The organism is Sphingomonas sp. GM_Shp_2 (assembly GCF_026540875.1).
Lineage (GTDB): Bacteria > Pseudomonadota > Alphaproteobacteria > Sphingomonadales > Sphingomonadaceae > Sphingomonas > Sphingomonas carotinifaciens.
Window position 1 is genome coordinate 1 of the sequence record NZ_JALNUQ010000039.1, and the last position, 40,505, is coordinate 40,505.

At 67.6% G+C, this 40,505-nt stretch carries 42 protein-coding genes; 23 read left to right on the plus strand and 19 right to left on the minus strand.

Annotated elements, in window-relative coordinates:
• Window positions 1-39: 39 nt before the first annotated feature.
• Genes OXR08_RS13150 through OXR08_RS13175 form a run of 6 tightly spaced genes read left to right on the plus strand, consistent with a single transcriptional unit; the run spans window position 40 to window position 3,600 of the window.
• Window positions 40-495, plus strand: coding sequence for a hypothetical protein (locus OXR08_RS13150; RefSeq protein ID WP_267350458.1), 456 nt, complete (start codon window positions 40-42; stop codon window positions 493-495).
• 55 nt (window positions 496-550) lie between these two features.
• Window positions 551-925 carry a fluoride efflux transporter CrcB gene (crcB, locus tag OXR08_RS13155; RefSeq protein ID WP_267350460.1) on the plus strand — a complete coding sequence of 125 codons (375 nt, stop codon included), beginning with the start codon at window positions 551-553 and terminating at the stop codon, window positions 923-925.
• Window positions 922-2,016, plus strand: a complete 1,095-nt coding sequence (locus tag OXR08_RS13160) for an RluA family pseudouridine synthase (protein WP_267350461.1) — start codon at window positions 922-924, stop codon at window positions 2,014-2,016. The genes crcB and OXR08_RS13160 overlap by 4 nt, the downstream gene beginning before the upstream one ends.
• 17 nt (window positions 2,017-2,033) lie before the next feature.
• Entirely contained in the window at window positions 2,034-2,702 is a 669-nt protein-coding gene (locus tag OXR08_RS13165) for an HAD-IA family hydrolase (RefSeq protein WP_267350463.1), read from the plus strand.
• Window positions 2,699-2,917, plus strand: a complete 219-nt coding sequence (locus OXR08_RS13170; protein ID WP_112381329.1) for a hypothetical protein — start codon at window positions 2,699-2,701, stop codon at window positions 2,915-2,917. Before OXR08_RS13165 ends, OXR08_RS13170 begins: the two co-directional genes overlap by 4 nt.
• The gene (locus tag OXR08_RS13175; protein ID WP_267350465.1) at window positions 2,914-3,600 is read left to right on the plus strand and encodes an ATP12 family protein; all 687 of its coding nucleotides are present in this window, start codon (window positions 2,914-2,916) and stop codon (window positions 3,598-3,600) included. Before OXR08_RS13170 ends, OXR08_RS13175 begins: the two co-directional genes overlap by 4 nt.
• Window positions 3,601-3,859: 259 nt before the next feature.
• On the opposite strand, the gene gmk is transcribed toward OXR08_RS13175, so the two are convergent.
• The 3 genes from gmk to OXR08_RS13190 all read right to left on the minus strand — a co-directional run bounded on the left by gmk (window position 3,860) and on the right by OXR08_RS13190 (window position 6,773).
• The gene (gene gmk, locus OXR08_RS13180) at window positions 3,860-4,507 is read right to left on the minus strand and encodes a guanylate kinase (protein ID WP_112381331.1); all 648 of its coding nucleotides are present in this window, start codon (window positions 4,505-4,507) and stop codon (window positions 3,860-3,862) included.
• Between the two features lie 80 nt (window positions 4,508-4,587).
• Window positions 4,588-5,172, minus strand: a complete 585-nt coding sequence (locus tag OXR08_RS13185; protein ID WP_267350467.1) for a response regulator — start codon at window positions 5,170-5,172, stop codon at window positions 4,588-4,590.
• On the minus strand, window positions 5,169-6,773 hold the full coding sequence (locus OXR08_RS13190; RefSeq protein ID WP_267350469.1) for an ATP-binding protein: 1,605 nt from the start codon (window positions 6,771-6,773) through the stop codon (window positions 5,169-5,171). Before OXR08_RS13190 ends, OXR08_RS13185 begins: the two co-directional genes overlap by 4 nt.
• 127 nt (window positions 6,774-6,900) lie before the next feature.
• Between OXR08_RS13190 and OXR08_RS13195 the strand changes: the two genes are divergently transcribed.
• The gene (locus OXR08_RS13195) at window positions 6,901-7,599 is read left to right on the plus strand and encodes a hypothetical protein (RefSeq protein ID WP_267350471.1); all 699 of its coding nucleotides are present in this window, start codon (window positions 6,901-6,903) and stop codon (window positions 7,597-7,599) included.
• Between the two features lie 33 nt (window positions 7,600-7,632).
• Here OXR08_RS13195 and OXR08_RS13200 read toward each other — a convergent pair whose 3' ends face one another.
• From OXR08_RS13200 to OXR08_RS13215, 4 genes are all read right to left on the minus strand, one after another.
• On the minus strand, window positions 7,633-10,437 hold the full coding sequence (locus OXR08_RS13200; RefSeq protein ID WP_267350518.1) for a TonB-dependent receptor: 2,805 nt from the start codon (window positions 10,435-10,437) through the stop codon (window positions 7,633-7,635).
• 258 nt (window positions 10,438-10,695) lie between these two features.
• The gene (infC, locus tag OXR08_RS13205; protein WP_112381333.1) at window positions 10,696-11,229 is read right to left on the minus strand and encodes a translation initiation factor IF-3; all 534 of its coding nucleotides are present in this window, start codon (window positions 11,227-11,229) and stop codon (window positions 10,696-10,698) included.
• A gap of 141 nt (window positions 11,230-11,370) precedes the next feature.
• Window positions 11,371-13,371: a threonine--tRNA ligase gene (gene thrS, locus OXR08_RS13210; RefSeq protein WP_267350473.1), complete on the minus strand. Its 2,001-nt coding sequence runs from the start codon at window positions 13,369-13,371 to the stop codon at window positions 11,371-11,373.
• A gap of 143 nt (window positions 13,372-13,514) precedes the next feature.
• The gene (locus OXR08_RS13215; RefSeq protein ID WP_162853742.1) at window positions 13,515-14,330 is read right to left on the minus strand and encodes an LD-carboxypeptidase; all 816 of its coding nucleotides are present in this window, start codon (window positions 14,328-14,330) and stop codon (window positions 13,515-13,517) included.
• Between the two features lie 66 nt (window positions 14,331-14,396).
• On the opposite strand from OXR08_RS13215, the gene OXR08_RS13220 reads away from it, so the two are divergent.
• The 3 genes from OXR08_RS13220 to OXR08_RS13230 are packed head-to-tail and all read left to right on the plus strand — an operon-like array spanning window position 14,397 to window position 17,247.
• A complete protein-coding gene (locus OXR08_RS13220; RefSeq protein WP_267350476.1) occupies window positions 14,397-15,791 on the plus strand; it encodes a Mur ligase family protein in 1,395 nt (464 codons plus the stop codon).
• A gap of 53 nt (window positions 15,792-15,844) precedes the next feature.
• Complete coding sequence (locus OXR08_RS13225; protein ID WP_267350478.1) at window positions 15,845-16,567, plus strand: alpha/beta hydrolase; 723 nt, start codon at window positions 15,845-15,847, stop codon at window positions 16,565-16,567.
• A complete protein-coding gene (locus OXR08_RS13230; RefSeq protein ID WP_267350480.1) occupies window positions 16,564-17,247 on the plus strand; it encodes a tetratricopeptide repeat protein in 684 nt (227 codons plus the stop codon). Before OXR08_RS13225 ends, OXR08_RS13230 begins: the two co-directional genes overlap by 4 nt.
• 116 nt (window positions 17,248-17,363) lie before the next feature.
• On the opposite strand, the gene OXR08_RS13235 is transcribed toward OXR08_RS13230, so the two are convergent.
• Window positions 17,364-18,080 carry an SIMPL domain-containing protein gene (locus tag OXR08_RS13235; protein WP_149681468.1) on the minus strand — a complete coding sequence of 239 codons (717 nt, stop codon included), beginning with the start codon at window positions 18,078-18,080 and terminating at the stop codon, window positions 17,364-17,366.
• Between the two features lie 84 nt (window positions 18,081-18,164).
• Between OXR08_RS13235 and OXR08_RS13240 the strand changes: the two genes are divergently transcribed.
• From OXR08_RS13240 to OXR08_RS13255, 4 genes are read left to right on the plus strand one after another with little or no spacing between them, the layout of a single operon-like run.
• Entirely contained in the window at window positions 18,165-18,599 is a 435-nt protein-coding gene (locus tag OXR08_RS13240; protein ID WP_267350482.1) for a VOC family protein, read from the plus strand.
• Window positions 18,599-19,318, plus strand: coding sequence for a hydroxyacylglutathione hydrolase (gloB, locus tag OXR08_RS13245; RefSeq protein WP_267350484.1), 720 nt, complete (start codon window positions 18,599-18,601; stop codon window positions 19,316-19,318). The genes OXR08_RS13240 and gloB overlap by 1 nt, the downstream gene beginning before the upstream one ends.
• Window positions 19,319-19,352: 34 nt before the next feature.
• Complete coding sequence (locus OXR08_RS13250; RefSeq protein ID WP_149681048.1) at window positions 19,353-19,772, plus strand: hypothetical protein; 420 nt, start codon at window positions 19,353-19,355, stop codon at window positions 19,770-19,772.
• Window positions 19,772-20,137 carry a hypothetical protein gene (locus tag OXR08_RS13255; RefSeq protein WP_267350487.1) on the plus strand — a complete coding sequence of 122 codons (366 nt, stop codon included), beginning with the start codon at window positions 19,772-19,774 and terminating at the stop codon, window positions 20,135-20,137. The genes OXR08_RS13250 and OXR08_RS13255 overlap by 1 nt, the downstream gene beginning before the upstream one ends.
• Window positions 20,138-20,219: 82 nt before the next feature.
• Here OXR08_RS13255 and hslU read toward each other — a convergent pair whose 3' ends face one another.
• The 3 genes from hslU to phaR form a co-directional block, all read right to left on the minus strand.
• Complete coding sequence (gene hslU, locus OXR08_RS13260; RefSeq protein ID WP_267350489.1) at window positions 20,220-21,518, minus strand: ATP-dependent protease ATPase subunit HslU; 1,299 nt, start codon at window positions 21,516-21,518, stop codon at window positions 20,220-20,222.
• Between the two features lie 70 nt (window positions 21,519-21,588).
• Window positions 21,589-22,131: an ATP-dependent protease subunit HslV gene (gene hslV, locus OXR08_RS13265; protein ID WP_112381765.1), complete on the minus strand. Its 543-nt coding sequence runs from the start codon at window positions 22,129-22,131 to the stop codon at window positions 21,589-21,591.
• Window positions 22,132-22,246: 115 nt separating this feature from the next.
• Window positions 22,247-22,798, minus strand: coding sequence for a polyhydroxyalkanoate synthesis repressor PhaR (gene phaR, locus OXR08_RS13270; RefSeq protein WP_112381342.1), 552 nt, complete (start codon window positions 22,796-22,798; stop codon window positions 22,247-22,249).
• Window positions 22,799-22,890: 92 nt separating this feature from the next.
• Between phaR and OXR08_RS13275 the strand changes: the two genes are divergently transcribed.
• The 4 genes from OXR08_RS13275 to OXR08_RS13290 all read left to right on the plus strand — a co-directional run bounded on the left by OXR08_RS13275 (window position 22,891) and on the right by OXR08_RS13290 (window position 29,626).
• On the plus strand, window positions 22,891-23,886 hold the full coding sequence (locus OXR08_RS13275) for an alpha/beta fold hydrolase (RefSeq protein ID WP_346731909.1): 996 nt from the start codon (window positions 22,891-22,893) through the stop codon (window positions 23,884-23,886).
• A 22-nt stretch (window positions 23,887-23,908) separates the two neighbouring features.
• Window positions 23,909-25,081 carry an acetyl-CoA C-acetyltransferase gene (locus OXR08_RS13280; protein WP_267350494.1) on the plus strand — a complete coding sequence of 391 codons (1,173 nt, stop codon included), beginning with the start codon at window positions 23,909-23,911 and terminating at the stop codon, window positions 25,079-25,081.
• 181 nt (window positions 25,082-25,262) lie between these two features.
• Window positions 25,263-28,571: a TonB-dependent receptor gene (locus OXR08_RS13285; protein WP_267350496.1), complete on the plus strand. Its 3,309-nt coding sequence runs from the start codon at window positions 25,263-25,265 to the stop codon at window positions 28,569-28,571.
• A 74-nt stretch (window positions 28,572-28,645) separates the two neighbouring features.
• Entirely contained in the window at window positions 28,646-29,626 is a 981-nt protein-coding gene (locus tag OXR08_RS13290; protein ID WP_267350498.1) for a 2OG-Fe(II) oxygenase, read from the plus strand.
• On the opposite strand, the gene OXR08_RS13295 is transcribed toward OXR08_RS13290, so the two are convergent.
• The 4 genes from OXR08_RS13295 to OXR08_RS13310 are packed head-to-tail and all read right to left on the minus strand — an operon-like array spanning window position 29,623 to window position 33,451.
• Window positions 29,623-30,651: an alanine racemase gene (locus OXR08_RS13295; protein ID WP_267350521.1), complete on the minus strand. Its 1,029-nt coding sequence runs from the start codon at window positions 30,649-30,651 to the stop codon at window positions 29,623-29,625. The two genes, OXR08_RS13290 and OXR08_RS13295, sit on opposite strands and share 4 nt — an antisense overlap.
• Before the next feature lie 37 nt (window positions 30,652-30,688).
• Window positions 30,689-31,567 (minus strand): 3-hydroxyisobutyrate dehydrogenase, encoded by an 879-nt coding sequence (gene mmsB / locus OXR08_RS13300; protein ID WP_267350499.1) that lies wholly within the window; start codon window positions 31,565-31,567, stop codon window positions 30,689-30,691.
• Window positions 31,568-31,617: 50 nt separating this feature from the next.
• Window positions 31,618-32,394, minus strand: coding sequence for an enoyl-CoA hydratase (locus tag OXR08_RS13305; RefSeq protein WP_267350501.1), 777 nt, complete (start codon window positions 32,392-32,394; stop codon window positions 31,618-31,620).
• A gap of 13 nt (window positions 32,395-32,407) precedes the next feature.
• Window positions 32,408-33,451, minus strand: a complete 1,044-nt coding sequence (locus tag OXR08_RS13310) for an enoyl-CoA hydratase/isomerase family protein (RefSeq protein ID WP_267350502.1) — start codon at window positions 33,449-33,451, stop codon at window positions 32,408-32,410.
• A gap of 155 nt (window positions 33,452-33,606) precedes the next feature.
• On the opposite strand from OXR08_RS13310, the gene OXR08_RS13315 reads away from it, so the two are divergent.
• Together OXR08_RS13315 and OXR08_RS13320 are read left to right on the plus strand one after the other, a co-directional pair.
• Complete coding sequence (locus tag OXR08_RS13315; protein ID WP_267350504.1) at window positions 33,607-34,482, plus strand: dienelactone hydrolase family protein; 876 nt, start codon at window positions 33,607-33,609, stop codon at window positions 34,480-34,482.
• Window positions 34,483-34,529: 47 nt separating this feature from the next.
• On the plus strand, window positions 34,530-35,159 hold the full coding sequence (locus OXR08_RS13320; protein WP_267350506.1) for a glutathione S-transferase family protein: 630 nt from the start codon (window positions 34,530-34,532) through the stop codon (window positions 35,157-35,159).
• A 7-nt stretch (window positions 35,160-35,166) separates the two neighbouring features.
• Here OXR08_RS13320 and OXR08_RS13325 read toward each other — a convergent pair whose 3' ends face one another.
• From OXR08_RS13325 to OXR08_RS13335, 3 genes are all read right to left on the minus strand, one after another.
• The gene (locus OXR08_RS13325; RefSeq protein ID WP_276589499.1) at window positions 35,167-35,391 is read right to left on the minus strand and encodes a DUF1289 domain-containing protein; all 225 of its coding nucleotides are present in this window, start codon (window positions 35,389-35,391) and stop codon (window positions 35,167-35,169) included.
• A 24-nt stretch (window positions 35,392-35,415) separates the two neighbouring features.
• On the minus strand, window positions 35,416-36,861 hold the full coding sequence (locus tag OXR08_RS13330) for a DEAD/DEAH box helicase (RefSeq protein WP_112381354.1): 1,446 nt from the start codon (window positions 36,859-36,861) through the stop codon (window positions 35,416-35,418).
• 114 nt (window positions 36,862-36,975) lie between these two features.
• The gene (locus OXR08_RS13335; RefSeq protein WP_112381355.1) at window positions 36,976-37,416 is read right to left on the minus strand and encodes a hypothetical protein; all 441 of its coding nucleotides are present in this window, start codon (window positions 37,414-37,416) and stop codon (window positions 36,976-36,978) included.
• A gap of 69 nt (window positions 37,417-37,485) precedes the next feature.
• Between OXR08_RS13335 and OXR08_RS13340 the strand changes: the two genes are divergently transcribed.
• Genes OXR08_RS13340 through OXR08_RS13350 form a run of 3 tightly spaced genes read left to right on the plus strand, consistent with a single transcriptional unit; the run spans window position 37,486 to window position 39,984 of the window.
• The gene (locus OXR08_RS13340; protein ID WP_267350511.1) at window positions 37,486-38,931 is read left to right on the plus strand and encodes an FAD-binding oxidoreductase; all 1,446 of its coding nucleotides are present in this window, start codon (window positions 37,486-37,488) and stop codon (window positions 38,929-38,931) included.
• A gap of 56 nt (window positions 38,932-38,987) precedes the next feature.
• A complete protein-coding gene (locus OXR08_RS13345) occupies window positions 38,988-39,761 on the plus strand; it encodes a SapC family protein (protein WP_149681063.1) in 774 nt (257 codons plus the stop codon).
• Between the two features lie 55 nt (window positions 39,762-39,816).
• Window positions 39,817-39,984, plus strand: a complete 168-nt coding sequence (locus tag OXR08_RS13350; protein WP_267350514.1) for a hypothetical protein — start codon at window positions 39,817-39,819, stop codon at window positions 39,982-39,984.
• Between the two features lie 254 nt (window positions 39,985-40,238).
• Here OXR08_RS13350 and OXR08_RS13355 read toward each other — a convergent pair.
• Window positions 40,239-40,505, minus strand: a 267-nt coding sequence (locus OXR08_RS13355; RefSeq protein WP_267350516.1) for an N-formylglutamate amidohydrolase, incomplete at its 5' end; no start/stop codon positions are given.

Sequence of the window (40,505 nt, forward strand, 5' to 3'; positions counted from 1 at the left end):
CCGAGATCTACACGAGCCTTATCGTCGGCAGCGTCAGATGTGTATAAGAGACAGCTGCGCAAGGCCCCGGCGCCCTCCGCAAACTGCCCGGAATGCCGCGCCAGGGACGGCGCCCTGACCGCCGGTGCGCTGGCCGGTACCCAATCCGCTACCGCCTCCTGTGCCCGAAACGTCCGCTACTCCGCCACCTACGCCAACCGCCTGCCCCCCACCCTCCCCCTCTACCCCGGCGCACAGGTCAGCGAGGCGGCGGGCGCCGATGCCGATGGCTGTGCGCTGCGCGTGGTCACCTTCCGGGCGGGCGGCACGCCGGGGCGGGTGATCGACTGGTATTTCACCCATGCCCGGCAAGGCGGCTATTCCGCCGAGCACAAGGCGGAAGGGCCTCGCCACGTCATCGGCGGCACGCGGGGGCCGGCCGCCTATATCGTCTATGTCTCGCCCCGGCCGGGCGGGGGCAGCGATGTGGATTTCATCACCAACGCAGGCATTTGATCGATCGCGCGCGTTGCCTTTTGCGAAGCGGGGCCGCTTGCGCTAGGGCGCCGCGATGCAATCGCTTCTTCTCGTCATGCTGGGTGGCGCGCTTGGATCGGGGGCCCGGCACCTGACCGGGCGCACGATGCTCGCGCTGGCCGGCCCCGGCTTTCCTGCCGGCACCCTGACGGTCAATCTGGTCGGCGGGCTCGCCATGGGGCTGCTCGCCGGGGTGTTGGCCCGTACCGGCGGTGCGGAGGGCTGGCGCCTGTTCGTCGGCGTCGGCGTGCTGGGCGGGTTCACCACCTTTTCGTCCTTTTCGCTGGACACGGTGATGCTGGTGGAAGCGGGCCGGTCGCTGGCGGCGATCGGCTATGTCGCGGCCTCGGTCGCAGGTTCGCTCCTGGCGCTGGTCGCCGGACTATCACTGGCGCGGGGGCTGGCATGACGGACAAGGTTCGCGAATTCACCGTCGGCTATGACGATGACGGCATCCGGCTCGATCGCTGGTTCAAGCGGCATCTGCCCGATACCAGCTTCACCACCGTCGCCAAATGGGCCCGCACCGGGCAGCTTCGCGTCGATGGCAGCCGCGCCACGCCGGGCGACCGCATCGCCGCCGGCCAGCTTCTTCGCGTCCCCCCTCCCGAGGCGCCGCGCGACGAGGAGGCACGACCGCGCCGCGAGCGCCCGCCGCTGAGCGAGGACGCGGTCGCCTTCGCGCGCGACATGGTGATCTACAAGGACGCCCAGGCCCTGGTGCTGAACAAGCCCCCCGGTCTCGCGACGCAGGGCGGCACCAAGACGCATGAGCATGTCGACGGCCTGCTCGACGCCCTGCAGTTCGAGGCGGAGGGTCGCCCCAAGCTGGTCCACCGGCTGGACAAGGACACCAGCGGCGCGCTGCTCGTCGCGCGCTCGTCGCGCGCCGCGGCATTCTTTGCCAAGGCCTTTTCCGGCCGCACCGCGCGCAAGGTCTACTGGGCGCTGATCGTCGATGTCCCCTCGATCGAGGACGGCATGATCGAACTGCCGATCGCCAAGCAACCGGGCAGCGGCGGCGAGAAGATGCATGTCGACGAGGAGAACGGCCAACCCGCCCGCACGCGGTACCGGGTGATCGAACGCGCCGGCAATCGCTGCGCCTGGGTCGAGTTGCAGCCCTTTACCGGCCGCACGCATCAGTTGCGCGTCCACATGGCGGCGATCGGCCACCCGATCGTCGGTGATGGCAAATATGGCGGCGCCGCGGCATTCCTGACCGGCGGGATCAGCCGCAAGATGCACCTGCATGCCAGACGGATCCGCGTCGACCACCCCGATGCCGGGCGTATCGACGAAACCGCCAGCCTGCCCACCCATTTCGCCGAAAGCCTGGCGAGCCTGGGCTTCGAGGAAGCACGCGGCGATGCGCTGCCGCTGGACGAGGGCAAGGGCCCGCCCACCCGCGAGCAGACAAAGGCGCGTGCCAAGGCGCATGCCAAGACGGTGCGCAAGGAACGCCGCGGCGAACGGCGCGGGCGCGGCAGCCGCGACTGACCCCTGCGCCCGCCGCCATGTCCCCTCCCCTTCGTCTCGCCGTGTTCGATTGCGACGGCACCCTGGTCGACAGCCAGGCCAATATCTGCCGCGCCGCCGAGCAGGCGTTTCGCGGCCTTGGCCTCGACGCACCACCGCGAGAGGCGGTGCGCAGCATCGTCGGGCTGAGCCTGGTCGAGGCGATGCGCGTGCTCGCGCCGGCGCAGGACGATGCCATGCAGCGCCGGCTGGCGGCCAATTACAAGGACGCGTTCTTCGCCATGCGGCATGCCGGCACGCTGGACGAAGAGCCGCTGTTCGAGGGGATCGGCGCGCTGGTGGCCCGGCTGGACGCGCAGGGCTGGCTGCTCGGCGTCGCCACCGGCAAATCCGATCGCGGGCTGGCGCATGTGCTGGACCATCACGGCCTCGCCCGGCATTTCGTGACGTTGCAGACCGCGGACCGGCATCCCTCGAAACCCGATCCGTCGATGCTGCTGACGGCGATGGCAGAGGCAGGGACCACCCCGCAGGATACGGTGATGATCGGCGACACCAGTTTCGACATGGCGATGGCAAAGGCGGCCGGCGTACGCGCCGTCGGCGTCGCCTGGGGCTATCACAGCATCCGCGAGATGATCGACGCCGGCGCCGATGTCGTGGCGGAGCGGGTGGCGGACCTGCCCGCATTGCTGGTGCCGGCATGAGCCCCGTCGACGCCCAGGCCCGGCGCCGCTGGATGGCCATTGTCGGCGTGCGGATGATGGGGATTGCCGGAGCGGTGTTCGGCCTCGTACTGGTATCGCGCGCGCCGACGCTGGCGCCGCGTATCCTGGGCATCGCGATCGTGCTGTCGGCGCTGCTGGTGGTGGCGATCGTGCCTGCCAGTCTGGCGCAGCGTTGGCGGAGTGGTGGGGAATGAAGCGGTTCTGGCGCCAGGTATCGGTGGACGATGACCGGGTGATCCGGCTGGACGATCGCCCGGTGCGCACACCCGGCCGCACCCCGCTGGCCCTGCCGACCCAGGCGGCGGCAGAGGCGGTGGCGGCGGAATGGGCCGCGGTTGCCGACATGGTGGACCCGCGCGCGATGCCGCTGACCGGGCTGGCCAATGCCGCGATCGACCGGATCGCGCCTGACCCTGCCCATTTTGCCGAAGGGCTGGCGCGCTACGGCGAGAGCGACCTGCTCTGCTACCGTGCGGACGATCCGGCGGAACTGGCGGCGCGACAGGCGGCGGCATGGGACCCGGTGATCGCCTGGGCCCGCGCCCGCTACGACATCGCGGTGGAGACGACCGCCGGGATCATCCACCGGCCGCAGCCACCGGCGACGCTGACACGGCTGGGGGATGCGGTCGCCGCCCTCGATCCGTTCGCCATGGCCGCCCTGTCGCCGCTGGTCACGCTGACCGGTTCGCTGCTGCTCGCCCTCGCGCTGGTCGAAGAGGCGTTCGACGCCGATACGATATGGGCCGCCGCCCATGTCGACGAGGATTGGCAGGTCGAACGCTGGGGCGAGGACATCTTGGCCGCCGAACGCCGCACCGCCCGCCGCGCCGAATTCGATGCCGCGCTACGCTTTCTGCGTGCGGTGCGGGGCTAAGCAGGCCGCATGCCCCGCTGGTCCCCGTTCGTCTCGCCTGGCGATGGACGACACCGGATTGATCCCCCCTCCCGTTCGTCTCGAGTAGTCGTCGAGTAGCGGCAAAGCCGCGTATCGAGACGACGTATCGAGAGACACTTCGCCGCACGCGGCCCTGTCCCGACACGAACGGACCAAAGTGATGTGATCCTGCTCCAGCCGCCAGACAGCGACATGGCCGGGGGATCGAGAAACAGGGGCGTCGCCACGCCCCCGCCCCCTACCGCGTCAGCTTGCGGATGAAGCCGATCAGGCCGGTCTGGCGCGACCGCTTCAGGCGCTCGGCCGCCAGGATGGTGCGGACGCCCTCGAAACAGCGCTCCACATCGTCGTTGACCAGCACATAGTCATAGCCGTCCCAGTGGCTGACCTCGTTGGTGGCGCGCGCCATGCGGGCGTCGATCACCTCCTGCGCATCCGTCGCGCGACGCTCCAGCCGCTGGCGCAGTTCCTCCATCGACGGGGGGAAGATGAACACGCGCACCACATCGCCGCCGGCGATCTGGAACAGCTGCTGCGCACCCTGCCAGTCGATGTCGAACAGCACGTCCTTGCCGGCCGCCAGCATCTCCTCCACCTGCGCGCGCGGCGTGCCGTAGCGATTGTTGAAGACGTGCGCCCATTCCAGGAACTCGTCCTCCGCCGCCATGCGCCGGAATTCTTCCAGATCGACGAAGTGATAGTCCTTGCCGTCCACCTCACCGGGGCGCATCGGCCGCGTCGTCGCGGACACAGACATCGCCAGTTCCGGATCGGCGGCGAGCAGCATGCGCGCGATGGTGGATTTGCCCGCGCCCGACGGCGAGGACAGGACGAACAGGACGCCGCGGCGCTTGAAGCCGTGCGGATCGTTGGGCGTGCTGGGCATGGCCGCCTTTGGCGCGGGGGCCGCCGCCACGTCAAGCTTTGGAAGAACCACGGGGGCAAATGCCCTGTGCCGCGTGTCCTTCAGGCCACCAACGCGATCAGCTGCGCCAATCCATTGGCGCCGGTCTTCGCCAGCACGGCGGCGCGGTGATCCTCCACCGTCTTGGGGCTGAGGCCGAGCAGCCCGGCCACCGCCTTGTTGCTGTGCCCCTGGACCAGCAGGTCGAACACCTGCCGTTCACGCGGCGACAGCGTCATGGTGCGGCCATGCTGGTCGCGCCGTCCTCTCGACCAGGCCACCCCCTCGGCGACGGCCGCGAGCAGCCGCGCCTCGTCCAGCGGCTTTTCCAGATAATCCAGGCCGCCATGCCGGCGCACCGAATCGACCGCATTGGCGGTCGTCGGCCATGCGGTCATGAAGATGATCGCCGCGCAGGGGTCGATCGCCCGTACCCGGTCGGCAAAGCCGAAACCGTCCAGATCGCCCATCATCACATCGGTGACGATGCAGTGCGCCGGGGCCTGTGGATAGACCTCCAGCAACAGGGCCGGATCCAGAAAGGGCTCCGCATCGAAGCCATGGCGACCGAGCAGCCGGGCGACGCTGGCGCCCAGATCGCGGTCATCGTCCACGACATAGACGGTGCCGGGCGACAAGACGGTCATGCGGGATCTCCGATCAGCGGCAGGGTCAGGATGGCGCGGACGGTGCCGCGGGTGTCGATGTCGCGATCCAGCGAACCGCCATGCGCCGCCACGATCGCACGCGCGACAAGCGTGCCCACCCCCATGCCGGGCTGTGGCGCGCGGCTGGGTGAACAGCGGTTGGTGATCGTCACGCGCGCGCGATCGCCGACGGCGTCGACGCTCAGGTCGACCGTCGCATCTCCGCAGGCCTGGATGGCGTTGCGGAGCAGGTTCATCACCGCCTGCGCCAGTTCCACTTCCTGCCCCAGAACGGCAAGGTCCGGATCGACCGGCGCCACGTTCAGGCGGACATGCGCCGCCTTCGCCTCGGGCGCGGCGAGCCCGACCACGCTGTCGATCAGGGCGACGAGCGGGAGCGGCGTCGGCTCGTCCACCACGCGCCCGCCGAAACGGCGCAGCCGGCGGACGAGGGCGGACAACGTATCGGCCTTGCGATCGATCAGCTCGGCGCTGGCGGCGATCTCCGGCCCTGCGTCGCGCGCGATCGCGTTCAGGTGGCGCGCCTCGATCGCCAGCGTGGACAGCGGCTGGCTGATCTCATGGATCACGGCGACCGACATGGCGCGCAGCGTCTTCAACCGTTCGGCCTGGAACAGCAGCCGGTCGCGCCGGGCGACATCGGTGCGGGCACGGCGCTGGCTGTCGGCGAAGCTGCCCGCCAGATACCCGACCACCGCGATCATGCTCAACCCCAGGTGGAGGTTCAGGCGCTGCGGCGTGGCCACCGCGCCGGCCGTGCGCGACAGGGTCAGCACGACGACGACCAGCAACGCCGCCCAGGCCGCATGCCGCCCGAATCTCAGCCCAATCCACGCCACCGCCAGCAGCACCGGCATCGGTTGCCACCCCAGCCCCAACAGGTCGAGCGCCGCGACGACGCCGATCGCACCGCCCAGCGTAAGCACCGCCTCCACCAGCGCTGCGGTTCGCATCCGCGGCCATTGCGGGGCGGCACGACGGGCCCCGAGCCCTGCCGCCCACAGAACGGGCGGCGCCACGATCAACACGCCCAGCAGGTCGCCCACCGTAAAGGCGGTCAGCGACAGCACGATCGACTGCGCGCCCGCCACCCCGGTCATGTCCGGCCGCAGCATCGCCTGCGGCAAGGCGACCAGGGCCGCGAAGTGCGGCGCCGCCACCGCGGCCAGCCCGAACGGCATCGGCGCGACCAGCAACTCGGCCCGCCGCCCGCTCGCCAGCCGGCGGATCGCGGCCACGACCAGGCCATAGGCCAGCACCGGCCGCACGATGCCCACCACCGCTATCGGCCAGTCGGGCGACGCAAAGACGATCACCCCCTTCGCCACATCGACCGCCAGCTCGATCAACGCCACCGCCGGCGTCAGCCGCGCCCCCAGCCGCCACAACAGCGCAAACCGCAACCCCGCCGCAGGGAACCACAGCGAATAGAACCCCTCCCCGCTCCACCACACCGCCACCGCATGCGCCAACGCAAACCCGACCGCATAGAGCGAAAGCGCAACTGCATCGCTCCGTCGGGGCAGCCATGTGCGAAGACCGAAATGCATGGCCGGATGATCGAACGGCATGGTGGCCATGAACCCTTGTGACAGGAAGCGCGCCCGAACCGAAGCCGGGAAAATCCCGGATGCGGCAAGCGAACATCTTTCGGCAAGCCGAACATGGTAGCGTCACGCGGTGACAGGTCGGATGGGGATGGCGACGATGGACGATGATGCGCGCGCGCTGCTGGCCGCCATTGAGGCGCTGGACGTGGATCTACCGAATGCGGCGCTGCGCTTCACCGATCGGCTGGCACGGGAACAGGGCTGGTCGCGTCGCCATGCGGTGGCCGTCGATCGTGAATATCGCCGCTTTCTCTACCTCGCCGCGACCATCGATCATCCCATGACGCCCTCCGATGCGGTGGATCAGGCATGGCACCTGCATCTGACCTATACGCGCAGCTATTGGGATGATCTGTGCGGTCGCATATTGCGCCGCCCGCTGCATCATGGCCCGACACCCGGGGGGCGGGATGCGAAGGAATATTATCACGACCGCTATAGCGCGACGCTGGCGCGATACGCCGCAGTCTTTGGCCATGCACCGCCCGCCGCGATCTGGCCCGCGCCGGAACGCCGTTTCGCTATTCAGGGCGTGCGTGTCGACCGGTCGAAGACATTGGTCGTTGAAAAGCGGACATTGGCGCTGACCGCGCTGCCCCTGGCGGCGATGCTCACGACCGCAGCCTTTCCGCTGGCAGGGTTGATGCCCGTGATCCTGACGGTGACTATCGCCGCGGTCGTGATCGCCGCGCTGCGCGCTGCCCGGCGCAAGAAGCGCGATCACGACGGGGAATTCGATCTCGACTTTGGCAACGGCGACGGCGCCGATGGGTGCAGTGGCTGTGGCGGCGATTGACCGGGCCGGCAAGGTTCCGGCCCGGCAATTCGATCAGAACCGGGTGCGCAGCGTCAGGCCATAGGTGCGCGGTTCGCCCAGATAGGAGGTGAAGATCTGGTTCCCCACCCCGCCGAAGCGTTGCACCTGCCCTTGCGATCCGGCACCCTGGAACGGCGCGTTGAAGGCGACCTGCTGATAATCCTGATCGAACAGGTTCATCACCCACGCCTCCACCGCCCAGGCACGGTTGGGCCCGCGCAGGCCGATGCGCGCATTGGCGACGAGGAAGCCGTCCTGCTCCTTTTCGAAGAATAAATCCGACCCAGTGTTATAGTCCGAACTCATCCGGCCATCGGCGTAGAACAGCGCCGACAACCCGGAGGAGCCCAGCTCGGGCGTCCAGCTCGCCGACAGGGTGACGACGTTGCGCGGCGCGTTCGACAACTGGTTGCCCGGCAGCAGGAACAGCGCGGGGTCCAGCGGCGCCCCGGCGGCACTGCCCACCAGATTGCGGCGCAGGCGCGTGTCGGCAAAGGTATAGCCCATGTTGACCGAGAAGTTGCGCGCCGGATACAGCCCCGCCTCCACCTCGACACCCTGGCTGCGCACGCCGAACTTCACGTCGGACGCACAGGCGCCGGTCGTGGCGCTGGCGTCGCGATCGCCGCCGTTCAGGCTGGTCGAGCAACTGCCGATATTCTCCACCACGAAGTTGGTGCCGTTGAAGGTGTTCAACTGGAAGTTGTCGAAGTCGGAACGGAAGGCGGCGACGTTCAGCGTGAAATCGGCCGAAGTGAACTTGAAGCCCGCTTCATAGGCATTCACCAGTTCGGGGTCGAAGCGCAGGTTGCGCACATCGGCATTGCTGCGCGGGAACAGCGCGGTGCCGAGGTCGGACCGGTCGAGATTGTATCCGCCCGCCTTGTACCCGCGCGAATAGCTGGCATAGACGAGCCAGTTGTTGTTCGGCTTCCACGACAGGACGCCGGTGCCGGTCAGTTGATCCTCCTTGAAGGAGTCGTTCAGGTTCAGCGCGTTGAGCGCGGACGAGCTGTTGCCGGTACAGCCAAGCGTGATGATGCCGCCGGCCAGGCTGGCCAGCGCCGGATTGGCGAGCAGGCCGCCCAGGCCACCTTGCGCGGTGCCCGCCTGAAGCTGCGGACACAGGGTGTTGGTGTTGTTGAAGAACGCGCGGAACGCCTTTTGCTCGCGTGTGTAGCGCAGGCCGGCGGTGATGCTGATCGTCTCGGTCAGGCGGAAGATGTTGTGGGTAAACGCGGCGTAATTCTCGCTGTCCTGATAATAATCGGCCCGGGTATCGCCCAGATTGTTGAGCGCGGACAGACGGCGCAGATTGCCGATGATCAGCGGCGCGGCGGCACCGAGCTGCTGGGTCAGCGCGCCCTGTCCGATGGGGCTGAGACAGCCGGAGCCGGGCGTGGTGCTGCGCAGGGCAGCGGCAGGGTTCACCGTGGCGACGATGCGGCAGGCGGCGAACAGGCCGTACTGGCTGCCGAACTGCAGATTGTCGCGCACCACCAGGTCTTCGTTGGAATAGAAGCCGCCGACCAGCCAGTCGAGCTTGCCGTCGAATGCCGAGCCTTGCAGGCGCAGTTCCTGGGTAAAGGTGTGGAACTGGCGGAACGCGTTGCCGTCATCGTCCCGGTAGCCGATGTCGAGGCTGCCATAATCGATATCGGCGGCGTTGCCCGACTTGTATTCGCGATATGCGGTGATCGAGGTCAGCGAAGCGCCGCCCAGATTCCAGTCGATCTGCATCGACCCGCCATAATCCTTGGTGACGTTGCCGTAAGCCCGGCCCGGCGAGTTGGCGATGCGCCGGTTATAGGGATCACCCGCACTCGGGAACACGGCGCCGAGCTGTTGCATCACCTGCACGATACGGTTGCCCGCCGGGTTGATCGCGAAGTCGCCGGGCACGCCGGGGGTGGGATCGATCTTTTCGCGCAGGTCGACATAGACCGCGCCGCAGCACTTCTCGTTGCGGCGGGTGAAGTCGCCGATCAGGCGCACCGCGATGTCGCTGGACGGCTCGAACAGCAGTTGCCCGCGCACGAAATAGCGATTGCGGTCGTTGTAATCGGTATTGTTGACGACATCGTACAGGAAGCCGTCACGCTTGTTGAACACCCCGTCGATGCGGAAGGCGAGCATGTCGGGGATGATCGGCCCGGTCAGCGCACCCGCCAGCCGGACATTGTTGTAGTTGCCGTAGGTCGCCTCGCCATAGCCGCCAAAGGTGTAGGACGGCGCCTTGGTGATGATGTTGATCAGGCCGGCGGACGCGTTGCGGCCAAACAGCGTGCCCTGCGGTCCGCGCAGCACCTCGATCCGGTCGACCTCGCCCAGATCGTTCAGGCCGGAGCCGGTACGGCTGCGATAGACCCCGTCGATGAACACCGCCACCGAGCTTTCCAGGCCGGGATTGTCGCCCACCGTGCCGATACCGCGGATACGCGCCGATGCGTTCGCCTCGCTGCCCGTCGAGGATACCAGCAGCGACGGCGCCAACTGGCCCAGCGCGCGAATGTCGGTGGCGCCGGAATTCTGCAGCGACTCCTGGCCGATCGCGGATACCGCGATCGGCACGTCGGACAGTCGCTCGGCACGGCGGGTGGCAGTCACCACGATATCGCCGGCGTTGAGCGGCGCCTGTGCGGCGGCGCGCGTCGTGTCGGCATCGGTCGCGTCGCTGGTCTGCTCGCCGACCGCGGCGTTGGCGGTGCCCTGGGCCGGCACCTGGGCCTCGGCGGGCGTGGTGGGAACATCCTGCGCTGCGGCGGGGACCGCGATGGCAAAGGTGGCGGCAGATAGCAGGAACGCACTCGCGCGCATCGGCTTCACTCTCCTGTCCTGAACCCGGCTGCCGGCTTTTACCGATCCGCCTTTTCGTTTTTGTAGTTCGGAGTCAGGCTACGTGCGCACCGTTGATAAAGTCTATCTATTTCGAAGATGGAGTATCGGATTTTTTGGTGTGTCACCGGGGCGCCACACCGGCGGGTTCGGCCATATCCGCAGCGGCGTCGATGGTGCCGCATACGAAAAGGGCGCCCGCATCGCTGCGCGCGCCCCGTTCGACGGATTCACCGTGGCTTACTTGGGTGCCAGCACCATCAGCATCTGGCGGCCTTCCATACGCGGATAGGCCTCCACCTTGGCGACCTCGTTCACCTGCTCGGCGACGCGCTGAAGCACGTTCATGCCAAGCTGGCCGTGCGAAAGCTCGCGGCCGCGGAAGCGCATGGTGACCTTCACCTTGTCGCCCTCACCGATGAACTCGACTACCTTCTTCATCTTGGTGTCATAGTCGTGATCGTCGATGTTCGGACGCATCTTGATCTCCTTGATCTCCTGCGTCTTCTGCGACTTGCGGGCGAGGTTCGCCTTTTTCTGCGCCTCGTACTTATACTTGCCGACGTCCAGGAACTTGGCGACGGGCGGGTCCGCGTTGGGCGACACCTCGACCAGGTCCAGGCCGACTTCCTGAGCCTGCGCGATCGCCTCGCGAGTGTACATCACGCCGAGATTCTCGCCCTCATGGTCGATCACGCGAACCTTCTGGCTCTGGATCCACTCGTTGAAGCGGGGACCATTCATCGGCGGCGCCTGCATCGGGCGGCGCATCATGGGAGGACGTATGGGTATTTCTCCTGTGGCAGTTGCCTTCTCAATATAGGGCAAATGCGGTTGGTTTGAAAGATGGTGTGCGGGGAGTCTTTTCGGGGGCACAACCTGCTCCCTCTCCCCGTCGGGGAGAGGGGGCTTGGATCACCGCAGATCCGGCGGGGTCGCCTCGCCCTTGAGCATCGCGACCGCCTCGTCCAGCGTCACGATCTCCTGCGCCTGGCTGCCGAGACGGCGGATGGCGACCTTGCCTTCCTCCGCCTCGCGCTTGCCGACGACCAGCAGCACCGGCACCTTGGCCAGGCTGTGCTCGCGCACCTTGTAGTTGATCTTCTCGTTGCGCAGGTCGGTCTCGACGCGCAGCCCCGCGGCCCTCAGCGTTGCCGCCGCCTGCTCGGCATAGCCGTCCGCATCCGACACGATCGTCGCCACCACCGCCTGCACCGGCGCCAGCCAGAGCGGGAAGCGCCCGGCATGATGCTCGATCAGGATGCCGATGAAGCGCTCGAACGTCCCCAGGATCGCACGGTGCAGCATGACCGGGCGGTGCCGGTTGCCGTCCTCCGCCACATAGGAGGCATCGAGACGCTCGGGCAGCACCCGGTCCGACTGGATCGTGCCCACCTGCCACGTCCGCCCGATCGCGTCGGTCAGGTGGAACTCCAGTTTGGGCGCGTAAAAGGCACCCTCGCCCGGCAATTCCTCGAACTTCGCCTTGATCGTCTCGGACAGGCTGGATTGCAGCACCGCACGGCGCAGCTCGTCCTCCGACTGGTCCCACATCGCGTCCGAGCCGAAGCGCTTTTCCGGGCGCAAGGCGAGCTTCACCGCATAATCCTCGAAGCCGAGGTCGCGGTACACCGAATCGAGCAATTCGCAGAAGTTGCGCACTTCCTCGACCAGCTGGTCCTCGCGCACGAAGATATGCGCATCGTCCTGCGTGAACTGGCGGACGCGCATGATGCCGTGCAACGCACCGTGCGGCTCGTTGCGGTGGCAGCAGCCGAACTCGGCCATGCGGATCGGCAGGTCGCGGTACGACTTGATCCCCTGGCGGAAGATCAGGACATGCGCGGGGCAGTTCATCGGCTTCAGCGCCATCAGGTCGGCATCGCCGGAAATGACCGCGCCCTCGTCCTCCGTGTTCGGGATCTCGTCGGGCACGACGAACATGTTCTCGCGATACTTGCCCCAGTGGCCGGATTGCTCCCACTGGCGCGCGTCCATCAGCTGCGGGGTTTTCACCTCTTCATAGCCCGCCGCATCCAGCCGGCGGCGCATATAGGCCTCCAGCTGGCGCCACAGCATATAGCCCTTGGGATGCCAGAAGACCGACCCCTGCGCCTCAGACTGGAGGTGGAACAGGTCCATTTCCGCGCCGATCTTGCGATGGTCGCGCTTGGCGGCTTCCTCCAGCCGGGTCAGATGCTCCTGCAACTGCTTCTTGGTCAGCCAGCCGGTGCCGTAGATGCGGCTGAGCATCGCGTTCGCCTGGTCGCCGCGCCAATAGGCGCCCGACACGCGCGTCAGCTTGAACGCCGCCGGGTCCAGCTTGCCCGTCGTCGGCATGTGGGGGCCGCGACACATGTCCAGCCATGCGCCCTGGCGATAGATGGTCAGTTCCTCGCCTTCGGGCAGTTCGGCCGCCCATTCCGCCTTGAACGTCTCGCCCTGCTCGGTCCAGCGGTCGATCAGGTCCTGGCGCGACCAGACCTCGCGCACGAACGGCTCGTTGCGGGCGATGATGCGGCGCATCTCGTCCTCGATGGCGGGCAGGTCGTCGTCGGTGAACGGTCCGCGCTCGGGATTGGGGGCGAAATCATAATAGAAGCCGTCCTCGGTCGCCGGGCCGAAGGTGATCTGCGTGCCGGGAAACAGGTGCTGCACCGCCTCCGCCATGACGTGCGCGAAGTCGTGGCGGGCAAGCTCCAGCGCGTCGGCCTCGTCCTTGAAGGTGATGAGCGCAAGCTGCGAATCCCCGGCGAAGGGCCGCGACAGGTCGCGCACCTCGCCGTCCACCCGCGCCGCGATCGCCGCCTTGGCGAGCCCCGGGCCGATCGCGGCGGCCACGTCCGCGGGCGTAGTTCCGGGCGCGACCTCGCGGACGGAACCGTCGGGCAGCGTGATGCGGAACATGGCGGACATTATGCGACTCTCATGATGGAGGGATGCACACGGCAAAGCCCGCGCGCGGGGGCCGTATAGGCGGATTGGCGCCTTTGGTCACGTCCCGCGTTTTGCCATCGGTTTTCGGTGAAATACTATGCGCGCAAAATCGTCTCCCGATCTCAGGCGATCCCGAACGGCACCAAACGGTTCGTCTGCGTATGACCGATCTCGGCGCGCCCCAGATAGGGCACCCCCATGTCCCCGCACCAGCGCCGGATCATGAACTCCAGGCTTTCGCCCCATTCGGGCTCGTTGGGCTGCACCGCAGTCACGCCCCCCAGACGGACACCCGCCAGCCCCTTCAACTGCGTCGCATTGGCCATGGTGAACAGCAACCGGTCGACAGCGTACATCGGCTCCGACACTTCCTCGATCAGCAGCACATGGTCGGCAAGGTCGGGCAACCACGGCGTGCCGATCAGCGCGGCCAGGATCGACAGGTTGAACGCCGCCGCCGGCCGTCCGTCCAGCCCGGGCTCCAGCCCCTGCCTGTCCCCCCGCGCCAGCCAGCCCAGCGACCGCGCCACCGTCACGTCCCCACCCTCCCGCCGGATATCGCTGGCCATCGGCCCATGCACCGGCCGCCCGATACCGCGCGCATAGAGCGCCCCCAGCACGAAGCCGAGGTCGGAATAGCCGATATAGGTCTTGTGCCGCGCCGCCGCGCCCAGGTTCGGCATCACCCGCGACAGGATGCGGTTCGAGCCGTAACCACCGCGCAGAAACCAGATCGCGTCGATCCCCGGATCGTTGGCGAACTCCAGAAACGCCGACGCACGCCGCTCGTCCGACCCGGCGAAATGGCCGTCCGCTTCATAGCATTGCGGATGAAAGATCAGGTCGACCTCGGGATAGGCGATCGCGGCGAAGGCGCTGACCGGCGCTTCGGCGGCCGGGTTGCCGATGCTGGACGGCGCCAGGATGCCGATTTTCATGAATGCCTTGTTCCCCGCACGCGCCAAGCGGTTGCCCCGCGACCGAAACGCCGATAGCGCGCCGCCATGGACGACGGCAATTCCTGTTTCCTGGTGGGCATCGGCGGTTCGGGCATGATGCCGCTGGCGATGATCCTGCGGGCCAAGGGCAAGACGGTGGCGGGCTCCGACCGGGGGCTGGATCAGGGGCGCGTGGCCGCCAAGTTCGATGCGTTGCGACGCGCCGGCATCGCACTGTTTCCCCAGGACGGATCGGGCGTCACCATGCCCGACCAGATGGTGATCGCCTCCGCCGCGGTGGAGGAAAGCGTGCCCGACATCGTCGCCGCCAACCGCCTGGGCTGTCCCCGCCGCACCCGCGCGCAGATGCTCGCCGAACTGTTCAACGCCGCCCCCCTGCCCATCGGCGTCGCCGGCACCAGCGGCAAGTCCACCGTCACCGGCATGATCGCCTATATCCTCCACACGCTCGGGCGCGACCCCACCGCGATGAACGGCGCGGTGATGAAGAACTTCGTCGCGCCCGACGCCCCGTTCGCCAGCGCGCTGGTCGGGCGCGGCGACGCGTTCGTCAGCGAAGTGGACGAAAGCGACGGCTCCATCGCGCTCTATCGCCCGCGCATCGCGGTCCTCAACAATGTCAGCCTCGACCATAAGGGGCTGGACGAGCTGCGCGCGCTGTTCTCCGGCTTTGCCGGCCATGCGACGCGCGTCGTCGCCAATGCCGGCGATCCGGAAACCGCGGCGTTGCTGGCGGGCCTGCCGAACGTCACCACCTTCGCGGTAGAGGGCGAGGCCGATCTGGTCGCCGAGGCCCTGATCCCTGAGCCCTTCGCGATCGGCTTCCACCTGGTCGTGGGAGCCATACGGTTGCCCGTGCATCTGTCGGTGCCGGGCCGGCACAACGTATCGAACGCGCTCGCCGCGATCGGCGCCTGCGTCGCCGCAGGCGTTCCGATCGAAGATGCCGTTCGCACGATCCAGGGCTTTACCGGTCTGCGTCGACGCTTCGATCTGGTCGGTACGGCGGCCGGCGTGTCGGTGATCGACGATTTCGGCCACAACCCGGACAAGATCGCCGCGACGCTGGACACGCTGCACGCCTTTCCCGGCCGGCTGCTCGTCCTGTTCCAGCCGCACGGCTACGGCCCCCTGAAGATGATGGGCGACGAACTGATCCGCACCTTTGCCGAACGCCTGGCACCCGACGACCTGCTGGTCCTGCCCGATCCGGTCTATTTCGGCGGCACCGTCACCCGCGACGTCGGCAGCGGCGACATCGTCGCGGGCATCCGCGCCGCAGGCCGCGACGCGCACCACATCGCCGACCGCGCCGCCGCCGCCGACCGCCTCATCGCCGAGGCAAAGGCCGGCGACCGCATCGTCGTCATGGGCGCCCGCGACGACACGCTAAGCCTGCTCGCCGCCGACATGGTGGAGCGATTGGCCACGCGCAGCTAGCGCCCCGCGCAGGCGTTGCCTTCGCCGTCCCCGCTCCCGTAGAAGCACGGGCCATGACGACGCCTCAACGCCCCCGCCTCGCCTATCATCACACCCCCGGCACCGGTCCCACGATCGTGTTCCTGCCGGGCTATGCCTCCGACATGCAGGGTTCCAAGGCGCTCGCGCTGGAGGCATGGGCGCGCGGGCAGGAGCGTGGCTTTCTGCGCTTCGACTATGGCGGCTGCGGCCAGTCCGAAGGCGCGTTCGAGGATCAGTCGCTGGCCGACTGGCGCGATGATGTCTGCGCCATGCTGGACGATGTGGCGCAAGGACCCGTGGTACTGGTCGGGTCGTCGATGGGCGGCTGGCTGATGCTGCTGGCCGCCAGGGCGCGGGCGGAGCGGGTAAAGGCGCTGGTCGGCATCGCGCCCGCCCCCGACTTCACCGACTGGGGCTTCACCATGGAGGAGAAGATGGCGCTGTTGCAGCAGGGCCGCATCACCCGCGCCAACCCTTATGGTCCCGAACCGACGCTCTACACCCGCCATTTCTGGTCGTCGGGTGAGGCCAATCGCCTGATGTTCGGCGAGATCGCCTTCGACGGCCCGGTCCGCTTCCTGCAAGGCCAGCAGGACAAGGACGTGCCGTGGCAGCGCACCGTGCGGCTGGCCGAATTGATCCGTTCAGCCGATGTGCAGACGCTGCTCGTCAAGGACGGCGACCACCGGTTGTCGCGGGAAGGGGACATCGCCCTTCTCGTCCGCGCCGTCGAGGATGTCCTGGCCCGCTTATGATCCTGCCCCTGCTGCTCGCCCTCGCCACGCAGGCCGGCGCATCCTGCGCGACCGAGCCGAAGGACGCGAACCCGGCCGCACGCGCCGCGGCGACGCAGTGCCGCGGACTGGCATTGGCCGCAGGCAAGAACTGGTCGGGCGCCGCGCAAGCGTTCGAACAGGCGGCGGCCCTGGCGCCGCGCGACCGCGCCGCCGGCTATTGGGCGCAGGCCGGCAATGCCTGGCTGGCCGGCGGCGATACGTCCAGGGCGAAGGCGGCGCTCGACCACGCGCTTGCCGCCGGCACGCTGAGCGGCCTCGATCTGGGCGAGGCGCAACTGGATCATGCCCGCGTGCTGGTTGCACAGAACGACCTTGCCGGCGCCCGCACCGACCTCAACGCCGCGCTGGCCAACGCTCCGGAGGACCCGCTGGCATGGCTGCTGTCGGCAACGCTGGCGCGGCGGATGGGCGACCTGCCGCGTGCAAAGGCCGACATCGCCCACGCGTTGGAACGGGCGAGCGACGATGCCTCGGTACAGCTTGAGGCCGGCAACATCGCCGCCCGCGACGGCGACGAGGCCGGCGCCCGCGCCGCCTGGACCATGGCGATGCGGATCGCTCCCACCGCGCCCGCAGGTATCAGCGCGCGGGCAGCGCTGTCGCAATTCGGCCCGATCCCCTCGGCGGTGACCCGGTAGAAGCGGACTACATTCCCATCATCCGTTCGTGTCGAGCAGAGATCGGGTAGCTCCGAAGGAGCGTATCGAGAACTCGCATCGAGACAGGGCCGCATGGTCGGACCGATCCGCCGTCGTCAATCCAGATAGAAGTCCACCGTCGTCACGACCCGCACCTTCTTCAGCGGGGTGTCCGCCACGCCGTAGCCGGATTGCTCGCCATCGCGCGCCTCGATCGAGAAATAGCCCTGGCTGGCGCTCTTGATCCCGCCGACGTCGGTATCGCTGTCCTTGGCGAACTGTTCCGCCGCGGCCCGCGCGTCGCGCGTCGCCTCCGCCACCATCGCCGGCTTGATCGCGTTCAACCGGGTGAAGCTGTACGAAATGCCCGATCCTTCCTGCAGCACCACGCCCTGCCGGACCAGATCGAACTGTCGCGCCACCGCCCGCCGGGCGCGCGCGATGTCGGTGGTGCGCAGTTGCAGCCGCTGGTTGATCGTCACCGTCTGCACGCCGTTCATGTAATTCTGGTTCGCCCCCGCCCCGGCCGCGGTCAGCGCATCGGCGGGAAAGCCCAGTTGCGTGAAGAAGGCCCGGATCGTCTGTGTATCGCGGTCGATCGCCGCCTGCACCTGCGCGGCATCGGTGCCCTGTTCGGAATAATTCAGCGTCCACACCGCCAGATCGGCGGTCACGTTGCGCTCGGCCAGCCCGCGCACCGTGACCGAGCGATCGGCATGGCGCGCCCGCGTCAATCCGTCACCCAGCAGATACCCGCCCACGATCAACCCGACCGCCAGCAGCGCCGCCGCCGGCACCAGCCCCGAACGCAGTGCAATTCCCCGGCTTTCCATCACCATGCCGCCTCCCATATAGCCGTCGGGCATGCTGCGCGCCGCTTCCTGAACCGCGGCTGATGCAGAACAATGGAGTTGTTGATGACCAGGTACCTCCACACCATGATCCGGGTCACCGACCCGGAAGCGACGATCCGGTTCTTTGCCCTGCTCGGACTGGAAGAGGTGCGGCGCATCGACAATGAGCAGGGTCGATTCACGCTGATCTTCCTGGCGAGCAAGGACGATCAGGCGATCGGCGACCGCCGGGTGGAGGTCGAGCTGACCCACAATTGGGACCCGGAACCCTATAGCGGCGGCCGCAATTTCGGCCATCTCGCCTACCGGGTCGACGACGTGTACGAAACCTGCCAGCGGCTGGCCGATGCCGGGGTGACGATCAACCGTCCGCCGCGCGACGGCCACATGGCGTTCGTGAAGACGCCCGACGGCATTTCGATCGAACTGCTCCAGGCCGGCGAGCCCAAGGCCCCGGCCGAACCCTGGGCATCGATGCCCAACACCGGAAGCTGGTGATGGTGGAGATCGTCCGCGTTCCCGTGCTCAGCGACAATTACGCCTGGCTGGTGCACGATGCGGGGGAAACGGTCGTGATCGATCCCGGTGAGGCGGCGCCCGTGCTGGCCGCCGCCGCCGCGCGCGGCTGGGCGATCGGGCAGGTATGGACCACGCACTGGCATCCGGATCACACCGGCGGCAATGCCGAGTTGAAGGCGGCGGGTGCACGGCTTTTCGGCCCCGCGGCGGAAACGGCCAAGATCGTCGGCCTCGATACGCTGCTGACCGAGGGGGACACGGTGCGGGTCGGCGACACCGTCGCCCACGTCTGGGAGGTGCCGGGGCATACCGCCGGCCATATCGCCTTCCATCTGGAGGACGACGCCGCGATCTTCACCGGTGACACGCTGTTCGCCATGGGCTGCGGCCGGTTGTTCGAGGGCACCGCCGAACAGATGCACGGCAACATGCGCCGCTACGCGCAACTGCCCGACGTGACGCATGTCTATTGCGGGCATGAATATACGCAAGGCAATGGCCGCTATGCGCGGGTCGCCGAGCCGGACAATCTCGCGATCGTCGAACGCATGGCGACGGTGGACGCCGCCCGCGCGTCCGGCGAGGCGACCATCCCCACCACCATCGGTCTGGAGCGGGCGACCAATCCCTTTCTACGCTCGGTGGACCCTGAGGAATTGGCCCGCCACCGTGCAGCCAAAGACGCCTTCGTCGGTTGATACCATGCTGCGGGATGGACGGAGATTTTTCCTTATGAAAGTCATAGGCTTACTCTCCATCCTCTCGCTGGCGGCCGCCTGTGCCCCCACCGCGGCGCAGCAGGAGGCTCAGGCCGAGCGTGCACAAACCGAGCGGACGCAACTTGCCAAGGCGCTGCAGGGCCTGACCCCGGACCAGCCACGCAACTGCATGCCGCAATTCCCGACGCGTCAGGTGCGCGCCTATGGCCCGACCATCGTCTACACGGTCAGCCCGCGCCTGAAATATGTCAGCCAGACGCAAGGGGGATGCGAAAGCCTCAGCACCAATGGCCGCAACGACATATTGGTGACCCGGACCCCGATCGGCCAGCTTTGCGCCGGCGATATCGCGCAAACGGTGGACCGGGTATCCGGCTTCTTCACCGGCAGTTGCAGCTTCGGGGAATTTACTCCCTATCGGCGGGGCAAGTGATGCGCGCGCCCTGGCTCCTCGCCGCGCTGGCGCTGCCGCTCGCGCTCGGCGCCGCAGCAAAGGACCCGCTCGCCGGGCGGGTGGCCGGCAAGCCGGTCAACTGCATCGATACCGGCATGGTCGGCAACGGCCCGATCATCGTCGACAACAAGACGATCCTGTACCAGCGCGGCCGGCGGACCTGGAAGACGTCGCCCATCGGCGCCTGCCCCGCGCTGCGCCCGCTGACCACGTTGATCGTGATCCAATATGGCAGCCAGCTCTGCCGCAACGACCGGTTCCGGGTGCTGGAACCGGGCGTGTCGATCCCCTCCGCCGTGTGCCGGTTCGACGCCTTCACCCCCTATGACCGGGTGAAGAAGTAGACGCTGTCCGTACCCCCCCCTCCCCGCCGGGAGAGAGGGAGGATGACGGGACGCCCGGTCATGCCGGATTGCCGTTCTGCCTCTACAGCACGAACCGGCTGAGATCGGTGTTGCGCGCCACCGCCGCCAGCTGCTTCTCGACATAGGCCGCATCGACGGTCAGCGTCTCGCCCTGACGATCTTCCGCCTCGAAGCTCACCTCTTCCAGCAGCTTTTCCATCACCGTCTGCAAACGACGGGCGCCGATATTCTCGACCTCGCCGTTCACCTCCGCGGCGATGCGCGCGACCGCGGCGATGCCTTCCTCGGTAAAGGTCACCTCGACGCCCTCGGTCGCGATCAGCGCCGTGTATTGCGCCGGCAGCGACGCCTTGGTGTCGGACAGGATCGACACGAAATCGGCCTCGGTCAGCGCCTTCAGCTCGACCCGGATCGGCAGGCGACCCTGCAGTTCGGGCAACAGGTCGGACGGCTTGGCGACGTGGAAGGCGCCGCTGGCGATGAACAGGATGTGGTCCGTCTTCATCGGGCCGTATTTTGTGGCGACGGTGGTGCCCTCGATCAGCGGCAACAGATCGCGCTGCACGCCTTCCCGGCTGACCGATCCGCCGCGCACGTCGCTGACCGCGATCTTGTCGATCTCGTCCAGGAAGACGATGCCGTTCGCCTCCGCATCCGCCAGCGCGGTGCGGTTGACGTCGTCCTGGTCCAGGCGCTTGTCCGCCTCTTCCTCGACCAGCTTCTCCCAGGCCGCCTGCACGGTCAGCTTGCGCCGCTTCAGTTGCTGGCCGCCGCCGAACGCCTTGCCCATCATCTCGGACAGGTTGATCATCTGCGGCGCGCCGCCGGGCAGTTCGAACGGCATGGAGGGCGCCTGTTCCAGCTCGATCTCGATCTCGGTCTGGTCCAGATGCCCGTCGCGGAAGCGCTGGCGGAACGCTTCACGCGTCGCCTGGCTCGAATCCTTGCCCACCAGTGCGTCGAGCAGACGGTTCAGCGCCGCCTCCTCCGCCTTGTCCTTTACCGCGGCCCGCCGACGCTCCTTCTCCAGCCGGATCGCCTCCTCGACCAGATCGCGCGCGATCTGCTCCACGTCCCGCCCGACGTACCCCACCTCGGTGAACTTGGTCGCCTCCACCTTCACGAACGGCGCATCCGCCAACTTCGCCAGACGGCGCGATATCTCGGTCTTGCCGCAGCCGGTGGGCCCGATCATCAGGATGTTCTTGGGCGTCACCTCGTCGCGCAGGTCCGCGCCCAGCCGCTGCCGGCGCCAGCGGTTGCGCAGCGCCACCGCCACGGCACGCTTGGCCTCGGTCTGGCCGATGATATGCGCGTCCAGCGCCGCGACGATCGCCTTGGGGGTCAGTTGGTCGTTCATGTGATACTCGCTCCTTTCCCGCTCGGCGGGAAAGGCTGGGGAGGAAAAAGCCACGAATGGGCGGAAGGGTTCAGGCGACCGCGTCCAGCGTTTCCAGCGTCAGGCGATCGTTGGTGTACACGCACACCTCGGCGGCGATGCCCATCGCCTTGCGCACGATCGTCTCGGCGTCCTGCTCATAGTCGGACAGCGCGCGTGCCGCGGCGAGCGCGTAATTGCCCCCCGACCCGATCGCGCAAATGCCGCCTTCCGGCTCCAGCACATCGCCGTTGCCCGTCAGGATCAGCGTCGCCTCCTTGTCGGCGACGATCATCATCGCCTCCAGGTTGCGAAGAAACTTGTCGGTGCGCCAGTCCTTGGCCAGTTCGACCGCGGCGCGCATCAGATGGCCGTTATGCCGCTCCAGCTTGGCCTCCAGCCGCTCGAACAGCGTAAACGCATCCGCCGTCGCACCGGCAAAGCCGCCGATCACGGAGCCGTCGCCCAGCCGGCGCACCTTGCGGGCGTTCGGCTTCATCACCGTCTGCCCCATCGAGACCTGGCCGTCGCCGCCGATCACCACCCGACCGCCACGTCGGACCGAACAAATCGTTGTGCCATGCCAGACGGGCATGGCGTTCTCATTCCCGCTCATGGCGGCGCATATGGAGGTGCATCCGCCCGGGTTCAACGGGCGGGTTCAACGGGAAGGACGCCCTTCCTCCATCATGGGGAAGGGCATGCCGGCGTCAGCCCAGCTTCTCGATCTTGTCCTTCAGGCTGGCCAGCTCGGCCTTCAGCGCGGCCAGTTCCTCGTCCTTGCTCCCGGCCGGTACAGGCGCCGGCGCCGCGGCCACCGGCGGCTTGAACCCCTGCGCCGCCGCTTCGAACATCGCCAGATTGCGCTTGGCGATGTCGGCAAAGGGGGTGTGCGCGAACGCGCCCTCGACGGCAGACTTGAACTGTTCCTGGTTCCGGCGAAAGCTGTCCATCGACGCTTCCAGATACCCTGGGACCACCGCCTGCATCGAATCGCCGTACATCGAGATCAATTGGCGCAGGAAGCTGACCGGCAGCATCGTCTGCCCGCGGCTCTCCTCCTCCATGATGATCTGGGTCAGGACGTTGTGCGTGATATCGTCGTCCGTCTTGGCATCGACCACCTTGAAGTCCCGTCCCTCGCGGGTCATCGCCGCCAGATGCTCCAGCGTGATGTAGGACGATGTTTCGGTATTATAGAGCCGCCGGTTCGCGTATTTCTTGATGATCACGATACCGTCGGGTGCCAGGCCCTTCTTCATGCTCCCTCCCCATTTACAAGAACATGCCGAACCCTAACGCCATAGATTTCGCACCGCAACACGGACCTCGGCCTTTACCGCTGTTCCTTGCGTTGCTGCGCAGCGAAACCGCAGCAGAGCCGCAGCGGCAGGCCAGGGCGCTGGCGGGCCTGCGCGCCTTCCAGGATGCGCCGCGGCTTCGACCGCAGCGGCCCCTGCCCGCCCGGCGGCGCCAGGGCCGCGCCCGGCTGCGCGGTGCAGGTCCCGAGGATGGCCGGCAGGTGCTGTTCGTGCCTTCGCTCATCAACCCGCCGGCGATCCTGGATCTCTCGCGTGAGACATCGCTGGTGCGGTGGCTGGCGGCGCGCGGCCATCGCTGCTGGCTGCTCGACTGGGGCACACCGGGGCGCGGGGACCGCGCCATGGACATGACCGCGCATGTCGAGCGCATCCTGATCCCGCTGATCGCGCGGTTGCCGACGCCGCCGGTCCTGGTCGGATACTGCCTCGGCGGCACCCTCGCCCTGGCAGCGGCGGCACGGACGAAGGTGGCCGGACTCGCGACGATCGCCGCGCCGTGGCACTTCGCCGGCTATGGGGAGGCCGCGGACGCGATGCGGACGCAGTGGGCCGCGACGCAGGCCGTGGCCGACGCGCTGGGTCTGGTGCCGATGGAGGCGTTGCAGGCCGGTTTCTGGCAGATCGATCCGGCGCGCACGGTCGACAAATATGCCGCCTTTGCCGATCTCGATCCCCGCAGCGCGGCGGCGCAGGCGTTCATCCGGCTGGAGGATTGGGCCAATGCCGGCTCGCCCCTGCCCTATGCCTTCGGGCGCGAGTTGTTCGAGGCGATGGTGGGCGAGAACCGGCCGGGCCGCGGCCTGTGGCGTGTGGGCGGCGCAAACGTCACCCTTGGCCAGATCGACTGCCCGACGGTCGAATTCGTGTCATCGACCGATCGTATTGTTCCTGCCGCCACCGCCGCGGGGCTGCCTGATCGCCGCATATCGGCGGCGGGCCATGTCGGCATGGTGGTCGGTCGTCGGGCGTTGGGCGATTTATGGTCCCCGCTTGCCGACTGGATCGAGGCACTGCCACGGCATACATAGAACCGGAACGAGAGGAGTATCCATGACCGAGATCGTGATTACCGCCGCCAAGCGCACTCCGGTGGGCAGCTTTCTGGGCGCCTTCGCCACCACGCCCGCGCATGAGCTGGGCCGCATCGCCATCGAGGCCGCGCTGGAACAGGCCGGGGTGAAGGGCGAGGAAGTGTCCGAGGTGATCCTGGGTCAGGTGCTGACCGCCGCACAGGGACAGAACCCGGCACGACAGGCGTCGATGGCGGCGGGCATCCCCAAGGAGGTGCCGGCATGGGGCGTGAACCAGGTCTGCGGATCGGGCCTGCGTGCGGTGGCGCTGGCCGCGCAGGCGGTGGCGACCGGCGACGCCACGATCGTCGTGGCGGGTGGCCAGGAGTCGATGTCGCTTTCGCCCCATGCGCAGACGATGCGCGGCGGTACCAAGATGGGCACGGTCAGCCTGGTCGACACCATGGTCCATGACGGCCTGACCGATGTCTTCAACGGCTATCACATGGGCATCACCGCCGAAAATCTCGCCGAACAGTATCAGGTCACCCGCGGGGAGCAGGACGCGTTTTCGGTCCGCTCGCAGAACCTTGCCGAAAAGGCGCGGGCCGACGGCCGCTTCAAGGACGAGATCGCACCGGTCACGATCAGGGGCCGCAAGGGCGACACGGTGGTCGCGGACGACGAATATATCCGTGCCGGCGTGACCGAGGACAGCGTGTCGGGCGTGCGCCCTGCGTTCAAGAAGGACGGCACCGTCACCGCCGCCAATGCCAGCGGCCTGAACGACGGCGCCGCCGCGCTGGTGATCATGAGCCGTGAGGAGGCCGAAAAGCGCGGCACCCCCGTACTGGCGACGATCAAAAGCTGGGCATCCGCCGGCGTCGATCCGTCGGTGATGGGCATCGGCCCGGTCCCCGCCACCCGCCGCGCCCTCGAAAAGGCCGGCTGGACGATCGCCGACCTCGACCTGATCGAGGCGAACGAGGCGTTTGCGGCCCAGGCGCTGTCGGTCGGCAAGGAACTCGGCTGGGATGCGGACAAGGTCAACGTCAATGGCGGCGCGATCGCGATCGGCCATCCGATCGGTGCGTCGGGCGCCCGCGTGCTGACGACTCTGCTGTACGAGATGCAGAAGCGCGATGCGAAAAAGGGCCTTGCCACTTTGTGCATCGGCGGCGGCATGGGCATCGCACTGTGCGTGGAACGCTAACGTAATGAAAAGAAATTAGATTATTTCAATATGTAAGAAAACGCACTTAAGTTACAACGCTGTAACGTCGCTGCAACACCACTGACCGATTTTTGCAGCGTGTAATTATTTTCGATTGCGTTTGAGTCACTTAAAATCTTCCTTGCTCCCAACGGGCATCCCCGCCCGTTGGGGGACATCCATGAATCTGCATCGCCTTCTCGGCGCTACCGCACTGGCGGGTACTCTTTTCCTCAGCCCGTTCGCGGTTGCCCAGACCACCACCGGCACCACGCCCGAAGCCGACGCGGCGACCGAAGTTGAAACCAACGATGCCGACACGCGCGTAAATTCCGGCGCCGACCGTAGCGGCGAGATCGTCATCACCGGCTCGCGCATTCGCACGCCAAACGAGATTTCGGCCGTTCCGGTCACCACCATTTCGGTGCAGCAGCTGACGCAAACGGCGCGCACCTCGATCGGTGACGTGCTGAACGACCTGCCGCAGCTTCAGAGCACCTACAGCCAGTCGAACTCGACCCGCTTCCTGGGCACCGGGGGCCTCAACCTGCTCGACCTGCGCGGCCTGGGCACCTCGCGTACGCTGGTGCTGGTCAACGGCCGCCGCCATGTCGGCGCGGACATCCTGAACAACGCCGTGTCCGTTGACGTCAACACGATCCCGACCGACCTGGTCGAAGCGGTCGACCTCGTCACCGGCGGCAACTCGGCCGTGTACGGTTCGGACGCGATCGCGGGCGTGGTCAACTTCCGCCTGAAGAACAACTTCGAGGGCCTGCAGCTTCGTGCGCAGGGCGGCGTCACCGACGAAAGCGACGCGGGCAGCTACTTCATCAGCGCCACCGCCGGCAAGAACTTCGCCGAAGGTCGCGGCAACATCGCGGTCAACCTGGAATACACCCATTCCGAGGATCTGTTCGCATCCGACCGTCGCCAGTATCGTCAGACCGACGGCTTCGTCACGACCAACGTCGATGCCGCCGGCCCCGGCGTCAACGGCAACCTGAACTTCGACGGCCGCCCCGACGCGACCTACTTCCGCGATATCCGCGTCGGCACCTTCTCGGACGGCGGCCTCGTCTCGTTTGCCGGTGCAGCCCCCGGCGCCAACACCCCCGCCCGCTGCGGCCGCGACGGCCTCGGCCGCGCCTTCACATGCAACTACCTGTTCCAGCCGGGCGGCGCGCTCGCCACACAGACGGGCAGCGCGGTCGGCGTCGCGCAGGGGTCGGCCACGGCGCCCTCGGCAAGCCCGGCCGGCGTCAGCTATATCGGCGGCAACGGCAACACGCGCCGCGAAGGCGTACTGCTCCAGTTGCTTCCGCGCCTGGACCGCTATGCGGCGAACCTGATCGGCCACTTCGACGTCTCCGACGCCTTCGTGCCGTTCATCGAAGCCAAGTATGTCCGCACCGAGTCCGTCTCGCTCGGTGGTTCGGGTCCGGCCTTCTACACCGGCAGCACGATCGATGCGCTGTACGAGCGTCCGCGTCTCGACAATCCGTTCCTCAGTGCAGGCTCGCGGAGCACGCTGGCTGCGCAGGCTTTGCTTTCGGCCAACAACGGCCTGAATCCCAATACGGGTGCAGCCTTCGCCGAGACACGCGATGCCAATGGCGTGTTGGTGCGCACCGCTGCGGAGAACCAGGCTCTGACGATCTCGCAGATCAATGCCGGTTCGTATCGCTTCATCCTGCGCAAGAACCTGACCGATCTGGGTTCGCGCGCCGAGGAAGCGACCCGCGAGACCTTCCGTATCGTCGGCGGCGTCCGCGGCGACTTCGCGCAGAACCTGAACTACGAATTCTCCGTCAACTATGGCGAGTTCAAGGAAAAGACGCGCGTTCTGGGCAACGTCGACGTACAGCGCCTGTCGCTGGGCCTCGATGCGGTTCGCGATCCGGCCACCGGCCAGATCGTCTGCGGTGCGCGCCTCGATCCGACCCGCGCCAACGGCAACGGTCTGGATCTGGGCGGCAACGCCGCCAACTTGGCCGCCGACATCGCTGCCTGCCAGCCGATCAACCCGTTCGGTACCGGCAGCATCTCTGACGCCGCGCGCAACTATGTGCTGCGTGACACGACGTCGCAGGGCAAGATCACGCAGCTCGACATCCTGGGCGTCGTCGCCGGCGATACCTCGGCGTTCTTCAACCTGCCGGGCGGCGGCATCGGCTTCTCGATCGGCGGCGAATATCGTCGTGAAACGAACGAGTTCCGCGCCGATCCATTCGTCGAGCAGGGCTACACCTTCTATAACGCGCTGGCACCGTTCGATCCGCCCGCGTTCGAGGTGAAGGAAGCGTTCGGCGAGCTTCGCGTTCCGCTGCTCAAGGACACCTTCCTGACCAAGGAAGTTACGCTGGGCGCCTCGGGCCGCGTGTCGGACTACAAGGGCTCGGCCGGCACCGTCTACAGCTACAACCTGCGCGGTGAGTGGGCACCGATCGAGGATATCCGCTTCCGCGCCAATTACGGCCGGGCGGTACGCGCCCCGAACCTGAGCGAGCAGTTCTCGGCCGCCGGCCAGAACTTCGCGCCGGGCTTCCTCGACCCCTGCTCTGCGGACAATCTGGCTCGCGGCACGCAGTTCCGCGCCGCCAACTGCGCTGCCGCCGGCATCCCGACCGGCTACAACTTCCAGTATGCGCAGTCGCTGGAAACGCTGAGCGGCGGCAACGCCAACCTGAACGCGGAAAAGTCGGACTCCTACACCTATGGTGCAGTCGTCCAGCCGCGCTTCGCACCGGGCCTGCTGCTCTCGGTCGATTACTACAACATCAAGGTGAACGACGTCATCACCTCACCGAGCGCGCAGAACCTGGTCAACGCGTGCTACGACTCGCCAACGATCGAGGGGAACCAGTTCTGTTCGCAGTTCACCCGCGTCGCCGCCGGCCAGACCGGCCCGAACGGTGAGCAGGCATTCCGCATCGTGGAGGGCAGCCTGCTGACCATCCCGCTGAACTACGCCAAGCTGCAGGTGCGCGGCATCGACTATCAGGTCGCGTATAATCGCCGTGTCGGCGACGTGCGCCTGAACGCGACGGTGATCTATACCCACATCCTGCAGAACGACAGCTTCCTGAACCCGGTGCAGCCGGGCTTCGCGAACCGTCTGAACGGGGAACTGGGCTATCCAAAGCATCAGGTTTCGGCATTCATCAACGCCGACTTCGGTCCGGCCTATATCAACACCTCGTTCCGCTATCTGTCGAAGCAGTCGGTGGGTGCGATCGAGAACACCGAGACGGTCCAGGGTCGTCCGCCGCAGAACCTCGACGATTACGACATCCAGTTCTATCCGGATGTCCTCTACATCGGCGCGAAGTTCGGCATCAACGTGACCGAGCGGACCGACTTCTACTTCGGTATCGACAACATCACCGATCGTCTGCCGCCGCTCGGCTCGACCGGTATCGGCGAAGGCAGCGGCATCTTCGACAATATCGGTCGTCGCTTCTACGCGGGCATCACCGCTCGCTTCTGAAGCACCGGCATCTAATCGTGAAATGGGAAGGGCCGGTGGTTTCCACCGGCCCTTTTTCGTGCAGGATGAGCCACATGCACCAGGATCCGATTGCCGCCGCCCAGACCCTGCTCGCCGCCGGCCGCCAGAACGAGGCGATTGCCGCGATCGACCGCGCCGCCGCCACCGGCCATGCCGGTGCATTGTTCCAGCGGGCATTCTGGCATCTGGTCGGCCAGCCGGTACCGCGCGACCTGCCCCGGGCGCGTGCCGACCTGCGGCGTGCGGTCGCGGGCGGACACCGCGAGGCCCGCCTGATGGAGATCACCCTTGCCGCCAACGGCACCGGCGCGCCGGCGGACTGGTCGGGATCGATGGCCTTGCTCCGCTCGGCCGCCGAAAGCGACCGGGATGCCGCCGCGCTGCTCCACCTGCTCGACGCGATGATGCTCGACGCCGGGGGTGCCCCCCGCCAGTTGCCGCCGATCGAGTCCCTCACGCCCGATGGCAGTGTCGCGCGCGTTCCGCGCCTGCTCACCCCGGCGGAATGCGCACATATCGCCAACAGCGCGGCCGACCTGCTTGCCCCCGCCTTTGTCGTCGATCCGCGCACCGGGCGCAGCGTGCCGCATCCGATCCGCACCTCCGATGCCGCGGTGATCGGCCCCTTGCGCGAGGACCCGGTGATCCGCGCGATCAACCACCGGCTCGCGGCGGCCAGCCGGACGCCAATCGGCGCCGGCGAAGCGCTGACCGTGTTGCGCTACCAGCCGGGGCAGCAGTTCCGCCTGCACTCCGATATCCTGCCACAAACCCGCAACCAGCGGGTGACGACCGTTCTGGTCTATCTGAACGACGGCTTCACCGGCGGCGAGACGGTATTCCCGGACCACGGCCTAACCGTGGCGCCGCGTACCGGGGACGCCGTCATCTTCACCAATGTCGATGCCGCCGGCCGCCCTGCCGCCGCCGCACGCCATGCCGGAATGCCGGTACGCTCGGGGGTGAAATGGCTGGCGACGCGCTGGATACGCGCGCGCGCCTTCGACGTCTGGCAGGGGCCGGAAGCGGCCTAACCCCAGAGCCGCTCGGCGCGGCGTCCCCAACCGGTCAGCAACTCATATTGCGACACGCCCGACGCCTGCGATGCCGGCGGCAGCGCATAGGCGATGCGCAGCCAATCCCCCTCGGCCAGATCCGGACGGGTCGATACGTCGATCGCCACCAGATCCATCGATACCCGGCCCAGCTCGGGCAGGACCACGCCGTCATGCATCCCGGCGCCCACGCCCGAAAATGCGCGGCGATAGCCATCGGCATAGCCCAGGTTGATGATCGCCACCTCGGTTTCGGCAGGCGCGATCCAGGTCGCATTATAGCCCACCGCCTCGCCCGCACCGACCCGGCGGCGCTGGAGGATCTGTGCCTCCGGATGGACGACCTGCCGGATCATCGCGCCCATGTCCGCGCGCGGCACGCCGCCATAGAGCGCCAGCCCCGGACGCGTCAGGTCGAAGGCATAATCAGCGCCCAGCCCGATCCCCGCCGAATTGGCCAGGCTCATCCGCCGGGCCGCGGTGGCGCCCCGCAGGGCGGAGAAACGCGCCCGCTGCGCTTCGTTCATCGCGCTGTTCTCGTCGGCACAGGCAAGGTGGCTCATCAGCGTCTCGATCGCCAGTCCGTCGAGCAGCCCGCCCGCGATCGCCTCGGCGGACACCCCCAGCCGGTTCATGCCGGTGTCCACCATCACGTCGCACGCGCCCCCGCCGGCCTCGCGCCAGCGGGCGACCTGTGCCGCGGTGTTCAGCACCGGCCGCGCGAAACCGGCGCGGGCGGCGGCCATGTCCTCGGCCCGCACCCCGTGCAGCACGGAAACCGTCAGCCCGAGCGGCGCCAGTCGCTTCGCCTCGGCCCAGGTCGCGACAAAGAAATCGCGGCATCCCGCCACCGCCAGCCGACGCGCGACCTCGGTTGCGCCCAGACCATAGCCGTCCGCCTTCACCGCCGCACCGCAGGCCGCCCTGCCGCTCGCGCGTGCCAGCGACCGCCAGTTGTGGACGAGCGCGTTTTCATCGAGACGCAGGCGAAGGGGCGCGGGGATGTCGATCACCCGTCGCCCCTTACGCCGCTCTTCGCGCTCAGGCCAAGGTGCGAATGATCCCGGAGAAATCGGTTGCGGCCTGCCCATCGCGCTCGACAAACGCTTCGTAGAGTTCGGTTGCGCGCGTGCCCATCGGCACCGTCGCCCCCGCCTCGCCCGCCGCCGCCATGGCAAGGCGCAGGTCCTTCAGCATCAGCGCCGCGGCGAACCCGCCCTGAAAGTCGCGGTCGGCCGGGCTTACGGGACCGACGCCGGCCACCGGGCAATAGGTTGTCATCGACCAGCTCTGGCCCGACGACACGCTGGCGATGTCGTAAAAGGTCTGCGCATCGACCCCCAGCCGATCGGCCAGCGCAAAGGCCTCGCACGTCGCGATCATCGTCGCGCCCAGGATCATGTTGTTGCACATCTTGGCGGCCTGCCCCGCGCCGCTCGCCCCGGCATGGATCACCGCCTTGCCCATCGCCTCCAGAATCGGCTGCGCGGCGGCGAACGCCTGTTCGGTGCCACCCACCATGAAGGTCAGCGTGCCGCCATTCGCCGCGGCGATACCGCCTGACACCGGCGCATCCACCGCCAGGAAGCCGCGGCCGGCCGCGATCTCCGCCAGCCGGCGCGCGGTCGCGACGTCGATCGTCGAACAGTCGATCAACACCGCCGATGGACTGGCATGGGGCAGCACCGCCTCGGTATAGACGCGCTCGACATGGGTGCCGGCCGGCAACATGGTGACGATCGCCTCCGCCCCGTCGACTGCCGCGGCGGCGCTGTCCGCGGCCAGGCATCCCGCCTCGCCGGCGCGCGCCAGCGCCTCGGCCGACAGGTCGAACGCGCGAACGTCATGCCCCGCCTTCGCCAGATTCGCGGCCATGCCGCCGCCCATATTGCCCAGTCCGATAAAGGCGATGCGTGCCATTGCTCCAGTTCCTCTCGCTATCCCCCGCCTTCAGCGGGTGGATGTACGTGTCAGCGACCCTGCCAGTTGCCGGGGCGTTTCTCCACAAAGGCGTTCATGCCCTCCTTCTGGTCGGCGGTGCCGAACAGGCCATGGAACAGGCGCCGCTCGAACTGAACGCCCTGCGACAACCCCATGTCGAATGCGGCGTTTACCATTTCCTTGTTCGCCTTGACCGCCAGCGGTGCCATGCCGGCGATGGTCGCGGCGGTCTTCACCGCCTCCTCGACCAGATCGGCGGCCGGCACGATCCGCGCCACCAGCCCGGCGCGCTCGGCCTCCTCGGCATCCATCATCCGGCCGGTCAGGCACATCTCCATCGCCTTGGCCTTGCCCACCGCATGCGCCAGCCGCTGCGATCCGCCCATGCCGGGGGTCACGGCCAGCTTGATCTCGGGCTGGCCGAACTTGGCGGTGTCGGCGGCCAGGATGAAGTCGCACATCATCGCCAGCTCGCATCCGCCGCCCAGCGCATAGCCCGCGACCGCCGCGATCACCGGCTTGCGGGTGCGCGTGAACACGTCCCAGCCGGCGAAATGGTCGCTGCCATACATGGCGGCGAAGTCCATCGCCTGCATTTCCTTGATGTCGGCCCCCGCCGCGAACGCCTTGGCGCTGCCGGTGATGACCGCGCAGCCCTGGCTATCGTCGGCGTCGAAGGCGCGCATCGCGGCCAGCAGGTCGGCCAGCACCTGCGCGTTGAGCGCGTTCAGCGCTTCCGGCCGGTTCAATGTCACCAGCGTCACCGCGCCGCGCTGCTCGATGATAAGGGTCTGGTATTCGGACATCGGCTATACTCCGTCAGGCGGGGGTCCATGCCTCTGCCGGGGGCAGTGGCGCAAAGATCTGGTCGATCACGTGATCGGTCACGGCATCGGGGGTGGCGGGGTTCCAGCGCGGCGCATGATCCTTGTCCACGATCACCGCGCGCACGCCCTCCAGAAAGTCGTGCCGCTGCACGACCCGCGTCGCGACCGCATATTCCTGCACCATCTCATCGGCAAAGCTCGCCATCTCGGCGCCGTCCCTCAACAGGCGCAGCGATACCTTCATCGCCTGGGGCGATTTCGTCGCCAGCAACTCCTGCTGCTGGCGTGCCCATGCCCCGCCATCCGCCACCAGCGCGGCCGATATGTCCTCCAGCGTGTCCGCCGCGAACAACCGGTCGATATCGCCGCGATGCGCCAGGATGCCCGCCTCCGGCGCCGGCACCGACAGGTCGGAAAGGATCGCGTCCAGCGCGGTCGGATCGGCCAGGATATGCCGCTTGGCCTCGTCGAGATCGGCGGACGGGATATAATGGGTGGCAAGGCCCAGCGCGCAGCATTCCGCCCCGTTCAACCGGTGGCCGGTCAGCGCCAGATACTGGCCGATCCGCCCCGGCAGGCGCGACAGATACCAGCCCGCGCCGACGTCCGGGAACAGGCCGATCCCGGTTTCCGGCATGGCAAGGCGCGTATTCTCCGTCGCGATGCGCTTGGCGCATGGCAGGGCCACGCCGACGCCGCCGCCCATGGTGATCCCGTCCATCACCGCGACGATCGGCTTGGCATAGGTGAACAGCCGGTGGTTCATCCGGTATTCGGTATGAAAGAACGCCCGCGCCGCCGCGCCGTCGCCGGCGCCGCTTTCGCTCAGCAGGCGGATGTCGCCGCCCGCGCAAAACCCCCTGCCCTCGGTATGGTCGATCAGCACCGCGCGGATGCTGGCATCGCCGCGCCAATCCTCCAGCGCGTCCAATATCGCCTGGCACATCCCGGCGTTCAGCGCATGAAGGGCCTTGGGCCGGTTCAACCGCAGGCGCCCGACGGCGCCGCTCGTCTCGACGATCAGGTCGGTGGTCATGGGAACGCTGCTACTCCTCTCACGGTCTCCCCTCGGCTGGTGCCCGATCTCGGGTCGGTGTCACCATCCGAAGAAACAATCTTGCGCTCCCTTGGCACAGATGATCGCGCTGCGTAACCTCCACCGATCACGGACCGCATCATGGGAGTTGCCGCATGACCGATCTTCGCGACCGCGCCATCGAGATCTACGACGCCTTCACCCACGAGCATCACGATCGCCGCACCCTGCTGCGCCAGATGACGCTGCTCGCCGGATCGGCGACCGCGGCGGAGGCGCTGATCCTGTCGATCGCCGCCAGTCCCGCCGCCGCCGCACAGGTCGATCCCAAGGACCCCCGCCTCGTCACCGATCGCAGCGTCGGTACCGAGGGCGGCGCCCCCTCGATCGCCTATTTCGCAGCCCCTCGCCAGCCAAAGGCAAAACTCGGCTACGTCCTGGTCATCCACGAGAATCGCGGCCTGACCCCGCATATCCAGGATGTCGCGCGCCGCCTGGCCCTGACCGGCTTTCGCGTGATCGCCCCCGACTTCCTCGCGCCGCAGGGTGGCACGCCTGCCGACGAGGACAAGGCCCGCGCGATGATCGGCACCCTCGACTATGATCTCGCGCTGAAACAGGCCCGCGGCTTTATCGCACGTGCGGCCACGCAGCGGACGGGCACCGGCAAGGTCGGCGCGGTCGGCTTCTGCTGGGGCGGCGCGTTCGTGAACCGGCTGGCGGTCGCGGCGGGTCCGGCCCTGGCCGCCGGTGTCGCCTATTACGGTCCCGCGCCCGATCCGGCGGAGGCCGCGCGCGTGTCGGCGCCCCTGATGCTGCATTATGCCGGCAAGGATGCGCGGGTGAACGCCACCGGCGAGCCCTGGGTCGCCGCGCTCAAGGCCGCCGGCAAATCGGTCGAGCCGTTCACCTATCCCGGCGTGGATCATGCGTTCAACAACGATACGTCGGCACAGCGTTACGATGCGGCGGCGGCGGCGCTCGCCTGGGATCGCACGACCCGCTTCCTCCATGCCCGGCTTGACCGGTAGCGGCATCGATGTTCCACTCCTGTTCCAACGAATCAGGAGCAGCACCAATGGCCGCCGATCTCACGCTCTACACCAACCCCATGTCGCGGGGGCGCATTGCCCGGTGGATGCTCGAAGAGGTCGGCGCCCCCTATGAAACGGTTGTGCTGGACTATGGCACGACGATGAAGAACGATGCCTACCGCGCGATCAATCCGATGATGAAGGTGCCGGCGATCGTCCATCAGGGCACGGTGGTGACCGAGGTGGCGGCGATCTGCGCCTATCTGGCGGATGCCTTTCCACAGGCCGGGCTGGCGCCGGCACCCACTGAGCGCGCCGATTATTATCGCTGGCTGTTCTTCGGCGCCGGCCCGCTGGAGGCGGCGATCACCAACCGGTCGATGGGCGTGGAGCCCGATGCGCGGCAGCAGCAGATGGCTGGTTACGGCACGCTCGACCTGACCGCCGGGACGCTGGAATCGATGCTGAAGGACCGGGACTATATCGCCGGCAACCGCTTCAGCGCGGCGGACGTGTATGTCGGGTCGAGCCTGATGTGGTACACCGGGTTCGGCCTGCTGCCGAAGTCGGCACCGTTCATGGCCTATATCGCGCGGATCGCGGATCGCCCGGCGCATCGCCGCGCGAGCGAGATCGACGATGCCTTGATGCCGGCAAAGGCCGACGCCGGCTGAGTGCCGGTCAGGACGCCTTCGCGCGGGCGGCCAAGGCCGCTTTGCGCGGGGGCAGCGCGGCCAGGATCGCCCGGCGCTCCTCCGCCGGCTTGGCGCTCCAGTTCGAGATTTCGCGGATCGTCCGCGCACATCCCACGCACCATCCGGTGCTCTGGTCCATCCGGCATATGTTCACGCACGGCGAGGCGAGGCCGACCGGCTGTGGCACGGTAAAGCTGATGATGTCGTTCAACGGCACGAAACGCCTCGAAATCGCTTACCGGTTGAGCGAGACCATCAGGAATTCCGGGATCGGTCCGTTCCAACCGTCATCGGGTCCCTCGTCGCGCTCGTCGCGGCGCGGGCGGCGATCACGGCGTTCGTCACGCGGCGGGCGACGATCCTCGCCGCGATAGGCGGGTGCCTCCGCTGCGGGCCGTTCGCCGTCCTCGCGGCGATCGTCACGCACCGGGCGGTCCTCACGCACCGGACGGTCCTCGCGGGGCCGTTCCTCACGCGCCGAACGATCCTCACGGGGCCGATCCTCGCGCGCAGGCCGCTCGCGCCGGACACGCTTGGGACGCTCCTCTTCCTCGGCCGCGGGCGGCAGGTCGAGTGGCGCGATCTTCTGACCGGTCAGCTTCTCGATATTGGCGATGTTCTCGGCATCGTCCGGCGTCACGAAGGTGAAGGCGATGCCCGTCGCGCCGCCGCGACCGGTGCGGCCGATGCGGTGCACATAATCGTCGGGATGCCAGGGCGCGTCGAAATTGATGACATGGCTGACACCCTTGATGTCCAGTCCGCGCGCCGCGACGTCGGAGGCGACCAGGATGTTCACGTCACCGCGCTTGAACAGGTCCAGTTCGGCCAGCCGCTGCGGCTGCTCCATGTCGCCGTGAATCTCGCCGGAGCGGAAGCCATGCCGCTTCAACGACTTGTTCAGTTCGCGCACCGTCGTCTTGCGGTTGCAGAAGATGATCGCGTTGCGCATCCCCTCCTGCTGCAAAACCTGGCGCAGGCGCTTGCGCTTTTCGGACGCCTGCGCCGCGACCGGCACCACCCACTGGGTGATGTTCGCGTTGGTGGTCGCCGCGCGCGCGACCTCGATCGTCTTGGGATTTTCCAGGAACTTGTCCGCCAGCTTCTTGATCGGCGGCGGCATCGTTGCGGAAAACAACAGCGTCTGGCGCTGCTTGGGCAGCTTGGTGCAGATTTCCTCGATATCGGGGATGAACCCCATGTCGAGCATCCGGTCCGCCTCGTCGATGACCAGCATCGAACAGCCGGTCAGCAGGATGTTGCCCCGCCCGAACAGGTCCATCAACCGTCCCGGCGTCGCGATCAGCACGTCGACGCCCTTTTCCAGCGCCTTGATCTGGTCGCCCATCGACACGCCGCCGATCAGCAGCGCCATCGACAGCTTGTGGTTCGCGCCATATTTCTCGAAATTCTCGGCCACCTGCGCGGCCAGTTCGCGCGTCGGCTCCAGGATCAGCGAGCGCGGCATGCGCGCCCGGCTGCGCCCCTGGGCCAGAATGTCGATCATCGGCAGCACGAACGATGCCGTCTTGCCGGTCCCCGTCTGGGCGATGCCGATGATGTCGCGCATCATCAGCACGGACGGGATGGCGGACGCCTGGATCGGCGTCGGCTCGGTATAACCGGCATCCGTCACCGTTTGGAGAAGTTCGTCGGATAGGCCGAGATCGGCAAAGCTCATGCAGGGGTCCGGAAATAATGGCGCTGGGGGGACGACACGGCCCCATGCACACGTTCGTCGCGCGCTCGCGGATTTCAGCCGATTTGTCAAGCTTTGCCGCCGCGCGGCACGAGATCACTTGGCAGGAACCAGCGTCCGGAACCGGTCGATCTCGCAGGCCGCGCCCGATCGCATGCGGATCGCATCCCGGTCGGCACAGACGCGCCCGTCGGGCGCGGGCCGCAGATAGAAGCCGGAATAGAAGTCGAGCTGCCGGCATTCCCCGCTCAGCTTGGCGCGCACCCGGCTGCCACCGGTCAGCACCAGGTCGACCGAGCCCGTCTCGCTCACCAACGCGCCGGCCAGGGTGGAGGCCGCAATGCATTTCGGCCCCTTGCGCTCCTTCCACTTCGCCGGTGCCATCGGCTGGCGCATCGCCATGCCGACGCGCGGCACCCGCACCACGATCCGCTCGCGCACCGTCATCTGCGTCACCCGCACATGCGGACCATCCGCCGCCCCGATCAGGGCAGGTGTGGCAAGCGCGGCAAGAAGGCGAATCGGTGGGCGAATCATGACAAGATGGCTTCCGCATAAGCCCGATCGTTGAACGTCTCATGAACTCGACCTAAATCCGCGACCGTCATGACCCCTGCGCAAACCCGCCTGATCGACGCGCTTCGCCCGCTGCTGGACGCCAAAGCCGTCATCACCGATCGCGATGCGATCGCGCCGTGGGAAATCGACTGGCGCCGCCGCTTCCATGGCCATGCGCCCGCGATCCTGGCGCCCGCGACGCGTGACGACGTCGCCGCGATCCTGGCGACCGCCACCGCGCACGGCGTGCCCCTCGTCCCGCAGGGCGGCAACAGCTCGATGGTCGGTGGCGCGACACCCCCGGCCGACGGCAGCGCGCTGATCCTGTCGCTGCGCCGGATGAACCGGATCCGCCACATCGATGCCGCCGCAGGGCTGGCGGTGGCGGAGGCGGGCGTGATCCTAGCCGACCTGCACGATGCGGCGCTCACCAAGGGCCGGCGCTTCCCGCTGACGCTGGGCGCGCGCGGCAATGCCACGATCGGCGGACTGGTCTCGACCAATGCGGGGGGGACGCAGGTCCTGCGGTTCGGCACGATGCGGGGGCTGGTCGCCGGCGTGGAAGCGGTGCTGCCCGACGGCACGATCCATGACGGCCTGTCCGCTCTGAAAAAAGATAATCGCGGCTATGATCTCGACCAGCTGCTGATCGGGGCGGAGGGGACGCTGGGCGTCGTCACCGCCGCGACGCTGCATCTGGTGCCCGCCATCGCGCAGGCGGCGACCGCCTGGGTCGGGGTGGCCAGCCCGGCGGACGGGCTGGCGCTGCTCCGTCGCCTGCAGGCCGCGACCGACGCGATCGAAAGTTTCGAGATCATGCCCGCCGAAACGCTGGCCGCGGCGGTGGCGCATGTTCCCGGCGCCCGTCCGCCGCTCGCCGGCCATCACGCCTGGCACATCCTGATCGAGGCGACCGCGGCGGATGCGCGGGGCGAGCCGCCGTCGCACCTCCTGGAAACGCTGCTCGCCCGCGCGCTGGAGGCCAATGTCATCGCCGACGCGGTGATCGCCGCCAGCGAGGCGCAGGCGCAGGGCTTCTGGCGGCTGCGCGATTCGCTGTCCGATGCGGAGCGCGCGCTGGGGCCGGCGACGCAGCACGACCTGTCCGTTCCCGTCGACGCGATGCCGCGCTTCATGATCGAGGCGGCCGCCGCCTGCGATGCCCGCTTCCCAGGCACCCATGCATCGGGCTTCGGCCATCTCGGCGACGGCAACATCCATTTCCATGTCCGCAGCGCCCCCGGCACCGATCGCGACCGGTTCTATGCGGAACAGGCGCCGGCAATCACCCGCTTCGTCCATGACCTGGTGGTCGCCTGGGGCGGGTCGATCTCGGCGGAACACGGCATCGGCCAGATGAAGCGCGACGAACTGGCCCGGCTGTCGCCCGCCCGCGTGGCGACGCTGGCGGCGATCAAGCGCGCGGTCGACCCGGCCGGGCTGCTGAACCCGGGCAAACTGGTCGCGCTTGCACCTGACCCCAAGGCCCCATAGACACCGGCAGGTCGCGCGCGGCTCGCCGCCGCCGTTTCATCTTCTGGAGAGTCTTCATGGCCAGCGCGCCGTCGCTTCCGCTTTTCTACAATGGCCTCGAACCGCTTTCGAGCGAGGTTCATGCCAATTACAAGGTGCGCCCGCAGGATACCGCGCCCTTCCTCGTCGGCCAGCATGCGATCCCCGTCACCGTGGACGAATTCCCGCTGGTGCAGCGCTTCATGCCGATCGTCTTCTCGGTCGGTCCGGAGGCGATCCCGCTGGCACTGATGGGCCTGAACGAGGGCGTGAACGTCTTCGTCGACGAGGACGGCAAGCTGAACGAGACCAGCTTCTACGTTCCCGCCTATGTCCGCCGCTATCCCTACATGCTGGCGCGCCTGCGTCCCGAGGCGGAGGAGCTGTCGCTGTGCTTCGACCCGACCTCGCCGACGATCGGCGCGTTCGACGAGGGCGAGGCGCTGTTCGAGGGCAACCAACCGTCGCAGCTGACGCAGAACATCCTGCAATTCGCCGAATCGTTCGAGCAGGCGGGCGCCCGCACGCAGAACTTCATGAAGGAACTGCAGGAAATGGACCTGCTGATGGACGGCGAAGTCTCCATTCAGCCGGACGGCGCCGCGCAGCCCTTCGTCTATCGCGGCTTCCAGATGATCAACGAAGAGAAGCTGGTCGACATGCGTGGCGATCAGCTGCGCAAGATGAGCCAGTCGGGCATGCTGCCGCTGCTCTACGCCCATCTGTTCTCCCTGTCCCTGATGCGCGACCTCTTTGCCCGTCAGGTTCAGCAGGGCAAGCAGCCGCAGCCGCAATTCCAGCCGGCTCAGTAAAGGCGGCTCTTTCAGGAAATCGAAGACGCCGATCGCCGGGTCCAGTCGCCACTCCATGGTCGCGACTGGGCTTCACCGGACGATCGCTGCACCGGTGATCGGCGTCTTGTTCGATGCGCTGCTTGGCGGCGTTGTGCCGATTCAGCGGGCGATCGGCCGGATTGCGCTGGCCTTTGTCGATCCCGCGCCCTTCCCCGAGCGTACCGCGGACGCCGCTGACTGAAGCTACCGGCAGGGACGTACACCCGCCGCCATCTGATCCTGCGAGGCGATATCATGGCGCGCACGCAGCCGGCGCCGGGGCGTGACGGAAAAATGACGGATCGTGTGCGGCGGGGTTGAACCAAAAGCCGGCTCGCCTATTTATACCCTGTACGACGCCGTGTCCCCCCTTTCGCGGTGTCGTATGACACGCTTTCAGCGTGTCTCCTCCCTGAACCTTGGCCACCTCGCGCACCAATGCGCGGGGTGGTTTTTTTATTCGGCGGCCATCTGGCACGCGGCGGACAGCGCCTCGTCCGCCAATGCCGACAGCACCCGCGCGACCAGCGCCGCGGTTTCTCCGAACCCCGGCCCCGGCTGGTCCAGCGCCGCGTCCAGATACAGGCTGCGATCCAGTTCCAGCTGGATGGCATGAATGCCGCGGGTCGGCGCGCCGTGCCGCTCCAGGATGTGGGCGCCGGCATAGGGCGTGTTGATCGCCACCTGCACGCCGCAGCGCCGCACCTCCTCCTCCGCCCGCGC

What these genes read in the sequence shown, in the direction of transcription:
- crcB (WP_267350460.1), top strand. Translation starts at nt 551, where the DNA reads ATGCAATCGCTTCTTCTCGTCATGCTGGGTGGCGCGCTTGGATCGGGG.
- OXR08_RS13160 (WP_267350461.1), top strand. Translation starts at nt 922, where the DNA reads ATGACGGACAAGGTTCGCGAATTCACCGTCGGCTATGACGATGACGGC.
- OXR08_RS13165 (WP_267350463.1), top strand. Translation starts at nt 2,034, where the DNA reads ATGTCCCCTCCCCTTCGTCTCGCCGTGTTCGATTGCGACGGCACCCTG.
- OXR08_RS13170 (WP_112381329.1), top strand. Translation starts at nt 2,699, where the DNA reads ATGAGCCCCGTCGACGCCCAGGCCCGGCGCCGCTGGATGGCCATTGTC.
- OXR08_RS13175 (WP_267350465.1), top strand. Translation starts at nt 2,914, where the DNA reads ATGAAGCGGTTCTGGCGCCAGGTATCGGTGGACGATGACCGGGTGATC.
- gmk (WP_112381331.1), bottom strand. Translation starts at nt 4,507, where the DNA reads ATGCCCAGCACGCCCAACGATCCGCACGGCTTCAAGCGCCGCGGCGTC.
- OXR08_RS13185 (WP_267350467.1), bottom strand. Translation starts at nt 5,172, where the DNA reads ATGACCGTCTTGTCGCCCGGCACCGTCTATGTCGTGGACGATGACCGC.
- OXR08_RS13190 (WP_267350469.1), bottom strand. Translation starts at nt 6,773, where the DNA reads ATGGCCACCATGCCGTTCGATCATCCGGCCATGCATTTCGGTCTTCGC.
- OXR08_RS13195 (WP_267350471.1), top strand. Translation starts at nt 6,901, where the DNA reads ATGGACGATGATGCGCGCGCGCTGCTGGCCGCCATTGAGGCGCTGGAC.
- OXR08_RS13200 (WP_267350518.1), bottom strand. Translation starts at nt 10,437, where the DNA reads ATGCGCGCGAGTGCGTTCCTGCTATCTGCCGCCACCTTTGCCATCGCG.
- infC (WP_112381333.1), bottom strand. Translation starts at nt 11,229, where the DNA reads ATGATGCGCCGCCCGATGCAGGCGCCGCCGATGAATGGTCCCCGCTTC.
- thrS (WP_267350473.1), bottom strand. Translation starts at nt 13,371, where the DNA reads ATGTCCGCCATGTTCCGCATCACGCTGCCCGACGGTTCCGTCCGCGAG.
- OXR08_RS13215 (WP_162853742.1), bottom strand. Translation starts at nt 14,330, where the DNA reads ATGAAAATCGGCATCCTGGCGCCGTCCAGCATCGGCAACCCGGCCGCC.
- OXR08_RS13220 (WP_267350476.1), top strand. Translation starts at nt 14,397, where the DNA reads ATGGACGACGGCAATTCCTGTTTCCTGGTGGGCATCGGCGGTTCGGGC.
- OXR08_RS13225 (WP_267350478.1), top strand. Translation starts at nt 15,845, where the DNA reads ATGACGACGCCTCAACGCCCCCGCCTCGCCTATCATCACACCCCCGGC.
- OXR08_RS13230 (WP_267350480.1), top strand. Translation starts at nt 16,564, where the DNA reads ATGATCCTGCCCCTGCTGCTCGCCCTCGCCACGCAGGCCGGCGCATCC.
- OXR08_RS13235 (WP_149681468.1), bottom strand. Translation starts at nt 18,080, where the DNA reads ATGGAAAGCCGGGGAATTGCACTGCGTTCGGGGCTGGTGCCGGCGGCG.
- OXR08_RS13240 (WP_267350482.1), top strand. Translation starts at nt 18,165, where the DNA reads ATGACCAGGTACCTCCACACCATGATCCGGGTCACCGACCCGGAAGCG.
- gloB (WP_267350484.1), top strand. Translation starts at nt 18,599, where the DNA reads ATGGTGGAGATCGTCCGCGTTCCCGTGCTCAGCGACAATTACGCCTGG.
- OXR08_RS13250 (WP_149681048.1), top strand. Translation starts at nt 19,353, where the DNA reads ATGAAAGTCATAGGCTTACTCTCCATCCTCTCGCTGGCGGCCGCCTGT.
- OXR08_RS13255 (WP_267350487.1), top strand. Translation starts at nt 19,772, where the DNA reads ATGCGCGCGCCCTGGCTCCTCGCCGCGCTGGCGCTGCCGCTCGCGCTC.
- hslU (WP_267350489.1), bottom strand. Translation starts at nt 21,518, where the DNA reads ATGAACGACCAACTGACCCCCAAGGCGATCGTCGCGGCGCTGGACGCG.
- hslV (WP_112381765.1), bottom strand. Translation starts at nt 22,131, where the DNA reads ATGCCCGTCTGGCATGGCACAACGATTTGTTCGGTCCGACGTGGCGGT.
- phaR (WP_112381342.1), bottom strand. Translation starts at nt 22,798, where the DNA reads ATGAAGAAGGGCCTGGCACCCGACGGTATCGTGATCATCAAGAAATAC.
- OXR08_RS13280 (WP_267350494.1), top strand. Translation starts at nt 23,909, where the DNA reads ATGACCGAGATCGTGATTACCGCCGCCAAGCGCACTCCGGTGGGCAGC.
- OXR08_RS13285 (WP_267350496.1), top strand. Translation starts at nt 25,263, where the DNA reads ATGAATCTGCATCGCCTTCTCGGCGCTACCGCACTGGCGGGTACTCTT.
- OXR08_RS13290 (WP_267350498.1), top strand. Translation starts at nt 28,646, where the DNA reads ATGCACCAGGATCCGATTGCCGCCGCCCAGACCCTGCTCGCCGCCGGC.
- mmsB (WP_267350499.1), bottom strand. Translation starts at nt 31,567, where the DNA reads ATGGCACGCATCGCCTTTATCGGACTGGGCAATATGGGCGGCGGCATG.
- OXR08_RS13305 (WP_267350501.1), bottom strand. Translation starts at nt 32,394, where the DNA reads ATGTCCGAATACCAGACCCTTATCATCGAGCAGCGCGGCGCGGTGACG.
- OXR08_RS13310 (WP_267350502.1), bottom strand. Translation starts at nt 33,451, where the DNA reads ATGACCACCGACCTGATCGTCGAGACGAGCGGCGCCGTCGGGCGCCTG.
- OXR08_RS13315 (WP_267350504.1), top strand. Translation starts at nt 33,607, where the DNA reads ATGACCGATCTTCGCGACCGCGCCATCGAGATCTACGACGCCTTCACC.
- OXR08_RS13320 (WP_267350506.1), top strand. Translation starts at nt 34,530, where the DNA reads ATGGCCGCCGATCTCACGCTCTACACCAACCCCATGTCGCGGGGGCGC.
- OXR08_RS13330 (WP_112381354.1), bottom strand. Translation starts at nt 36,861, where the DNA reads ATGAGCTTTGCCGATCTCGGCCTATCCGACGAACTTCTCCAAACGGTG.
- OXR08_RS13335 (WP_112381355.1), bottom strand. Translation starts at nt 37,416, where the DNA reads ATGATTCGCCCACCGATTCGCCTTCTTGCCGCGCTTGCCACACCTGCC.
- OXR08_RS13340 (WP_267350511.1), top strand. Translation starts at nt 37,486, where the DNA reads ATGACCCCTGCGCAAACCCGCCTGATCGACGCGCTTCGCCCGCTGCTG.
- OXR08_RS13345 (WP_149681063.1), top strand. Translation starts at nt 38,988, where the DNA reads ATGGCCAGCGCGCCGTCGCTTCCGCTTTTCTACAATGGCCTCGAACCG.
- OXR08_RS13350 (WP_267350514.1), top strand. Translation starts at nt 39,817, where the DNA reads ATGGTCGCGACTGGGCTTCACCGGACGATCGCTGCACCGGTGATCGGC.